This is a genomic window from Ruegeria sp. AB10 (assembly GCF_056542745.1).
This window is the reverse complement of the sequence record NZ_JBQGAI010000005.1, coordinates 225,060-280,932: the sequence shown is the minus strand read 5'-3', so window position 1 is coordinate 280,932 and position 55,873 is coordinate 225,060. Positions and strand designations below refer to the sequence as shown.

Sequence of the window (55,873 nt, the reverse complement as noted above, 5' to 3'; positions counted from 1 at the left end):
CGAAATTGATGGTGCCCGCGTGGACGAACGCCCGACCGCGTTTTCGGGCGGGATGCAGCAACGCCTGCAGATCGCGCGCAATCTGGTGACGGGGCCTCGGCTGGTGTTCATGGATGAGCCGACCGGCGGGCTGGATGTTTCGGTCCAGGCGCGGCTGCTGGACCTGCTGCGCGGGCTGGTGCGTGAAATGGGGCTGAGCGCCATCATCGTCACGCATGATCTGGCCGTGGTGCGCCTGCTGGCGGACCGGTTGATGGTGATGAAGGACGGCCACGTGGTCGAGGCTGGCTTGACTGATCAGGTGCTGGACGATCCGCAACACGCCTATACGCAGTTGCTTGTGTCCAGCGTTCTGCAGGTTTGAGTATTTGGGAAAAGATGAAGTGCGATGATTGAGCTTAAGGACGTCAACAAAAGCTTTACTCTGCATAACCAGGGTGGTGCAGTGATCCCGGTGATGGAAGGCGCCACGTTGAAGGTTGCGCCCGGTGAATGTGTCGCGCTTACGGGTGCGTCGGGGGCGGGCAAGTCGACCCTGATGCGGGTGATCTACGGGAATTATCTTGCAGCCTCGGGGCAGGTTCTGGTTGGTGGTCTGGATGTGGCCCGGGCCGAGCCGCGCGAGATTCTGAGGTTGCGCCGTGAGACGTTGGGTTATGTCAGCCAGTTCCTGCGTGTAGTGCCGCGTGTGCCGACGCTGGATGTGGTGGCCGAACCGCTGTTGGCCATCGGGTGCGACCGTCAGGTGGCGCGGGACAAGGCGGCGACCTTGCTGGCGCGGCTGAACATTCCTGAACGCCTGTGGTCTCTGAGCCCGACAACCTTTTCCGGTGGCGAGCAGCAGCGGGTCAACATCGCCCGGGGATTTGCGCATGACTATCCTGCTATGTTGCTGGACGAACCTACAGCTTCGCTGGATGTGCAGAACCGGGAAACGGTTCTGTCGCTGATCGAAGAAGCTAAGGCGCGCGGCGCGGCGATCGTAGGCATTTTCCACGATGTCGGTGCGCGCGATCGGGTTTGTGATCGTGAGATCAACGTCTCGGATTTCACCCCCGGAGCGGTCGCATGAGCCTTGCGCCGGTCATAGCTGTTGTTGGCCCCTCGGGTGTTGGCAAGGATAGCGTGATGGCGGCGCTGGAGGCCCGTGCTCCGGGTTTTGTTCGGACGCGCCGGGTGATCACCCGCCCCGAAGGCGAAGAGGGCGAGGATTTCGACCGTGTGTCCGAGCAGGTCTTTCAGCAGATGGTGGCTGAGGGTGCCTTTGTCCTGCACTGGCCCGCGCATGGCTTGTTCTACGGGGTGCCCAAGGGAATTGAGGATTTGCGGCACCAGCCGGACGCGGTTCTGGTCAACCTGTCCCGCTCAGTCCTGTTGCAGGCACAAGAGGTTTTCGGCGATCTGATCGTGATCTCTCTGACCGCCGACCCCGAGGTTCTGGCACACCGTCTGTCTGCGAGGGCCCGTGAATGCGCCCGTGAACAAGCGCGGCGGCTGGTTCGTGCAACGAAACCTTTGCCAGAGGGGCTGTCTCGGGTCATCGAGATTGACAATTCGGGGGCACTGGAAGCGACGGTTTCCGCCATCTTGTCCCAGCTTCAGCCGGAAAGGGCATAGCGATGGATCAGGTGAAAACGTCCGTCTTCCGCTTCGCCCACAAGGGCCAGGTCGGTGATCCGGAACGGGGTGGGCAGCAGGGGCGCAAGCCTCGATTGCAGCGCGTCCTGAACTGCGTTCAGCGTCGGCTTGTTCAGCTTGCCGCTGAGGGTGATGTGAAAGCGGAAGGACTCCATCACGTAAGGATAGCCCCACTGTGTCAGATTGGCGTTCTGTTCGGGCGACAGGCTAGCCGCGCGGCGGCGTTCCAGTTCGGCCTCAGACGCGGGCGCGCGGAAACTGTCCAGATCGCGCACGCAGGCGGTGGCCAGCGTGTTCAGCGCGGATTCATCCCCCAGCGGGCGCAGGGCCAGAAACCGGCCGAGGCGGGCGATGTCCAACCCGTCCAACGTGACCGGAGGCTGCGTCTGCGCCAGTCGCGCGCAGGCCTCGGCCAGCGCATCCACCGACTGTCCGTCGCGCAGGCGGAAGGGTGGTTTCATCGTCGCGTGCAGCCCGTATTTGCGCGGCACCTCGCTAACGGCCGCAATATCCACGCCATCGACCACCGGATGCGCGACGCCTTCACCCATTTCCATGTCCCAGCCCAGCCAACTGGTGGCGAATTTCGTCCATTCAGCCTCGGCCGGTGGTGCAAAATAGATCGCGTATCGCGTGAATGTCACATTGGCCTCCTATGCGTGGCCTTCTCAATAGCTCAGACCGTGTGAAGTTCAGATGACAGAAGAAATGATCCTTGCCAATGCCACGCTGGTCCTGCCGGATGAGACCGTTACGGGCAGCGTGCGGATTATGGGCGAAACCATTACCGAGGTCGCCACAGGCACCGCGATTCCGACAGGCGCAGTGGATTGTGGTGGTGATTACGTCAGCCCCGGATTGGTCGAACTGCATACGGACAATCTTGAGCGTCACATCCAGCCGCGCCCCAAGGTCGACTGGCCTCATGCGGCGGCGATCCTGGCCCATGATGCCGAACTGGCCAGCACCGGGATCACGACGGTCTTCGACGCGATGCGCATCGGTTCGATCCCCAGCGGCAACCGCTACAAGAAATATGCCCGCGAACTGTCGCGCGAGTTGTGGCAGTTGCGCGAACAGGATGCGCTGAAGATCAGCCATTTTCTGCACCTGCGGGCCGAGGTGTGTTCGGAAACGCTGGTGGCTGAATTGGATGAGTTCGGGCCCGAAGATCGCGTCGGGCTTGTGTCACTGATGGATCATACGCCGGGGCAGCGGCAGTTCCGGAATATGTCGCAGCTTGAAGCCTACATGAAGGGCAAGCACGGCATGACCGACGACGACTTTCTGCAGCATGTCGCGCAGCTCAAGGCGCTGCGGGATCGGTATGGTGACCGGCATGAGGTTGAAACGGTCAAGGCTGCCCGGCGCTTTGGTGCGATGCTGGCCAGCCATGATGATACCACGCAGGAACAGGTGGCCGTGTCCGCCGGTCACGGTATTCATCTGGCCGAATTCCCCACCACGGTCGAGGCTGCCCGGGCCTGCCATGACCACGGCATCAAAGTGATGATGGGGGCACCCAACGTGATCAGGGGCGGCTCGCATTCCGGCAACGTGGCCGCGCATGAGCTGGCTGATCTGGGCCATCTCGACATTCTGTCCTCGGACTACGTTCCGGCCGCGCTGCTGTTGTCGGCGACACGTCTGGGTGAGAGATGGGGCGACATGGCGCGCGGTCTGCGGACGGTGACCCAGAGCCCCGCGCGCGTTGTCGGGCTGGAAGATCGCGGCGAGCTACGCCAAGGCGCGCGCGCCGACATCATCCGCTTTCGCATACGTGAAGGCGCGCCCGCGCTGAACGGAGTCTGGTCACGCGGGCGACGTGTGGCCTGATCAGGCGCGGTAGAAAAGGTAACGGTCCGGCGCGATGGTGTCCGGACCGCTGATCTGTTCGAAGCCCACCAGAGGTTGTCCTGAAATCAGCAATCCGCCGGGCCGCATCACCTGCGCGATCAGAGGGCTGAGGCGTGCCGCTTCGGCCACGTCCTCTTCCTTGATGCCGCGACCGAAATCGTAATGCGCCAGCGCGATCCTGGCCCCGCCAGCGGCCAGTTTCTCCAGCATGGGCTCTGCCTCACCCTGCAAAAAATCCTCGGCCGGAGGGGTGCTGGAGGGGTGGCATTGCAGCACCCGGTCCATCACCCAGATGCGCCGTTTTGGCAGAATCTCCCGCAGGTGATCATAGGTGCGACCGTTGCCCAGCCCCATGTCCAGAACGTCGCCCTCCATCTCGCTGATCTGAGCAACGGCCCAGTTCAGCCCGTCGCGTTGCGCGGTCAGGCGGCGCAGCATGGAATCCAGTCGGCTCATTCGGGGTCTCCGGTTGATGTGTTGGCTGGCAAGGCCCAGGTAAAACCGGGGCCGTCCAGAAGCCTGCGTAGCAGGCCTTCGGTAAAGGTCCAGATGTCGGGATCATGGACCAGATGGTGGGTCAAAACGCCAAAAGGTTCGGTGTTGTCGGCTCGCACTTGGCGCCGGTCCCGCAAAAGGTCTGTTGTTTGGGCGATCAACATGTCCGGCGCAACCAGCCCTCGCGTCCCCCGCCAGTCGATCGGGTCCAGATGGGTGTTCATCTGCTCCAGCCCGGGCGCGGGCAATCTCGCCTTGCGCGGCGTAGCAGTTGAGACAACGCGGTAACCCAGACTCGGCAATTCGCGCACAACTTCGAGCGCGACCCGGTTCCACGGAGGGACGAAGATCGGACACAGCCTGTCTCCGAACAGCGTGTGCAACCGTTCGAACCCCGCCCGCGCATCGGCAACGATACCCGGCATCGGCCTGTGCAACCGGAATTCGGACTTCTTTTCCTCTGGTGGCGCGTGGTTTTTATGCGCCCAGCCATGCACAATCGGGATCAGCATCGCATGGTCCCCGATATATTCCACCAATCCGGTATCGGCATCACGAGGGATGATCGCAAGATGGACAGGCAGGCCGAGAGACCGGGACAGCTCTGATAACGTCTCAAGCTGCGGCGTCACTGATACCGCATCGTCGTCCCGCCACCACAAGGGCAGGGTCAGACCCTGCGTCTGCCAGATGTCCAACTCGGTTTCCAAAGGGCGCCAGTCTATGATCATGCCTGCCCCCTCAAGGAACATGCGATCTCAACCGATCTGGCGGCCCCGTCAAAGCCGTCGGCGGAAACTGGGCGGGGGCCCTCGGATATGACCGCCGCAACAGCCTGCGCCAAAGCTGCACCCTCAAGCTTCTTGCTGGGCAACACCTCGATGGCGGGCAGGTCCGAGAGGCTCTGACCGCGCAGGCCCTGCTCAACCTCCTTGCCATCGTCGAACGGCACAAACACGGCAGGCGTCCCCGATTGCAGGATATCCAGCGCGGTGTTGTAGCCGCACATGCTGACCGAAGCCGCGGCAAGGGGCAGCATCTGCCGGAAATCGGGGCGCACCGGTTCTATGGTCACCAAAGCATCGCCGACCAACTGTTGCAATTGATCAATGCGCGCGGGTGCGTCCTGCCCGCCCACCAACAGGCGCCAGCGCCTGTTGGGCATCTTTCGGGCGGCCTCGATGGCCGCGCGAAAGATCGGCTGGCCCACCGATCCACCACCCGCGCTGACCAGAATCTCACCTTTGCCCAGGGTGTCGGGGTGTGGCGCAGGGGCCTCGGGGGCGACAAAGCCGGTATAGAACAACCGCTCGCGCAGCCGGTCGGTCACTGGCCAGCTGACCTCCAGCGGAACAACGCCGGGGTCGGAATGGACGAGGATGCCGTCATAGTGCTGGTACACGATCCCTTCCGCGCGTTCCGCTTTCGAGGGTTTCGATGGCGGCGCGAGAATGTCCCTGATCGATCCCAGAACAACCGGGCCGCGCGGCAGGGCGCGGGCTGCTTCCAACGCTGCGGTGAACTCAGAGGCCAATGATCGGCGGCCAAAGGGGAACAACTCGGTGATCAGAATGTCCGGCGCAAAACTCCGAACGGCTTCGACCAGTGCGGATTCGCGGGCCGCCAGATAGGTGGTGTCCGCAACGTCACCACTTTGGGTCAGCAACCGGGTGAAATCGGTGCCATCCGAACGAAGCGGTGGCAGCCCCAGTAGGGTCATGCCGGAACTGTCCAACTGCGGCGCAGGCATCCCGCCCGAGACGACAAAAGTCTCATGCCCCGCGCGCAGAAAGGCCCGGCCCAGCGTCAGGGCGCGGCTCAGATGCCCGGTGCCCAACAGGTGCGTGACGACGATCATGATCTTCATGAGGAAGCCTCGGGTCTGATCAGGCGAATGGGATCGGGCAGGGGCGTCATGTTCGACATGTCAACGATATACAGGCGGTTGCGCTTGATTTTAAAGGGCGCGGGGCCGTCGAAATCCCAACCCCAGGCGCGGGCCAGGATAACCCGCATGATGCCAATATGGCAGACCGCAACCGTGTTGCCCGTCAACCCGTCCAGCCAGGGCTGCAGTCGCTTCCACACTTGGGCCGGGGTTTCGCCTTTCGGCGGGCGGTACTCCCATCCCCAGTCCTCTATGTGGCGATAGCCGCTGTTGGGGTCGGCAATCAGATCTACCCCACGCAGACCCTCCCATTCGCCCCAGTTCATCTCGGTCAGCGCGTCCGAGGTCAGCGGCTCGCGCCCCGCCACCAGACGGGCGGTTTCACTGGCCCGCTGCAAGGGGCTGGACCAGAGCACCGCGCCGTCCCATTCCGCAGGCAGGCGCGTGGATGCCAGTTCGGCCCGGGCCTCATCATCCAGCGGGATGTCACTGCGACCCTGAATGCGGCCAGCGCGGTTCCAATGTGTATGTCCGTGTCGCAATAAGGCCAGACGGGTCATCGGGCGGCCTCCAGCAGCGGGCGAACGGCCTGCCAGAACCGGCTGGTGGCTGTCGGCATCAGGTGGCGATCCGCTATCCGTTCTCGGGCTTCGGCCCCCATCGAAAGGCGGAGGTTCATGTCACCCAACAAAGTGTGAAGCGTTGCGACCAGCCCCTCTGGCCCTGCCTCAACCGACGGGTACTCGGACGGGGTCAGCACATCCCGCACACCGGGCCGGTTCTGTGCGACGACCGGAACGCCGCTGGCCTGCGCCTCAAGATAGATCATGCCATAGGCTTCGTTGACGCCGGGCCAGACCAGGACGGAAGCCTCCGCATAAAGCGCTTGCAGGGCGTCGCGGTCGCATTGCCCCAGAAACCGGACCTTTGGGCCGAACGGGGCCATCAGCGCCTCAACCTCGGATCGGGCAGGGCCGTCGCCCGCGATGTTCAGTGCCCAGTCTCCGGGCAGGAGCGCAAGCGTCTGCGCAAGGAGGGTATAGGAGGCCAGCTTGTCGCCGTGGCGCATCATGCCCACCGTCAGCATCGGGCCACCGCAGGTCGAGGCGGGCGGCAGGCCCGACAGGGGCAGGAAAGGGGGCAGTTCCACAAGGTGCTGTTCCCCGTACCGTTCCCGTTCCAGCGTGATCAGATCGTTGGCGGTGTGGTAGAAGATCACCTGCGCCGTGTCGCAGGCGTCATGCGCGGCCTTCGCAAACCCGGCCCAGGGGCCGTTCAGACGGCTGGTTGCGCGGGTGCTTTCCAACTGGACGTAAGGGATATTCCGCGCCTTGCAGACGCGTGGGCCCAGCAGGTCCGGTGCCTTGTAGTAGTTGTGATAGGTCACCCACAGCGCCGTGTCCGCTGGCAGGTCGTCGATCAAACGTTGAACCTCGGCGTCGGCTTCGGTGCGCAAGGCAGCTTGCAGCTGCGCGTCCCCGGATTTGTCATAGATGCGCAACCGCGAGGCCAGCTCGACCATATCCCCCTGTGCCCCAATCGCCTGCATCAGATTGCGCGCCATCTCGCGGTCGCCCGACGGCACCGGACTGTCGGGCGTTTTCATGGGCGTGTAAAAGGCGATTCTTGCCATCAGACCGTGTCCGCACCCAGAGCGCGCAGCCGTTCGGACAGTCGGGCAATGCCGGGGTCCATGCGGAATTCGGCGATCAGGCGGTCATAGGCGGCATTGGCCATCGATGCGGTTTGCCCGGGCGCTGCGGCCATGTTGGTGATGGCCAAGGCCAGCGCGGCTGGGTCGTCGTCTGACAAGATGCCTTGGACGCCAGTTTCGATAAACTCGGGAATGGCCGACACTGGCGTCGACAGGATCGGCAACAGTTGCGACGCCGCCTCCATCAGCACGTTGGGCAGCCCGTCGCGATCCCCGTCAGCGGCGATCCGGCTGGGCAGCACGAACAGGTCGGACGCGCGCATCGCGGCGATCACTTCGGGCTGGTCACAGGCGCCTTTCCATGTGATCCGATGCGCCACGCCCGCAGCCTCGGCCCGCGCGCGCAGGGAGTCGCCGAGTGTGCCGCCGCCGATATGGGTCCAGTGCCAGTCCAGCGTGTCCGGCAGCATGGCGAAGGCATCGATCAGGCGGTCAAAGCCCTTTTTCTCGACCAGGCGACCGACGGACAACATGTGAAACGGCGCGTCCGGGCTGCGCTGGTCGCGGTCCGGCGGCGCGGGAAAACGGGCCAGGTCCAGCCCGTGATAGATCAGATCAACCCGCGCCGGATCGTCGGCCAGGCCGCGCAGGTGCTCGGCCCCGATGGCGGTGCAGGTCGCGCCAAAAGCCGCGCCATGGGTCTGTGCCTGCAATTTCTCGGCCTTTTCCCAATCGGGTGAGGTCCAGATGTCCTTGGCATGGGCCGAAAAGCTCCACGGCAGGCCGCGCATGATGGCGGCGTAGCGCGCGACCGAAGAGGGGGTGTGCATGAAATGGGCGTACATCACCCGCGTCGCCTCGGGTAACTCAGCGGCCAGAACACAGGCCTGACCAAAGCGGCGGATGCGGTTATGGGTCGGATCACGGCGCAGATCGGCGCGCCAGACCCGGTAAGCCTCGGCATATCCGGGCAGCGCCTGCGCCACCTGGCGCGCGGCCCAGACGCGCCGGGGTTCTTCGTACAGGTATTCGGGCAGATACCGCACCTGCCCCCGGAACCGGTCATGCAGCGGATGCCGTTTTACATCGGTCGGGTGGCGCAGGGACCAGATGTCAAAGCTGTGCCCGGCCTCTTGTAGGGCGACGAGTTCCTGCGCGATGAACGTCTCGGACAGGCGCGGCCATCCCTTGACCAGCACCGCCAGTTTCGGCTGGGGCGCTGTCATCCGGTGGCCCGTTCCTGTTCCCGGCTCAGCAGGGCGTCGACCCGGTCGGTGACATAGTCCAGCCCGTCCAGCAGACCGCTTTGGATCGCCTGCGATGGCAGCGGCAGGTTGGGCAGGCTGCGGATCGCCTGTATCATCGCATCGGGTGTCAGACCGTCGCGGGTTTCGTCCAGCATCCGGACAAGGCCCAGACCTTCGGCGCGCGAGGCACGTATCCACTGTTCCAGCCGCGGTGTCGTACGGGGCACGATGACGGCACGTTTGTCGAACGAGAGCACTTCGCAGAACGTGTTGTAGCCGCCCATGCAGACCACCCCAGCGGCCCCGGCAAACAGTGTTTCGATCTGGGATTCAAAGCCAACGGCGGTCACCTGCCCGTTCAGTGCGGCAACGCGGGTCTCGAAGTCTTCGCGCAGCTCGCCGGACAGGAAGGGGCCATAGACCAGCACTGCGCGCGGCGACAGGGTCGGGTCTTTTTCATAGGCCGAAAGAACAAGGTTCACCATCGCCTTGCCGTCACCGCCGCCACCCGGCGTGATCAGGATATAGGGTTGTTCGGGCGGCTCTCCGACTGGGCCGAGATCGCGGCGCAGGTAGCCCGTCCAGTGAATGCGCGACTGCGCCGCGTGGCTGAGCGGCAGGCCTTGCGTCGGGTCATAGATCGAGCGCAGCCCATAAACCCAGATTTCGTCATAAAAACGCTCGGTCGCGGCCAAGGCCTCTTTCCGATCCCACTCGGCGGCCAGAACCTCGGGCTCGTCCAGCACGTCGCGCAGACCCAGAACCAGCTTGGTACGCTGTGAATGCAGCAGGCTTTCCAGCGTTGGCAAAAGCTCGCCGCGAAAGCCGGTGGGTTCCTTATCAACGACCAGCATGTCGGGCTCGAATTGCTGTACGGCAGTTTGAATCAGGCCCGCACGCAGCTCGGTCACTTCTTCGATCCCCATGCCGATTGTCCGGGCCGCATAGGACCCGTCCGCGCGTTTGGTCACGCCCGGCAGGCGTACATGGTCGACCCGGCGCGGAAAGGTGAAACGACCGGCCACCGGGGACCCGGTCAGGATCAGAGCGGACGCTTCGGGGTTGGCCTGCGTGATGGCCGCGGCCAAGGCGCGCGACCTGCGCAGATGCCCCAATCCGAACGTATCGTGGCTGTAGAAAAGGATGCGCGGCGCCCGGCCGGTGGTGTCGTTTTGTATTCCTAGGCTCATGCCTTCGCCTGTCGTGTTTCTCGGTGCAAATCCGCGCGTTTACACCCGTTACCGTATATTCTTTGCCGCCGCTTGCCAAAGGGGGTGACGATATTGTGCAAATTCGACAAGCATTGCGAAATGGCAACATTCGGCGCTTTTGGCTTTGCGGACCTATCCAAGCCCTGATGCCGCCATTCCTTCCGGTTTACCGGGTTGGTCATATTCAGTTTTTTCAAGGTTGCAAACACCCAAGTCGCCAGCATTGCAGCGGGAACACGAAATGACACGATCTTGGGAAGAGAAAGGCTGAATATTTGAATACACTCAGGAGCTTCGGTAACCTGTGGAGCATCACTCGGATTGGGCGAATAACTCGATGAAACTCAAACTTCTTGCTGGAATGGTCCTGCTGATCTGGGCATTTGCAGCGGCCTTTGTCACCGGAGCGTCGGCGCAGACGTCTTTGATCCCGGGATACAATTCGGGTTCCGAGGCCGACACAAGCACCGAGAGCGATCTGGCCGCAGCGATACGCGCCGCGACCGAGGCCGGCGCCAGCGTGATCGTCATCGACAGCGCGGGGCAGGTCGTGTCCTCAGGCGATGCCGGCGCCGCAGCGGATGAACCCCATGATCCGATGGCCGAAGGCTCGCAGTTGATGAAGGCGCAGGAGAGGTTCTCGAAATTCCGCGAGTCCATGGAATCGCGCCTGCAGGCGTTGCCCTATTCGATCTTCGAAGTGCAGTACATCCTGCGCCAGACCAGCCCCGACGGCCGCATTCAGACCTATGTCGAGGTCCTGCTGTTGAATATTCTGCTTTTGCTGATGGGGCGCTGGCTGTCCACCGAGATTTACGGCAAGCGCATGGCCAAAAAGCTGGTTGTGGCGCGGTCCAAGGAAAATCCGCAAGGCTATCGCGAAAAGATGCCGTTTCTGGTGTTCCGGTTCTTCATGGGGATCGGTGCCACCGTCTTTGCGATGCTCATGGCCCTGATCGTGGGGTACCTGTTCTTTGGTGAGGCCGAGGATATCTCGATCCAGTTCACGGTTACGGCGATTTTTACGGCGTTTTTTCTGTCGCGCACGGTGTCCGACCTGTGGCGCATGGTGCTGTCGCCTTACCTGAGCCAATATCGCCTGCCGCCCTTTTCCGACCGGGATGCGAAACGGCTGTATTTCTGGGCCTCGGCGCTTGCGACCTATGACATTTCGGTGGTGCTGTTTGCGACCTGGGTGGCGGATTTCGGGCTCAACTATAACGTCTATGCCATGGTCTATGGCAGCCTGACCATGTTCGGCGCGCTGGGCAATGTTCTGATGATCCTGTTCAATGCCCGCGCCATTTCCAACGCCATACGCGGTGGACGGGCACCGGATGAGGTGTCGTGGATCGTGCGCTTCATCTCCTTCGCATGGGCGCCTGTTCTGATCGTCTACATCGTATTCAGCTGGTTCAAACTGGCGGTCGATCTGGTGCTGGAGAACGAGAACTCGTTGCCGATCGTGGCCAGCAGCTATGCGATCTTCATGTCGGTGGTCGTGGCCTATGGGGCGATGAACTACCTGCTTGAGCGTTACTTCGACCGCAACCGCCAGATCGAGGAGATGAACGCCGAAGACGAGGCCCCGGAAGAGGTCGGCGAACCGGTGGAAACCATCGAGGCCGAGGTCCGCAGGCACAGCATGCTAACCTATGAGGATCTGGCCCGTCGTGTGGCTGGCATTCTGGCCTTTGTGGTTGGCCTCTACGCCCTTGTCGTGATCTGGAACCCCGAAGCCAGCTGGAGCGAGGATCTGCCGGTCGGGCGGGCTTTGGACGTGATGGTCATCCTGTTCATCGGCTACATCCTGTTCCACTTTTTCCGCATCTGGATCGACACGAAAATCGCCGAAGAGATCGACGATGGCGGTGAAGAGGCGGAACTGGGTGATGAAGGTGGGGAAGGCGGACAAAGCCGTCTGGCCACGCTGCTGCCGCTGTTCCGCGGAGCGATCCTGGCGGTGGTCGTTGTCACCATCGTTCTGATCGTGCTGATGGAGTTGGGTATCAATGTCAGCCCGCTGTTTGCGGGCGCCGGCGTGGTGGGTCTGGCCGTCGGCTTCGGATCGCAGACGTTGGTGCGGGACATCTTTTCGGGTGCGTTCTTCCTGTTGGATGATGCGTTCCGAAAAGGGGAATATATCGATATTGGCGATGTGAAGGGGACGGTCGAGAAGATCTCGGTCCGGTCGTTCCAGCTGCGCCACCATCTGGGCGCGCTGAACACGATCCCGTTTGGTGAGATCAAGGTGCTGACCAACTATTCCCGCGACTGGGTGATCATGAAGCTGCCGCTGCGCGTGACCTACGACACGGATGTCGAGAAGGTGCGCAAACTGATCAAGAAACTGGGGCAGGAATTGCTGAGCGATCCGGTGATCGGTGAGAACTTTATCCAGCCGCTGAAATCGCAGGGTGTGATCGAGATGCAGGATTCCGCGATGATCATCCGGGTCAAATTCATGACCAAGCCCGGTGATCAATGGTTGGTGCGCAAGAAGGTGTATCAGGACATCCGGGAACTGTTCGCGCGCGAAGGCATCAAGTTTGCGCATCGCGAGGTCACCGTGCGTCTGGCCGAGGGCAAGGAGCAGGAAGATCTTTCGCCGAAACAACGTGAAGCGGTGACCGGCGCGGTGCAGGCTGCGATAGACGAGGACTATCTGGACGATATCGGCCCCGGGGGCGATGACCGCTAGGGGCGGCTCCCGCCCCTTTGGATTGCGTCTCTGACGAGACGCCACCCAAAGCGTTGGGCCAAGCCGCGCGTGCCGCGCGGCGGGGGCGTCAGGTGAGCAGCGATGGCCAGACCGGTTGGGAGGTGCCCAGTTTCGCGGCGGGCAAGGGCCAGGACATCTGCGCGGCACCAACGGTCAAAGCGGGTTTCAGGCGGTGGCCTGTTCCCCAACCCGACTCTTCGGGCTTTTGCGAATAGTCGGCGGGCGATGCGCCCGTAATGTCGCTGTCGGCTTCGGTTTTGGCCAGTGCGGCCAGCAACTCTGCCGTTCGGGCTAGTGACAGTTGGGCCAGCATGATGGAGTTGCCAGAGGCAGCCTCGGCCAGTGCGGACAAGACGGCCGCGGCCATCAGGTAGCCCGTCGCGTGGTCCAGCGCCTGCACCGGCAGCGGTGTCGGCTTGTCGGCCTTGGCCCAGGCACGGCCCGCATCCGCGATCCCTGCACTCATCTGCACGAGACTGTCAAAGCCGCGTCTGGTGGACCACGGACCCTGCCAGCCATAGGCGTTCAGGGTGACCTCGACCCGGTTTGGCGCCAGCTCATCGCGTTTGATCTTGGTCAGGCCAAGCGCATCCAGCGCACCGGGCCGGTAGCCGTGGACGAAGACATCCGCCTGCGCAAGCAGGTCCTGCAGTTTTTTCACGCCGTCGGGCGATTTCAGGTTCAGATAGGCGCAGTGCTTGCCCAGAGAAATATCCGGGATGACGCCGGGTTCGTCCCATCCGGGCGGGTCGATACGCAGAACATCGGCGCCAAATCCCGCCAGTGTTCGGGTTGAGACCGGCCCTGCCAGCACTCGCGTCAGGTCCAGAACACGCAGGCCTGCCAAGGGGCGGCTGGCCGTGGCCTGCGGGCGGTCGCGCAGCGTGATGTGCCTTGGGTTCTGCCAGCCGATAAGCGGGTCGCGGGACACAGAACGCCCCTGTGGATGTTCCAGCCATTCCGCGCGGCTGCGCATGGCGGCAGCAACGCCGCCCTCGGCCACAATCGCGGTTTCCAGATCAGAGATCGACCACTCTTTCAAGGCTTGTGCCACGGCGTCCCGATTGCCCTGAACACTCAGAACCTTTAGCGCTGCCGCCTTGTGGCGCGGCAGGTTGGTGTGCAGCCTGATCCAGCCGTCCAAGGCCTGATAATCCCCCGCCACGGCATCCCAGAGGCTGGGCATCTCCCAACCATCCGGCTTGAACGAAAACCCGTACCAGAGCGAGGCTAGCCGGTGGTCGACCGAAATCTCGGGCGCGGTGGGTGCAAGGTTCAGAGCAGCCACGAGACGTGCCAGTTCCTGACCAACGGCGGCAAAGCTGGCCGTGGCCAGCTCCGATACGGCAAACGCGCTGGGCCGCGCACCCTTGCCGGTTGTCGTATAGCTGTCAGCGGCGGGAAGGGCGGAAAACAGGCTCATTGCTGGTAGGGGTCCAGACTGTCGCGCAGACCGTCACCGAGGAAGTTGAAGGCCAGTACGACAACGATGATCGGCAGCATCGGGATGGCCGTCCACGGGTAAATCTCGATCGAAGCCAGATTCTGCGCGTCGTTCAGCATCACACCCCAACTGACCGCCGGTGCCCGCAAGCCCAGACCCAGGAAGCTGAGCGCGGTTTCCCCAAGGATCATCGCCGGGATCGACAAGGTGGCCGAGGCGATAAGGTGAGACATGAAGTTCGGCAACAGATGCTTGCGGATCACCCGGCCCGAGCTTGCGCCCATCATCTCGGCCGCGCGCACGTATTCCTCTTCGCGCAGCGACAGGAATTTGGCGCGCACAGAGCGGGCGAGGCCGGGCCAGTCGAGGATGCCAAGGATGATCGAGATGATGAAGAACACCGCCACCGGGCTCCAGTTCGACGGTACCGCAGCTGACAGGGCCAGCCACAGGGGCAGTTCCGGCAGTGAACGCAGAACTTCGATCACGCGGTTGATGACCCAGTCGATCTTGCCGCCGAAGTACCCGGCTATCGAACCGAAAAAGATGCCCAGAACGAAAGACACGGTGATGCCGATCAGACCCACGGTCAGCGACAGCTGCGCGCCATAGAGGATGCGGCTGAAGACGTCCCGGCCCAGACGATCCGAGCCCCACAGGAACAGCGTCGCCCCTTCGGGCGCGCAGAACAGGTGGGTGTCCGACTTGATCAGGCCGGCGAGTTTGTATTCAGCCCCTTCACAGAAGAACTTGATCGCGCGGGGGTCCTCCAAGTCGGGGACAAATTTCCATTGGAATGTCTCAAGATCGGCCTCGGCCACAATCGGATAGACGTGGGGGCCGATGAATTCGCCCTCGTGGAACCAGCTGATGCTTTGCGGTGGGGCATAAAGGTGCTCTCCGTTCCGTTCATTCGGACCATAAGGCGCAATGAACCCCGCAAAGGGCAACATCAGGTAGCACAGCAGCAGGAAAATGCCCGAGATCAGGCCAAGCTTGTGGGTGCGGAACTTGCGCCAGACCAACACCCAGTTGGGCGCGTCCAGATCGGCGCGCTCAAGCTGTTGCAGGGCGACATCCGGGTCATAAGGGGCATCGTCAACATATCGGTCGTCAGGGCGTTGGGTCATGCTTCGCGCCCCTCGTACCGGATGCGCGGGTCGAGCATGACCAGCAGGATGTCGGATATCATGGTGCCGATCAGGGTCAGCAGCGCCACGAACATCAGGATGAAGGCGGACAGGAACTGATCTTGCGTTTTCAGCGCCGTCAGCAGGGTTGGGCCGATGGTCTGCAGGCCCAGAACCACCGAGACCAGAACCGAGCCGGACACCATCGAGGGCAGAAGGTTGCCGATATCGGCCACGAACGGGTTGAAGGCCACGCGCAGCGGGTATTTTGTCAGCATCCGCGACGGGGCCATGCCCTTGGCGATGGCGGTTTCCACGTAAGGTTTGCCCAGTTCATCCAGCATATTGGCCCGCAGACGCTGCATCATCGCCGAGGCGCCGGACGTGCCGATCACAAAGGTCGGAACGATCAGGTGGACAAGGATGGATTTGAATTTGTCCCAGCTCATCGGCAGGCCTTCGTAAACCGGGTCCATCAGGCCGCCGATGGGCAGGTTGAAATAGCGGTGGCCGTAGTAGAACAGGATCAGCGCCAGCAGAAAGTTCGGCGTCGCCAGCCCCAGATACCCCACAAAGGCCGAGGTGTAGTCGATCCACGTCCGCGACCGCGCCGCAGCAATCACACCCAGGGGCAGCGCCACCGCATAGACAAACAGGATCGCCGCCAGATTGACCACTACGGTCAGCCACAGCGTATCGCCCACGATCTCGGCCACGGGGCGGTCGAACTCGAAGGACCAGCCATAGTTGCCTTGCAGCAACCCCTCGAACCCGTGCGGGCCGGGCCAGAAACCCATCCAGATCAGGTATTGCTCCCAAATCGGGCGGTCCAGCGCGTATTCCGTGCGCAGAAACTCGGCCTTGGCCACACCGGCGGACTGGCCCGATGCCTGCAATTCGGCGATCTGGTTGCTGAGGTAGTCTCCGGGCGGCAGGTTGATGATCACGAAGATCAGAACCGACACCACCAGCAGCGTCAGCAGCATCGTGAAAAAGCGATAGACTGCATAGCGCAGCATGACCATTTAGCTGCTCCTGCTCAGTCGGCGAAGAAGAATTCGTCCGGCCGGTGAATGCCGAAATGCGCGCCGGGCTCCCACGCCCACATGGCCTGTTCCGGCACGTTGCGCAGACGGTTCGAAACCACGATCGGCTGCGGCGCGCCGTTCAGGATGCCGATGGCAAAAAGCTGGTCGGCGTGGATGTTCAGCATCTCGGTCCAGACCGCCTTACGTTCGTCATCGGTGGTGGCGACCTCCCAATCATGGGCCAATTGCATCAGGCGTTCGGCCTCGGGCATGTCGGGCGCTTCGCCCACATCGCCGCCGGTCTGGTAATACTGACCCCATTTGGGCCAGGCCAGAAACACCTGATCGGTTGGTGCCAGATAGGCAGGCGAGGTATGGGCCTGCGGGATACCGTCATCCCAGCCGAACCAGACCGAGGCCATGGTGTTGCCCGCAAACACACGGTTGCGCAGGATGTCCCGGTCCAGCGGACGCATCACCAGATCGATACCGATCTCGCGCCAGGTGTCGGTGACGATCTGCAACGCGTTCTCGACCTCTTGCCGCTCACCGGCGGTTTCGATGATCAGCTCCATCGGGCGGCCATCGGGCAGCAGGCGGATGCCGTTCTTGTTGCGTTGGGTCAGACCGACCTCATCCAGCAGGGCGTTGGCCTGTTCGATATCGAACTGGGCCCAAGCCTGTGCGTTTTCCTCGCTATAGAACGGGGACGCGGGCAAAACCGACATGGCCCCCGGATGAGCCAGTTTGAAATAGAGCGCCTGGTTGATCGTCTTGCGGTCGATGGCCAGCGACAGGGCGCGGCGCACGCGTACATCGCGCAGCACCTCGCGCCAGCCGTCATCGGCAAAGTTCAGGTTCGGATAGATCGCAATCTGCGACGCAACTCCGGTCTTCCACAGGCGGGTCTTGTAGTTGCCGACCTCTTCGCCCTTTTTCAGGATCGAGGCATCGCGGAACGCCAGCCCGCGCCCCTGCAAGTCGGCTTCACCGGCATTGGCCTTGGCGGCAACCAGACCGGGGGCAACGATCTCCATCTCGACCACGTCGATATAGGGCAGTTGCACGCCGTTGCTGTCGATGCGGTGGTAATAGGGGTTGCGGACGAAATTATGCCGAATCTTCTTGCCCGAACTGGCGTTCAGCCAGGGCTGCAGCGTCGGCAGCTCGTGGTTGTCGTATTTGTAAAGGTTGTCCAGCTTGTTATGCAGTGCCGCCCAGCTTTTGACACGGGCATCGCTGACCAGAAAAGCAAGCTCTTCGGTGTCGGCATATTGTTCGTGGTATGCTTTCAGAAACGCGGCGGGCCGGTAGATGAAGGGCGGACGTGCCTGCGCCAGCGATTGCAGGAAGTCGGGGTTCGGGTCTTCCCATTCATAAACAACGGTGGTTTCGTCGGGAAAGGACACGGTGGGCAGCTTGCCCTCGACGATCAGGAAATCCGGCGGGCCTGAGGGGCTGAGAAGCTCGTTATTGGCCACATCCTCCCACCAATAGCGGAAATCCTCGGCGGTGAAGGGTGACCCGTCCGACCATTTATGTCCTTCGCGCAGATGCAGCGTGAACTTGCGATTGTCTTCGCTTTCGTATGACTCCAGCAGGTCCGGCACCAGTTCGTAATTCTCGTTGAACCCCACCAACCGGGCATAGCCATAGACAACCATCTGGCGGATGTCCTTGGACCGGGTGACCATGGTGCGCAGCGTGCCGCCCGGGGTCCCGAACTCACGCCCCTTGGCAGCCAGATCGACCACCAAAGGCTCGTCCGGAAGGCGGTCCTGAATGGGGGGCAGATGCCCGGCCTTTACTTCGGTGGCCCAGAATTCTCCTTCCACAGGGGTGGGGGTGTCCGCCGTGGCGGGCAGCATCCATGCGGCGGCCAGCGTGGCAGCCAGAAACAAGGGGCGAGTGGTCTTAAACATGGCATCTTACCTTATGGCCGGGCTCCATCTCTACCAATGAAGGTATCACGGAGTCGGTAAATCGGAAGGCGTCATCCCAACTGTCTGGCGAACCTGCGCCCAAAGCAACCAGTTTCAGGTCGATGGGGCGGTTGATGTCAGGTTCTGGCTGAGCGGCAATCAGCGCCTTGGTATAGGGGTGGCGGGGATTATAGAAAAGCGTTTCGGGCGGGGCCTGTTCAACCACCAGCCCCCGGCGCATCACGGCAACTTCGTCGGCGATGCGCGCCACGACGGCAAGGTCGTGCGAGATGAAGAAATAGGACAGGTTCAGGCTGTCCTGCAGATTCTCAAGCAGCGTCAGGATCTGTTCCTGCACCGAGACATCCAGCGCCGAGGTCGGCTCGTCGCAGACGATCAGTTGCGGGTCCAGCATCATGGCGCGTGCAATCGACAGGCGCTGACGCTGACCACCGGAGAAAGCGTGTGGATAGCGTTTCAGCATGTCGGCGTTCAGCCCGACCCGTTGCAACATCTCGGCCGCCTTGTCCCGCTGCTCCGAAGTTGATCCGATATTGTGAATCTCCAGCGGCTCGGTCATCGCGTCCTGAATGCGCATCCGGGGGCTGAGTGAGCTGTACGGGTCCTGAAACACCATCTGCGCCTTGCGTTGAAAGGCGGTGCGCTGGGCGCGGGTCATATGGTGCACGGTGATCGGGTCGGCGTCTGGTGACGTCCGGAACAAGACCTCTCCGCCGCGATCGGGCGGTTCGGCGCCTAGCGCGATACGGGCTGCGGTGGTTTTGCCCGACCCGCTTTCGCCGACGATGGCCAGCGTCTTGCCGCGCGCCAGATTCAGGTCGACGCCGCGGCAGGCATGGATCAGCTTATCGCCCTGCCAGCCCTTGCTGGAGCGCATGGTGTAGGTTTTCGACACGCCCTTCATCTGCAGGATCAGGTCTTCGTCGGGCATGGGGATGCCAACGGAATCCTCGTCCGGAATCTCGGGCGCGGCATTGAACAGCTGCTGCGTATAGGGATGCGCGGGCGCAGTCAGGATGGGGGCGGCGGCGCCGGCCTCCATCACGCGGCCCTTGTGCATGACGACGACCTGCTCGGCCATATTGGCAACCACGCCCAGATCGTGCGTGACCAGGATAAGGGCCATGCCGGTCTCGCGCTGCAGTTCTTTGATCAGGCCCAGCACCTGCGCCTGTGTCGTCACGTCAAGCGCGGTGGTCGGCTCATCCGCAATCAGCAATTCCGGCTTGGACACCATTGCCATCGCAATCATGGCGCGCTGGCGCATGCCGCCGGACAACTCGAACGGGTAGGAATCGTAGGCGCGCTGGGGGTCGGGAAAGCCCACGCGCTCGAACTGGGTCAGCACCTCTTTGCGGGCCTGCGCCTCGGAGGCGCCACGGTGCAGCCACAGAACCTCGCTGACCTGATTGCCGATCTTGTGCAGCGGCGACAGGGATCGCATCGGCTCCTGAAAGATCATCGAAATGCGGTTGCCGCGAATACCGCGCATCTGCTTTTCGCTGATCCGGGTCAGCTCTTCGGAGCCCTTGGAATCGTTCAGCGTAATTGTACCGCTGCGTATCTGAGCCGTGCGCGGCAAAATCCGCAGCGCCGCCCGGCATGAGATCGTTTTGCCCGATCCGGATTCACCGACCAGGGCCAGCGTCTGCCCGGCCTCGACATCGAAATTGACGCCTTTGACAACGGGCTCACCCGTGCCAAATCCAATGCTCAGATCGCGGACGGACAACAACGCCGTCATGCGGGTGCTCCACCCGGTGGGCCGTAGCTCGGCATGCGCTTGATCAACTCCCCGTGTTTTTTGTCGCAGTTTCGCGCGGTTGGTGTGGGCTAGTCAAACCCGTTCTTGGGGTGAAATGTCGCGGAATTGTGAAACTTACACCAATTTGCCTACACAAAGTCTTGAGGATTTGTCATCAAACGTCCAGTCGGCCCCATCTGACAAGTCGACTGGTATCAAGGAGAAATTTCCCCGTGTCCGACGATCAAAGCCGACTGGATCTGTTCATTGACCGCATGGTGTCGCAACGCGCCTGTCTGGATTTCGCCATTGCCGAAACGCGTGGCATATCGGGGCCGGTGTTCGAGCTGGGGTTGGGCAATGGGCGCACCTATCATCACATGGTGCAATACGTGCAGAACCGCCCTGTCTATGTGTTCGAACGCGCGGTGGCCTCGCATCCGGATTCGACGCCCCCCGAAGATCGCGTGATTCTGGGTGACGTGCGCGAGACGTTGCCCGCCGCGCTGGATCGTTTCGGCGCGACCGCAAGCTTGATCCACGCCGATCTTGGCGGACATAACCGGGAAAAGAACGATGCCTTCGCCCGCTTTGTCTCACCCCTGATCGAGCCCTTGCTGGCCAAGGGCGGGCTGATGGTGTCCAGCGACCGGATGTATTTCGATACGCTGACCGAACTGCCCTTGCCGCCTGACGCCGTTGAGGGGCGGTGCTTCATCTATCGCCGCTGACGCAAAGGGGGGTCTCATGCTGTTTTACGATTGCTCTACCGCCCCGAACCCGCGCCGTGCCCGCATGTTCATCGCGGAAAAAGGGCTGCAGATCGAAACCCGCGACATCTCGATCGCCAAGCGGGAACAACTGAGCAACGCGTTCAAGGCGGTAAACCCAAACGCGACCCTTCCGGTTCTGGTCACCGATGAAGGCACGGTGCTGGCCGAAAACCTCGGTATTGCGGCTTATCTCGAAGCGCGATTTCCCGAGCCGCCACTGATGGGGCGCACCCCGGACGAAAAGGGGCTGGTCCTGATGTGGAACAGCATTGTCGAGCACCACGGCGGCCTGCCGATTGCCGAGACACTGCGCAACACCCACCCCGCCTTTGCCAACCGCGCGATTCCGGGCCCCGAGAATCACCCTCAGATTCCCGAACTGGCGCAACGCGGTGCGGCGCGGGTCGGGCATTTCTTTGACCTGCTGGAAAAGCGGTTGACGGACAGCCGCTATCTTGCGGGGCCGGAGTTCACCCTGGCCGATATCACTGCCTTTGTTTTTGTCGACTTCGCCCGCGTGATCAAGCGGCGGATTCCACAGGAAAACTCGGCCACGCTGGCGTGGTTCGAAACGGTCGCCGCACGGGCCAGTGCTCAGCTTTAAAACGGTGAAATCCCAATGCTGGCTATGCTTGGCTTGAACTGGACATAAATGTCTAGACAGATATGAACAGTGCGTCTAGCGTCCTCTGCGTGTCATGCGGCGGAGGGCAGGATGAAATCTCAGTATCGCGTTGTGGTCATAGGGGGCGGCGTTGTCGGTGCCTCGGTTCTGTATCATCTGGCCAAGTTCGGCTGGTCGGATGTGGTCATGCTGGAACGGCGGCGGCTGGCCTCGGGGTCTTCGTGGCACGCGGCCGGGGGGATTCACGCGCTGAACGCTGACCCCAACATGGCGTCCTTGCAGGCCTATACAATCGACCTGCTCAGCGAGATCGAAAAGGAATCCGGTCAGAATATCGGTCTGCACATGACAGGGGGCCTGACTTTGGCGGGAACACCGGAACGGTGGGAGTGGTTGCAGGCGAATTACCGCATTTTCCAATCCATCGGCATCGACGATTGCGAGTTGCTGTCCCCGGAAGAGGCGCAGAAACGCTGCCCGATCATGTCCACGGATGGTGTGCTGGGTGCGATGTGGGCAGACCGCGAAGGCTATATCGACACAACCGGCACGGTGCAGGCTTATGCGACTGCAGCCAGGAAACGCGGCGCGGAGTACTTCGAAGAAACCAAGGTCGAGGAACTGATCCAGACTGCAGATGGCTGGCAGGTGGTGACCGACCGGGGCACCATTACGTGTGAGCATGTGGTCAATGCGGCGGGTCTCTGGGCCAAGCAGGTGGGCCGGATGGCTGGCATCGAACTGCCGGTCTCGCCGCTGAAGCACCATTATCTGATCACTGATACGGTGCCCGAAGTGGCCGAGGCCGATTTCGAGATGCCGATGACCGTGGACCTCGAAGGGTTCACCTATATGCGGCAGGACCAGAAGGGCGTTTTGGTCGGTATCTACGAGGTGGACCATGAACACTGGGCGATGGACGGCGCGCCGTGGACCTATGGTGAGGAGTTGTTTCAGGAACAGCTCGACCGGATCGAGAACGAGTTGATGCTGGGCTTTGAACGCTACCCGTCAATCCAGAATGTCGGCATCAAGACATGGGTGAACGGCGCGTTTACATTCTCGCCCGATGGTAACCCTCTGGTGGGCCCGGTGCCCGGCAAGCCCGGCTATTGGTCGGCCTGCGCTGTGATGGCGGGTTTCCTGCAGGGCGGTGGCGTTGGCAAGACGCTGGCCGAGTGGATGATCCATGGCGAGCCCGAGGCCGACGCGTGGCCGATGGATGTGGCGCGCTATGGCGACTTCGCGCAGAACAAACGTTATATCCGCGAGACGACGGGCCAGTTCTATTCGCGCCGTTTCGTGATGACCTATCCGAATGAGCAGCTGCCGGCGGGCCGCCCGCTGAAAATGGCCCCGGCGCATGATGCGATGACCGAGGCCGGATGCAAATGGGGCGTCAGCTGGGATTTGGAGGTGCCGCTGTACTTTGCGCCCAAGGGGTTCGATGAAACGCCGACGCTGAAACGTTCGAACGCGCATGACATCGTGGCTGAGGAGTGCAAGGTGATCCGCGAAGGTGTGGGCCTGTTGGATATCTCGGGCTTTTCGCGGTTTGAGGTCAGCGGCCCGAATGCCGAAGTTTGGTTGGACAAGGTCATGGCCTCGAAACTGCCCGCGCCAGGCCGCGCCAAGCTGGCCCCGATGCTGGGTGAGAATGGGCGGCTCAAGGGTGACCTGACCGTGCTCAACTGGGGTGACGGCACGTGGTGGATCATGGGCAGCTACTATCTGCGCGCCTGGCATATGCGGTGGTTCGATGACCACATGATCGACGGCGTCAATATCCGTGATCTGGGTGAGGAATATTGCGGCTTTGCCGTGGTTGGCCCTGAATCGCAGGCTGTGGTCGAGAAACTGGCGGAACAGGATATCTCGGGCCTAAAATTCATGGGGTGTGGCGAATTCGATATCGGTTTGGTGCGTGCTCGCGTCGCGCGCATGTCGGTGACTGGTGAAAAGGGCTATGAGATCAATTGCCGCTATGGCGACCACATCAAACTGCGCCGGATGCTGCTTGAGGCGGGTGCTGATGAGGGCATCCGCGAGTGTGGCTTCAACGCGATGCTTTCGACCCGGTTGGAAAAGAGCTTTGGTATTTGGTCGGCGGAGTTCACCCAGCTTTACACACCGGGCATGACCGGGATGGATCGTTGGATCGACTGGGACAAGGACTTTGTCGGAAAAGAAGCCGCCTTGGCCGAGCGAGACGGCAACGGACCCGCGCAGGTTCAGGTGACGCTTGAGGTGGACGCGCTGGACGCGGATGCCAGCGGGTATGAGCCGATCTGGTCGGGCGACGACCGTGTGGGCTTTGTGACCTCGGGTGGCTACGGGCATTACACCGGCAAGTCGCTGGCGATGGCGCTGGTCAACCGGGACAAGGCCGAACCGGGTACTGAACTGACTGTGCATGTGGTTGGCGTTGAACGGCCCGCACGGGTGATTGCGCCCTCACCATACGATCCGCAAGGCAAGGCGATGAGGGGTTGATGATGATCTCGCAAACCTCTGAACGCGGCAGGCGGCGGCGCGGGGCCGAGGCCGCGCCTCCGCCCACGCGCGACGTGAACTATCGCCAGCTCAGGAATCCCTTCCCGCAGATGGAAGTGTTTCCGGCGGATCAGATCGCGGACATGCACGAGACATCCTTGCGCACGCTTGAGGAGTTGGGGGTGAAGGTTCTGTTGCCCGAAGCCCGCCGAATCTTTGCCGCAGGCGGAGCGCGCGTGGATGAAGGCACCGAGATGGTCTTCATCGGGCGCGATATGGTCGAGGCGGCTGTTGCTTCGGCACCCAAGTCGATCGCTTGCCGCGCGGGTGCCCGCCATCGCGACTTCACGCTGGAACTGGGCAGTCTGGTGTTCCAGCCGGGGGCGGGGGCGCCAAACGCGACCGATCTGGAACGGGGCCGCCGCCCCGCAACCGGGCAGGACTATCTGGACTTCCTGAAGCTCACGCATCATTTCGACGTGTTCCAGATGATCTCGCCGCAGGTCGAACCGCAAGACGTGCCGACCCATATGCGTCACTACTTTACGACGCAGGCGCAGATGGAGCTGACGGACAAATTCCCGTTCTTCTTCTCGCGCGGGACGCCGCAGGTGTTGGATTGCTTTGAGATGCTGTCCACCGCGCGGGGGCTGTCGGATGATGAATTCCGCGGCAACGCGCATTGTTACACGATCATCAACACCAACAGCCCGCGGACGCTGGATATCCCAATGGCGCAAGGCCTGATTGACTTTGCGCGCCACGGTCAGATGTCGATCATCACGCCCTTTACCCTGATGGGTGCGATGGCGCCGATCACGGCGGCAGGCGCAATTACCCTGTCCCATGCTGAAGCGCTGGCGGCGTTGACACTGACCCAACTGACCAACCCCGGCGCGCCTGTGTGCTATGGGACTTTCACCAGCAATGTGGACATGAAATCGGGCGCGCCTGCCTTTGGCACGCCCTCGCATTTTCAGGCGTCGCTGGCGGCGGGGCAATTGGCGCGGCATCTGGGGCTGCCCTGGCGATCCGCAGCCGGGTCAGCGTCGAATATCAACGATGTGCAGGCCGCCAACGAAAACCAGTTCGGTCTCTGGGGCTGTCTGATGGCGGGGGCGACGGTGATCATCCACTCGGCCGGTTGGCTCGAAGGCGGGCTGACCGTGTCTTTCGAAAAGCTGGTCTGCGATGCCGAGGTGCTGAACATGGTCGCCGAGCTTTGCGCCGGGGCGCAGGCCGGAACTGCCGAGATCGGCTTTGACACCGCCCTGCGCGAAGTCGAACCCGGTGGGCACTTCTTCGCCTCAAGCCAGACGATGGAACGCTACAATACCGAGTTCTACCAGCCGCACGTCCATGACTATGCCAATTTCGGCACCTGGGCCGAGCGCGGATCGGTCGATGCCAATCACCGCGCGACCGGTGTCTGGAAGGGCATTCTGAACGACTTCAAGCCGCCCACCGTTGACACTGACCGGCTGGGGGCCTTGCAGGACTTCATCACGCGCCGTACCGCCGAAGGCGGCGCGCCACCGGAGAGTTGAATGAACACCAAACCGATCCTGCACAGGGACGACCCCAAGGCTGAACCTCTGGTCGGCAACACCAAGGTCACGCGTGATGATTGGCTGAACGTGGCGATGGATGTGCTGATCTCGGACGGGGTGGACCAGATCAAGGTGCTGAGCCTGGCCGAGCGGATGGCGGTCTCGCGGTCCTCGTTCTATTGGTACTTCAAGTCCCGGCAAGAGTTGCTGGACGCTTTGCTGTCCCGCTGGCAGGCCACGAATACGGCCGGATTGGTCGCGCAGGCCGAGGCCCCGGCCGATACCATCACGGCAGCGGTCTGCAATGTGCATCGCTGCGTGGTGAACACGGATCTGTTCGATACGGCGCTGGATTTTGCCGTGCGGGACTGGGCGCGCAAATCGGGCAAGGTGCGACGCGCGCTGGATCAGTCGGACGCGCGCCGGCTCGAGGCGCTGCACGCCATGTTCGCGCGCTTTGGATATTCCGAGGTCGAGGCCGAAACCCGTGCCCGCGTGCTGTATTACATGCAGATCGGTTATGATCTGGCCCAGCTGAACGAGCCGATGGAGACGCGGCTGCAGATGGTGCCGCACTATCTTTACGTATTCACCGGAGTCGAACCCCGCCCCGAGGAAGTCGAAGAATTCAGCGCCTATTCAAAGCGCTATTGGGAAGGAGCAAAAGAATGAGCCAACCAGACGCAATCATCATCGGCACCGGCGTCATCGGTGCCGCCATCGCGTTCGAAATGGCCAAGGCCGGTTGGAACACCCTGTCGCTGGACCGCAATTCTCAGGTCGGCCATGGCTCGACCGCCGGGTCCTGCGCGATCATCCGGATGCATTATTCGACCTTCGACGGCACCGCTTTTGCGTGGGAGGGCTATCACTATTGGCGCGATTGGGGCGCATATCTGGGCCTGCCCGCCGATGCCAATCTGGCGCAGTTCCGCGAGACGGGATGCCTGGTGATGAAAACTGACGCCAACGGGATGTTGGAAAAGCACATGAAGAACAGCGCCGATCTGGACTGCCCGTTCGAGGAATGGTCGGCTGAAAAGATCACCGAACGCTTGCCGGTCTATTCTCTGGACAGTTTCGCGCCGCCGCGCCGCATGGATGACCCGGAGTTTGGCCAGCCCAACGGGCGCAAGATGCTGGGTGGGGTGTATTGGCCTCAGGCGGGCTATGTCACCGATCCGGCCTTGTCGGCGCAAAACCTGATGGATGCGGCGAAACAGCATGGGGCCGCGCTGCGCACCGGCGCCGAGGTGGTCGAAATCCTGACCGAAGGCGGGCGCGTGGCCGGAGTCAAACTGGCCTCGGGTGAGGAAATCCACGCCAAGGTCGTGGTGAATGTGGCCGGGCCGGGCTCGGCGATCATCAACAAGATGGCGGGCGTGCTTGGGGATATGACCATCGAAACCCGCCCCCTGCGGCAGGAGGTGGTACACGTCCCCGCGCCCGAAGGGTTCGATTTCGAAAATGACGGCACCATCGTGTCGGACAGTGACATCGCCTGTTACTGCCGCCCCGAGCACGGGAATCACATTCTGGTCGGTTCGGAAGATCCGGAATGCGATCCGCATCAGTGGTGTGAGGATGACGTGCACTACAATCACGACTTCACCGATCAATGGACGACGCAAGCCATGCGCTACGCGCAGCGGGTGCCCAGCCTTGGCATTCCGTCCAAAACCCGTGGCGTGGTGGACCTGTATGACGCCTCGACCGACTGGATTCCGATCTATGACAAATCCAGCCTGTCGGGGTTCTACATGGCCTGCGGCACCAGCGGGAACCAGTACAAGAACGCGCCTATCGCGGGCAAGATGATGGCGGCCCTGATTGGCTATTGCGAGGGCGGGGCAGATCACGATGCCCAGCCGCTGCAGTTTGAACTGCCCTATATCAAGCGGATGATCGATGTGGGCTTCTATTCCCGCAAACGTCCGATCAACGAGGAAAGCAGTTTTTCCGTATTGGGTTGACCGGTTTAGGAAAACGCCGCGGATACAGTGCCGGTCAGGCGGCGAAACTCACCCAGGCCCAGACCATCGCGACATAGGTCAGGTTGTGCATGAGCTGATCCAGCCCGGTTGCACGCCAAAAGGCGGCCTGCTCGGGTGACAGCTGTTTCTTGTCCGAATAGCTGGCTTTGGCAAAGTCGATATTGAAATGTACGATCCATTCCAATGCGGCAATGATCAGGATGAAGGACCACGGTGCCCCGAACAGCAGAAAGACGGCAACCGATCCCAGAACATGCACGCCAGCATGTTGTGCGCGGCCCCAGTGGAAATACTGACCACGGCCGGACAACATCTTCGGCGTCTGGAGGTAATAGTCCGCAAACATATGTTTGATCTGCAATAAGCAGATCATCAATAGCACCGCGCCTATGCTGGCAGTCAAATTGGTCCTCCCGATATCGTCCTGATGCGAATCTTAGGGGCTAAACCGTTGCCGCGCAAATGAACTTGTTCACACAGGGCGAATATATGATCAAACTGGAAACTGTTTGCGTCACCGGTCACGATTGCTGTAAATTCGGAGTGTTTGATTTGCGGCACTTTCTTCAGGATCGGGTAGGTGATCCTTAACAGGGGCGGTTTCCATAGAACGTTCGATTTTCCGGTTTATTTGGAAATATTCAAAACGCGATCAGCTGATCCTGCTGGCCGTGACGTCTACGCTGTTTCCGTTGTTGTACCTGACTCTGGAACTGCCCAAGCGCATCATCAACGACGCGATCGGTGCGGCCAGCCCGGTGGTGAATGTCCTTGGCTATGACCTGCCGCAGACCACGTTTCTGATTATCCTGTGCGGGGCGTTTTTGCTGGCCGTGCTGTTTCATGGATTGATGAAGATGCGCATCAACACCATGAAAGGGGTGCTCAGCGAGCGGATGCTGCGCCGGTTCAGGTATCAGCTGATCAACCGCGCCCTGCGCTTCCCCCAGCCCTATTTCGAGCGGGTCAGCCAAGGCGAGATGGTGTCGATGATCACCGCCGAAAGCGAGCCGATGGGCGGATTGATGGGTGACGCGATCAGCCAGCCGGTGCTGCAGGCCGGTCAGATGATCACGATCCTGTCTTTCCTGTTCCTGCAAAGCGTCTGGTTCGGCCTTGCCGCCGTGGCGCTGATCCCGCTGCAGGCGTGGCTGATCCCCAAGCTGCAGCGGCAGATCAACCTGCTGAACAAGAAACGCATTCAGGAAGTCCGCATTCTGGCGGCGCAGATCGGTGAGAACGCCGCCGGGGCCTCGACCCTGCGGGCCAATGGCGGATGGCGCTATCGCCGGGCGATGATATCCGAGCAGTTGGGGCGGCTGTTTGGTATCCGGTTCGAGATCTACCAGAAAAAGTTCTTTATGAAGTTCATCAACAACTTCATCTCGCAGCTGACGCCGTTCATGTTCTATCTGGTTGGGGGTCTGTTGGTGCTGCAGGGTTCGGTTTCGCTGGGGGCGCTGGTGGCGGCGCTGGCAGCGTATAAAGATCTGAGCTCACCTTGGAAGGAACTGTTGACCTATTACAACCAGACGCAGGACATGTCGCTGCGCTGGGACGTGGTGATCGAACGCTTTGCCCCACCGGGGATGCCGGATGAAAAGCTGTTCGAGGGCGAGCCCGAAGCCCAACCTCGCTTGAACGGCGATATCGTGTTGGATCGGGTCTCGGTCCGGGATATGGATGGCAATCAGGTGCTGGATGACCTGAACCTCACCTTTGCGGGCGGCCAAACCATCGGCATCGCCGCCCCCAGCGAGGAAGACAGGCGCGCCGTGGCCGAGCTGCTGACGCGGGAAATCCTGCCCAGTTCGGGCCGGGTTGAGGTTGGCGGCGAAAACTTATCGTCCCTGCATCAGAGCGTCGTGGCCGCGCGTATCGGTTATGCCTCGTCACGTCCGGTCATGTTTCAGGGCACGTTGGGCGACAACGTCATGATGCCGATGCGACAGCGGCCGCTGACGACCCAAAGCGACGATCCAGACTTTGCCGAAACACAGCGCGCGGGCAACAGCTCCGATCCTTACAAGGCAGACTGGCTAGACCCATCCCTGGCCGGATTGGACAGCCCCGAGGCGTTGCGGGACTGGTGGCTGCATCTGATCGACGGAATGGGATCGGGGGCCGCTTTGTTCCAGCGCGGGTCGGATCAGGTTTTCGTCGCCGCCGAACATCCGGAACTGGCGCAGAAACTGGTCGAGCTGCGCCCTCTGGTGCAGCAGGCGGTGCAAAAGGCCGGGCTGGGGCAACAGGCGCTGGTTTTTGACTGGTGTACGTATAATTCGGCGTTGCCGGTCGCGGAAAACCTGTTGTTCGCGACGCCAAGGGTTCCGGTGACGCAGGACCTGCTGGCCCGTCAGACCGTGTTTCTGGGCCAATTGCGCGAGTTGGGACTGGACGAGACGCTGGTCAACCTGACCCGCGATGTGATCGAAATGCTGCGCCAGATCTTTGGCCACGACGGGACCGATCACCCGTTGTTCCGCAAGCTCGGTCTGGAGGCCAAAACCTACGAGGCTGCGCTTGAGCTTGTCGAGAAAACCCGGAACGAGGGCGTGTCGGGGTTGGATGACGAAAAGCTGGCGAACCTTCTGGCGGTGCCGTTTGTGATCTCGGCCGAGCAGATCGGGCCTGCCTTCACGGGCGAGCTCAAGAGCCGCATTCTGGAACTGCGCCACAGTCACTCTGAAAAGCTGTTGGAGCGGCTGCAGGATGTCTTTTTACCGCTGCACAAGGATGCGTTTGCGCCCGGCCTGACGGTCATGGAAAACGCGCTGTTCGGCAAGGTCAGTCAAATTGGCGGCGGTCGCTCGGACGAGGCGCGTAAACTGATTGTCGATGTATTGGACGAAAACGGTGCGCGCCCGTTGGTGGTCGAGCTGATCTATGACGTCCCCGTCGCCATCGGGGGCCAGAACCTGCCTGCGGTTTTCGCCGAACCGTTGGCCTTTACCCGCGCGACGATCAAGAAACCGGATATCCTGATTCTGGAAAACGCGCTGGCCAGCTATGACATGGCGACCCAGGTCGCGGTCTATAAAAACCTGCGCGAACTGCTGCCGGATACGACCGTGATCTATCTGAACGACCATTTTGAGAACCCGGATAAATTCGACAATTTTGTCGAAATCCGGCAGGGTCGGGTGGTCTCGGATGAAGGGGATGCCACGGTGGAAGAGGACAGCGCCGCCTCGGCCGATCTGGCGCGCAAGCTGCGCGCGTTGGAGCAGACACCGCTGTTTTCCGGTCTCGACCGCAGACAGCTGCGCCTGCTGGCCTTTGGTGCGCGCTGGTATGATGCCCAAGCAGGTGAGGTCGTGTTCCTGAAAGATGACCAGCCCACCGACGGTGCCTATGTGGTGCTTGAGGGCGAGGCCGGATTGTACCTGCCGCAGATGGAAGGCCCCGATCAGCTGATCACCAAGGTCGGTCCGGGGGCGCTGGTGGGCGAACTGGGGCTGATCCGCAAGGAACCCCGCGCGCTCAGCATGATTGCCGAGACCGAGCTGTCCTGTCTGCGGATCGGTGAGGAAGAATTCCTGGCAGTGGTCGAAAACGACGCCGCGACCGCGTTCAAGCTGTTGCAGGTGATCGCGGGGTATGTCTCGAACTAGTTGTCCGGTTTGCAGAACAGGTCATAGAGCAATCCGATGACCTGCGCGGTGTTGCCGTCCCGCAGCGAGTAGTAAATTGTCTTGCCTTCCCTGCGGGTCGAGACCAGCCGTTCCTGTCGCAACCGTGCCAGCATCTGGCTGACGGCGGCCTGACGGATTTGCAACAGGTCTTCAAGTTCACTGACCGACTTTTCACCTTCGCCCAGGTGGCACAGAATCATAAGCCGCCCCTCGTGCGCCAGCACCTTGAGAAAAGCCGCCGCCCGCGCGGCATTTTCCTGCATATCCGCAGGGGTTTCAGGAGATGCGCTTGTGCTGTCTTGGGCTGTGATGGTCACGCGCGGCCTGTTTTGTGATGGGGTCAGATCAATATGCCCTAATCCGGGTTTGATTGTCACCCCTCGGTTGCAGGTGCGCCGCCCTGAAAAGCGTTGCCGTTGACATAGTCGCAGGGTTCTTCCTGCATTTGCAGATGCAACCCGTCGCCGGAATAGGGGTGCGCGCGGGCGAGGTCTTCGTCCACCTCGATCCCCAGACCGGGCGCGGTTGGGGCGGTCACAAAGCCTTGGTCCACGCGAATGGTGCCTTTGATCAGGGCGTCGTGGAACGGGGTTTCGATGGTCTCCAGCAGCAGCAGGTTCGGGATAGACGCAGCCAGATGGATATTGGCCGCCCACTCGATTGGCCCGGCATAAAGGTGTGGCGCCATCTGCGCGTTGAACACTTCGGCCATGGCCGCGACTTTTTTCACCTCCCAGATGCCACCGGCGCGACCCAGCGCGGGTTGCAGAATCTCGGCGGCCCCTGCGCGCAGGACGGCGCCGAATTCGGCCTTGGTGGTCATGCGTTCGCCGGTGGCCACGGGGATGCGGACGTTACGCGCGACGCGGGCCATGTCTTCGATCATGTCCGGCGGAGTGGGTTCTTCGAACCACAGCGGAGAATACGGCTCCAGCGCCTGACCCAAGCGGATCGCGCCTGCCGTGTTGAACTGGCCATGGGTACCGAACAGCAGATCAGCCTTATCGCCCACAGCCTCACGGATCGCTTTGCAGAAGGCGACCGACATTGAGATATCGGACATCGCAGGCATATGCCCGCCGCGAATGGTATAGGGGCCTGCGGGGTCGAACTTGACCGCAGTAAACCCGCGCCGCACCATTTCCGCAGCGCAGTCCCCAGCCTGTTCGGGTGAAGTCCAGAAATCGGTCAGGTTATGCTGGGGCAGGGGGTAGAGGTAGGTATAGGCCCGGATGCGCTTGTTCATCAATCCGCCCAGCAGGGCATAGACAGGGCGGTCGCGATCCTTTCCCAGAATGTCCCAACAGGCGATCTCCAACCCTGAAAACGCTCCCATCACGGTCAGGTCCGGGCGCTGAGTGAAGCCGCTGGAATAGGCGCGGCGGAACATCAGCTCGATATTTTCGGGGTTTTCGCCCAGCATGTGCCGTTCAAACACGTCGCTGATCACGTGCCGCATCGCCTCGGGGCCAACGGATGAGGCATAGCATTCGCCCCAGCCGGTGATCCCGGTATCCGTGGTGACTTTCACCAGTATCCAATACCGCCCACCCCAGCCCGGCGCGGGCGGGGCGGTGACGATGATGTCGAGGTCCTGCAGTTTCATCAGCCGTTACCCCCTATCGAACAGGATCACGTTGCGCTTGGCCGATCCGGTCTTGGTGTCCTCGATCGCCTCGTTGATCTGATCCAGGGACCAGCGACCCGAGATCAGCTCGTCCAGCTTCAGCCGCCCCTGTTCATAGAGGTCGATCATCCACGGGATATCGCGTTGAATGACCACATCACCCATTTTCGAGCCGACAAGCCCCTGACCAAGCGCCGCAAGAACAACCGGTTCATAGGTGGACATGTCGCCGGAATGCGGCATACCGATCATGATGGCCTTGCCGCCCGGGCCCAGATAGCGGGGGGCCTGATCATAGGCCGGGATAGCTCCGACGGTGATCAGAACCGCATCCGCGCCGCGCCCGCCCAACGCTTTGAACGCCGCTTTCCACGGTTCCTTGAGGCTTGCCAACACGCCATGAGTTGCGCCGAATTCCCTGGCGATCGCCAGTTTCTCTTCGGTCATGTCGACGGCAACGATCCTTCGCGCCCCTGCGATGCGCGCGCCCTGGATGGCGTTCAGCCCAACGCCGCCCGCGCCGATGACAACCACATCCTGACCGGGGCGAAGCTTGGCAGCATTCACCGCAGCGCCGACCCCAGTGATGACGCCGCAAGACAACAGGCTTGCCACATCTTTGGGCATGGTTTCGGGAATCTTCACGATCTGACGGTGGCTGACCACAACCTTCTCGGCAAAGGCCCCGCAGGCCATGGCCTGATTCAGTGGCTCGCCATCTGCCGTGCGCAGCGGACCATTGACCGAGTCATAGGGGGTCTCGCAGATCGTCGGCTGACCGCCTGCGCAGGACGGGCAGGACCCGCAGGCACGGATAAGGGTGACTACCACCGGGTCGCCCACCTGAAACCCGCCGACGGCATCACCGGTTGCGGTAATCACGCCTGCGGCCTCGTGCCCGTAGACGGCTGGCAGATGCCCGCCCCATGCCCCGGTGGCGTAAGTGATGTCGGAATGGCAGATTGCCACCGCATCCAGCGTCACCTCGACCTCTCCGGTGCCGGGGGGCGAGATCTGGATGTCTTCGATAATCAGAGGTTCGTTGAACGCCCGGCAGACGGCGGCTTTGATGGTTTGCATTCTTGTCCCTCACTCCCTTTGGTCCACGGTGGCGCGGGAACATGGCGGCTGCAAGACGGAAACCGTCATTCAGAGGTCGTTGTTACGCCGCGACAGGGCGCGACCGCAAAAACAGTGCAAACCCGAAGGCCATCAACAGCATCGCCAACAGAAACGGTGCTCCGGGCAGATACAGTGCGGCATCGACCTGAGCGAACTGTGCGAACACGCTGGTCATCACCAGCGGCGAGATCACCATCGACAGCGCGTGTAAGGAGGTCAGCACCCCCTGCAACTCACCCTGCTGAGAATCGGGCGTGGCGCGCGAGGTCAGGGCCTGAAGGGCAGGAGTGACAACCGCCCCCAGCGCTGTGACCGGGATCAACAGCAGGGCAATGAAGCCATTGGTCAGGAAAGCCAACAGCAGGAAGCTGGCGATCTCGAACCCCATGCCGTAGATGATCGTGACCCGCTCACCCAGGTATCGTGTTGCCGGTCGGATCAGGCCGCCCTGAACGGCGGCCATGCCGATCCCATAGACACCCAGCGACAGGCCGATCATCTGCGGCGACCAGCCGAAACGCTCGGTCGTGAAATAGGCCCAGATTGCGGGATAGACATAGATCGACACCGAATAGAGGAAATAGACCCATAGCATCGGGCGGATGCCGGGCAGTGCGGCGATGGCGCGCAGCGAATTCACCGGATTGGCGCGGCGCAGGCTGAAGGCCCGGCGGGTTTTGTTGGTGACTGTTTCGGGCATCACCAGCAGACCGGCCAGAAACGTCAGGGCCGACAGCACCGCGGCCGCCCAGAAAGGCGCGCGGGTGCCGTATTCGCTCAGCAACCCTCCGATCACCGGGCCAAGAACGAAACCGACGCCAAACGCAGCGCCCAGCAGGCCGAAATTCGCGGCCTTCTCATGCGGTTTCGATACATCCGCCATGAACGCAGCAGCGGTGGCATGGGTGGCCGCCGTGATGCCTCCGATGATGCGCCCCGCCAACAGCAGCCAGATACTGCCTGCGATTGCCATCACCACGTAGTCCAGCGACATCACGAACAGCGACACCAACAGAACCGCGCGGCGACCATAGGCGTCGGACAGGTTCCCCAGGATCGGCCCGAACAGGAACTGCATCGCGGCGAATGCAGTGCTGAGTACGCCACCCCAGATCGCCGCATCGGCCAGGGTGCCGCCCTGAACTTCGACGATCAGGTCAGGCATGATCGGCAGCACCAGACCGATGCCCATGGCGTCGATCATGACCGTACCGAGAACGAAGAGAAAAGGCAGACGCATGGCACCCAATCGCGAGTTTCAACCGGACCCTATCACGCCTGGTTCACCTGTGAAGCACCCGTTACGCGGGGTTATGCACCTGGAAGCTTTTGTTCCAGATCGTCCAGAATTTCTGCCAAATGGCGAGGCTGGGCGAAGAACGGAGAGTGCGAGCTGTTGATCGTCTTGCGCAATTCCTCGGGCGCGATATGGCCCATTTCTTCTTCGTATTCCGTCGGGATCGCGTGGTCGTCCGTGGCGCGGATATAGGCCTTGGGGACGCGCGCGAAATTGTCGGACAACGTCAAAGGAGTTTCCTGCGGAGCAATGGCCTGCGGGCACAGGCGTGCGAAGGCAAAGGGTATGATCTCTGGCGGGCAATCGTGATAGAAAAGGTCGTGCACTTTTTCTGGCCTGACCGTGTAGGACAGGCCATCGGTGGATTTCTCGACCGCATCGACGATCAATTGACGCGGCGCCCGTCTGCGCATTTCAACCATGGACAGGCCGTTCTGCGGAACATAGGCGCACAGATAGATCAGCGCGCGCATGGCCTTGGGTTTGGCCTCGGCGGCCGCGCTGACCGGATAACCGCCCCAGGAATGGCCGACGACAATGGTCTGCGGGGTCGAGGCCGACAGCACCGCATCCCGGCAGCTCTCCAGCGTGACGTCGGCAATCGGCGTCGGGTCCGAGCCGTGGCTGGGCAGATCAATGGCCCGCGCCGAATGGCCCAGAGCCTCAAGCGCGGGGATCAGATCGCGCCAGCACCAGGCGCCATGACAGGATCCATGGACCAACAGAAAATCTGCCATTGTCACGCTCCTTCACATATGTCCGATATCGGTCAGGAAATCCCGCAGCAGGGCCGCGTATTCCGCCGGTTGTTCGACGCAGGGCAGATGACCCGCCCGGCGCATCAGTTCGAATTTCGAGCCGGGGATCAGGTCGATGGTTTCGCGCACCAGATCCGGTGGGGTCGAGCCATCCTCGCTGCCCGCAATCCCCAGCGTGGGCAGGCGCAGGCCGCTGGTGGGGGTGTAGAAATCCGTGCCCGCGATTGCGGCGCAGCAGCCCAGATACCCGTCGACCGGCTGGCGCACCATCATGTTGCGCCACAGCAGATGATCGGGCGAGGCGCGGAATTTCTTCGAAAACCACCGCTCCATCGTGGCATCGGCCAAGGCTTCGATACCGCCCTGACGCACCGCTTCCATCCGGTCCTGCCAGATCGAGGGGATGCCGATCTTGGCGGCGGTGTTCGACAGCACCAGTGCGCGCACCTGATCCATACGTTTCACCGCCAGACCCTGTGCGATCAGCCCGCCGATGGACAGGCCGACAAAAACGCAATCTCGCACGTTCAGATGGTCCAGCAGCGCCTCGGCATCGCGCACCAGCGCGCCCATTGAATAGGGGGCAGGGGGCTGCGACGACAGCCCGTGCCCGCGCTTGTCATAGCGGATGACCCGCAGACCTGCAGGCAGGTGGGGCAGCATCGCATCCCAAAGACGCAGATCAGTGCCCAGCGAGTTGGCAAAGACAATCGGCGCACCATCCGGATCACCATCGACCCGATAGTGCAACTGCACTTCACCAAGATCCAAGATCTGCATGACACAATCCCCGTTGTCACACGTTAAGTCGTCACAGTGACCCAATCATTGATCCATGTCAGGTCAGGAATTCCAGTGCTTTTCCAAAGACTTCAGGGTCCGTATTGCCCCCCGAGGCCACAACGATCACCGCATCGCCCTCGATTTCGTCACGGCGAAACAGGGCCGAGGCCAGCGACACGGCACCCCCCGGTTCCAACACCAGCTTCAGTCGCAGGAACGCCTGCGCCATGGCCCGCATTGCCTCTTCTTCGGTGACCGACAGGCCCGGCCCGCTCAGGCGGTTCAGGATCGGAAAGGTGATCTGCCCCGGCTGCGGCGTCAGGATTGCGTCACAGATATTCCCCGAAGCAGCGGCGTTACTCTGAATCTGCCCCGTGGCCAGAGACCGCTTAACGTCGTCGAACCCTTCAGGCTCGCACGGGCGTGCGCGCAGGCTGGGCGCGTGGCCCTCCAGCGCCAGAGCAATGCCGGAAGTCAGCCCGCCGCCACCGCAGCAGACCAGTACGTCGGCCTTTTCAACGCCCATCTCGGCGGCTTGCCGGGCAAGCTCCAGCCCGGTGGTGCCCTGACCGGCAATCACCTGCGGTTCATCGTAGGGGCGGATCAGGGTCAGGCCGCGCTCGGTAGCCAGCGCCTCGCCAATCTCTTCGCGGCTTTCGTTGGCGCGGTCGTACAGAACCACTTCGCCCCCCAGCGCGCGGGTGTTGTTGATCTTCAACTGCGGCGCATCCGAGGGCATGATGATTACCGAAGAAATCCCGTGCCGCGCGGCCGCATAGGCCACGCCCTGCGCGTGGTTGCCCGAGGAAAAGGCGATCACGCCGCGTCGCCGGTCGGCCTCGTCCAAAGCCGAGATCGCCGACCAGGCGCCGCGAAACTTGAAGCTGCCAGTATGTTGCAGGCATTCCGGTTTTACCAGCACCCGGCGCCCCGCCAATTCGTCCAGAAACGGCGAGGTCAGAAGGGGTGTTTCCCGGACGTGGCCTTTCAGCCGCTCGGCGGCGGCTTCGATCATTTCCAGCGTGCTCATGCGGCGTCCAATACCTTGCGGATAAGGTCCAGCGACTGTGGTTCATCCAGAAACGGAACATGCCCGCGATCCGGAACCTCTACAGACATAAGACCGGGGTGGCGTTTGTGCATTTCGATCAGCGTATCCTTGCCCAGCACGTCCGAGTTTGCGCCCCGAATGACGCCGGTCGGAATGTCATGCAGCGCCTCGAAGAACATCCACATATCCGGGATGGCGCCAGCGGCGGCCTGATCCAGCAAGGCCTTGCGCAAGGCGGGATCATAGCGCAGGGCCAGCCCGTCCGCGGTCTGCTCATACTGAATCTCGGCCTGCTGCCGCCACCGGCTGAGGGGGACGCCGGGGAATTGCGGCTCCATCACTTGCTGCAGGGTTTGCGCGGCTTCGTCATAGGTCTTCGCCACCGGCTGCCGGCCGACATAATCCATGATCTTGGCCATGCCCGAAGTTTCGATCACCGGACCCACATCGGTCAACACCACGGCGGACAGGCGTTCGGGGTGGCTGGCGGCCAAGGCCATCGCGATCAGGCCCCCGCGCGAGGTGCCCAGAACGGCCACGCGATCCAGCCCCAGATGATCCAGCAGCTCAATCGCGTCGTGGGATTCGCGCAGAATGTTGTAGTTCATGAAATCCGGGTCAAAATCCGATTGCCCGCGCCCCCGGTAGTCCATCGCGATCATCCGCAGATCGGTGATATGCGGCGCGAGGAATGAAAAATCCCGGCTGTTGCGGGTCAGCCCGGCCAGACACAGCACCGGACTTCCTGAACCGGTATCGGTGTAATAGAGGCGCCTGTCGTCGGAAGTGGTGAAGAAAGCCATTAAAATCCAGCCAGTTGAGGGATCGTCGTCAGGTCGGACAGTACATGTGCTGGTGTCCATGGCAAGCGGTCCATTGGCTCGTTTGCGCGGTTGACCCAGGCGGTCACAAAGCCATAGCCGCTGGCCCCTGCGGCATCCCAGCCATTCGAGCTGACAAACAACACCTCATCACGGGTGCCGCCAAAGCGGTTTTGCACCAGATCATAGACGCTGGAATGGGGTTTGAAGATGCCAACACTTTCGACCGACAGAACGTCGTCCAGAACGTCGCCAATTCCAGCCGATTTTACCGCACCATCCAGCATGGGTAGCGACCCGTTGGACAGGATCGCGGTATTCAGCCCTTTGGCTTTCAGATCGGCCAGCATTTTGGGGACCTCGGGGTAGGCTTGTAACTCCCAATACAGGTCCAGCAGGCGCTGGCGCAGGGTCGGGTCGCCGTCCAGCCCGGTGGCCTCAAGCGCCCAGTCCAGCCCGTCCTGGGTCACATCCCAGAAATCGGCATGGGCGTCGGTGATCGCGCGCAGCCAGGTGTATTGCAGCTGTTTCAGTCGCCAGTGATTGGCCAGTTCAGGCCATTTCTGTTGCAGTTTCTCGTAACCGGGTTCGGTGGCCGCCTGACGTGCGGCGGCGGCGACGTCGAACAGCGTGCCATAGGCGTCAAAAACGCATGTGGTGATTGGCATCGGTACCCCTCCCTCAATCCGGCGCAGGTTGGCACAAGAGTCGCAGGCGCAAAAGGGGGGAGGGTTTACAATGCCGTGTCACTCCCTAGGTTTGATCGCTTAAACCCTTAACGGCCGGAGGCCACCTATGACCGAGATCAAACAAGGCGACACCGTTCGCATCCATTACAAAGGTACGCTGTTGGACGGCAACGTGTTCGACAGTTCCGAAGGACGCGATCCGCTTGAATTCGTGGTCGGGTCAGGCCAGATCATTCCCGGTTTGGATACCGCCATGCCCGGTTTGACTGTGGGTGAGAAAAAGCGGGTCGAAATCGCCTGCGTGGATGCCTATGGCCCGATCAACCCCGCAGCGCGCCAGCAGATCCCGCGCGAGGGCATCCCGGATGACATCCCGTTGGATCCCGGCACCCAGTTACAGATGCAGACGCCGGACGGGCAAGCGGTGCCGGTGACGGTGGTAGACTCGGACGAGGCAACCGTCACGCTGGACGCAAACCACCCGCTGGCCGGTCAGGACCTGATTTTCGATATCGAGGTCGTCTCAATCAACTGACCACAGCGGGTCAGCGCTTTGGATCAGCCTGAAATCAGGCTGGTCCAGGATGTAAAGGCCGCGCGCACATCTGCCTGTGTAAAGAACACAAACAGCATCAGCAGCATGGTAAGGGCCAGCAACGCGATCCGGCCGCGTTGTCCCAAAAAGCCCTGTTTGCGCCGGGACACCCGAGAGGTGTTCGAGAGGATTTGTTCTGCTTTGCTCATGCCGCTATCCGTGCCCGCGAAAGATGGTGAAATCTTGGCGCGGGCAGGGAAAGATCGGGTCACATGTGATCGGGCTGCGGCATGCCCAAAACGTGGAAGCCGCCGTCGACGCGAATGATCTCGCCCGAGGTGCAGGCACCGGCATCAGAAGCCAGGTAAACGGCAGTGCCACCGACGGCCTCGAGCGTGGCGTTTGAACGCATCGGTGCGTTCTGATCACAGAACTTGTAGGTTTTGCGCGCGCCACCGATGGCGGCACCTGCCAGCGTTTTCATCGGGCCGGGCGAGACGGCGTTGACGCGGATGCCTTCGGGGCCAAGATCGTTGGCCAGATAACGCGTCGCCGATTCCAGCGCGGCTTTCGCCACGCCCATAACGTTATAGTTCGGCACAACCCGGTTCGAACCCTGATAGGTCAGCGTCAGCAGCGAGCCGCCATTGTCCTTCATCAGCGGATAGGCACGGCGCGCAACCTCGATAAAGGAATAGGCCGAGACATCCATCGAGTGCTTGAAGTTCGCCCGCGTGGTGTTCAGGAAACGACCGGTCAGTTCGGACTTGTCCGAATAGGCAATTGCGTGAACCACGAAATCAATCGTCGGCCAGCGTTCGCCCAACTCATTGAACGCGCGGTCCAGCGATTCATCATCGGTGACATCCGCATCGACCATGAAATCGCTGCCCAGGCTCTGGGCCAGCGGTTCCAGCCGTTTGCCGAACGCTTCACCCTGATAGGTGAACGCCAGTTCCGCGCCTGCCTCGTGCATCGCCTTGGCAATGCCCCAAGCAATCGAGCGGTCATTCGCCACCCCCATGATCAGGCCGCGTTTGCCCTTGAGAAGATCCGACATCATATTCACCCGTTATACTTTGACAGAACCATGGACCCGTTTGTGCCGCCAAAGCCGAAGCTGTTGGTCATCACAGAGTCCAAACCTGCGTTTTCAACCACTTGAGTTGCAATTTCACCGGGCTGGATGCCTTCGGCAAGTGTGTCGACGTTGATCGACGGAGTAATAAAGTCATTGTCCAGCATCAAAAGGCAGAAGATTGCCTCCAACGCACCGGCGGCGCCCTGCGCGTGGCCGGTCATCGACTTGGTCGAGGAAATCGGCGGTACCTTGCCCTCGCCAAAGATGCGGCGGACGGCTTCGACCTCACCCACGTCTCCGACCGGGGTCGAGGTGCCGTGGGCGTTGATATAATCGACCTTGCGGCCTTCGGGCAGGGTCGCCAGCGCCAGACGCATCGCGCGCTCGCCGCCTTCGCCTGACGGGGCCACCATGTCATGGCCGTCCGAGGTGGCGGCGAAACCGGTGACTTCGGCATAGATCTTGGCGCCGCGGGCCAGCGCGTGCTCCAGATCCTCGAGCACGACGATGCCGCCACCGCCCGAGATCACGAATCCGTCGCGGTCTTCGTCAAACGCGCGCGAGGCTTTCTCGGGGGCGTCGTTGTACTTGGAAGACATCGCGCCCATCGCGTCGAACAGGCAGGACAGGGTCCAGTCCAGTTCTTCGCCGCCGCCGGCGAACATGATGTCCTGCTTGCCCATCATGATCTGTTCCGCCGCATTGCCGATGCAGTGCAGCGAGGTCGAACAGGCCGAGGTGATCGAGTAGTTGATGCCCTTGATCTTGAACGCCGTCGCAAGGTTCGCGGAAATCGTCGAGCACATGCATTTCGGAACTGCGAACGGTCCGATCCGCTTGGTGGCTCCGGTTTTCAGCACCGTCTGATGCGCCGTCAGCATGGCGCTGGTCGACGGGCCGCCCGAACCGGCGACCAAGCCCGTGCGCGGGTTCTGAACCTGATCTTCGGTCAGACCGGAATCGGCGATCGCCTGGCTCATGGCAATATGGGCATAGGCGGCACCCGGCCCCATGAAGCGCAGGGTGCGCTTGTCCACATGCTCGGCCACGTCAATCTTCAGCGATCCGGCGATCTGGCTGCGAAAGCCGTGTTCGACCATCTGTTCATTGGCCACGATGCCGGATTTGCCGGCCTTCAGCGAGGCCAGAACCTCTTCGGCATTGTTCCCGATGGAGGACACAACCCCCAAACCGGTGACAACTACTCGACGCATGTGCGTGCTCCTTATTTCAGGCCGGTCCGGCTTAGGCTTCGGACAGAACGACTTTCATGTCTTTGACGTCGTAAATCATTTCGCCGTCGGCTTCGACGATACCATCCGCCACACCCATGGTCAGGCGGCGGGTCTGAATCGCCTTTTTGAAATCGATTTTATAAGTCAGCATCTTGCGGTCCGGGCGCACCATGCCGGTCAGCTTGACCTCACCCACGCCAACGGCCATGCCGCGCCCCTGCCAGCCGCGCCAGCCCAGGTTGAACCCGGTCAGCTGCCACAGGCCGTCCAGTCCCAGACAGCCAGGCATGATCGGGTTGCCGGGGAAGTGGCAGTCAAAGAACCACAGGTCCGGGGTGATATCAAACTCGGCCAGAATATGACCTTTTCCATGCGCTCCGCCATCGGCCGAGATATCGGTGATCCGATCCATCATCAGCATCGGCGGAGCAGGCAACTGCGCATTACCGGGGCCGAATAATTCGCCTCGGGCGCATTTCAGCAGATCGTCCTTGTCAAAGCTGCTCGGGAATTGGGCCATTCTGCCGCCTCTCCTGCCAGGGGTCCGTTTAACTAATCTGGCCTCACCTAGCACCCGTATGCAAGGTCCTGCAAGAGCGGTCGCCCACATCATGTTGTGTTCAGGACATTCTTTGCGAATGAATTTCATTTGAAATAACCTGACCTGAGCACTTATATATAGGGCAGCAACAAACGGGTTTCGGATTCATGACACCTCAAAGCCAGAGCAGAGCCACGAATTGGTTGGTCGACGCAGGATTGCGCCCGACGCGACAGCGTTTGGCGTTGGCCGAACTGCTGGTGGGCGATGGCCGTCACCGTCATGTCACGGCGGAAAGCCTGTTTGAATCGGCGAAAAAAAACGGCGATGCCGTCTCGCTTGCAACGGTCTACAACACGCTGCGCGCCTTTTGCGAGGCCGGTGTTCTGCAGGAAATCACGGTGGATGGGTCGAAAAGCTATTTCGACACCAATACCCATGATCACCCGCATTTCTACTGGGAAGATGAAAGCCGACTGAGCGATGCGCCCTCGGATCAGTTGGTGATTCAGCGTCTGCCCGAAGCGCCCGAAGGGGTTGAAATCGCCTCGGTCGATGTCGTGATCCGCCTGCGAAAAAAATAAATCTACGGTTTCAGATCGGACAAGGCGCGCTCGGCGGTCGCAATCTGCGCGTCGGTGGGGCCTGTGCCATGCCGTGCCAGCACTACAGGCCCTGCCGCGAAAGGGTCCGATACGGGCAGGCTGAGCAGGGCCATCCCGTCATAACTGATTTCGGTTGGCGGATTGGCATAGCTGATCGCAACCCCTTCACCATGCGCTGCAAGGCTGCGCTGAATCTCCAGCGAGGCCGCGCGATGGGCCACCGCCGGGCTTTCTCCGATCCGTCGAAACAGCCCCAATATATGCTGCGCGGACAGACCTTCCTCGGACAGGATCAGCGGATGTGCGGCCAGGTCCTGCAAGGAAACCTGACTGTTTGTGGCCAAGGGGTGATCCGGCGACAAAAGCGCACGCGGAGAGCTGGCGAACAAAGTATGCCGGGTAAATGTCGCGTCCATGCTGAGCCCATAGGTCAACGCCAGGTCGATCCGCCCGTCGATCAGGCCGGAAATCAAACCCTCGAAACTGTCGACCCTGTAAGACACCGCCACATCCGGCATCTCGGCGCGCAACTGCCGCAGGGCACGGGCCAGCAGAAACGGGGCCAGATCAACGAAACACCCCAGCCGCAGCCGCGCCTTGCCCGTGCTGCTTTCGGCAGCGTTTTCCAGACGGGCGGCTCTGGCCAGCAGCGCCTCGGCCTCTTCAATGAAGCCGCGCCCTTGCGGGGTCAAAGCCATCGCCGCTCCGCGCCGACGGGCGAACAGGGGATAGCCCAATTGTTCCTCGACCCGGGTCAGGGCGTTGGACAGCGCCGGTTGCGAGACATTCAGGTGCTGCGCGGCAGCGGACAGGCTGCCGTGCCGTCCAATGGCGCAGACATATTCGTATTGGCGCAGTGAGATATATAACATGAGGTTAAGTGTATCTTTGAAAGATATGACTTGAACAGAGGGCATTCCCATGTGCAGATCGCCCAACCCCACGGCACGGAGACAGACATGACGCACCCTCTGGTCACGCAAGAGATGATCGACACTTATCAGCAGGACGGCGTTGTCCTGATCAAGGGGCTGTTTGCCGACCACGTCGAGACCCTGCGCGAAGGTGTTGCTGCCAATATGGCCGAGCCGGGGCCTTATGCGTCGGACAACAAGAAACAGGGTGAAACCGGCCTGTTCTTTGACGATTACTGCAACTGGTCGCGAATTGATCAGTTCCGCGAGGTGATCGAGAGCTCTCCGGCGGCTGAAGTCGCGGCTGATCTGATGCAATCTCAGACCGTTCAAATGTTCCACGACCACGTTCTGGTAAAAGAGCCCGGTACCTCGATGGCGACGCCGTGGCATCAGGACGGGCCGTATTACTTTGTCGAAGGACAGCAGACGATCAGCTTCTGGTCGCCGCTGGATCCGGTGAAACAGGCAACGCTGCGCTGCGTGGCGGGCTCGCACCGGTGGGAGAAAGAGGTTCTGCCGACCCGCTGGGTCTCGGAAGAAGGGTACTTCCCCGACGAAGGCCAGTACATCCCCGTCCCGGACCCGGATGCCGAGGGCATGACGGTTGTGGAATTCGCGATGGAACCGGGTGACGCGGTAGCCTTCAACTACCGCACGTTGCATGGCGCGCGCGGTAACCATTCTGACAGCCGCCGCAGGGCGTTCTCGCTGCGTCTGGTTGGGGATGACGCGCGGTATGTGGAACGTCCGGGCCGGACCTCACCGCCGTTTCCGGGTCATGACATGACCCCCGGCCAACGCCTGCGCGAAGATTGGTTCCCGGTGCTGTTACGGCGTTGAGTAATGTTTGCCGTCAGGCTTCGGTTTTGTCGCGAGGTTCAAAATAGTACGGCCGTTCGGGTGCTTCGAATGCGCCGTCATCAAACATTTTGTTTACGCGATCAGAGAAAACCATTGATAGGAGCGGCCCGCGAGCTTCATTGATGAGGCGAAGGGCGCCGTGGCTTTGATAGGTGCCCAAATACTCCTTGATGTCATCCAAGCTTTCGTAGTGATCCTTCTGGTGAAAGAACTGGTTTAGCTCCTGTAGGGTCGCATGGACTTTCAACAGATTACGTAGATTTACTGTAACAGTCTCATCCAGACCAATCTGGGCTTCGATGCCATGGTAAGTGAGCTTTAGAAGGTCTTTCGAGTAAACCTGAGACATACCTTTTCCTCCGCTTCTTGAGAAATCTCTGGCAAAGTCCTGATGGCTCAGAACCACTGACCCGATTCGATCAGCCCCAGATCGAGCAATTGACCGGACGTCCACTGGAACGGAACCGAGTTACGCCAGCAAAAGCTCGGGATGTCGAAGGTCGACCCGGCGTTGCTTTTCAACGCCTTGGCGGCGCGGAATGAACACACGGCGGCCGTCATGTTGTGATGCCATGGGCAGGAATAGGTGTTGTATTCCGGCTCGTTGAAGGTGTGGTCGGGACGCAGCTCCAGACCCTTGCGGGATTTGAACAAGGCGATCCGGTCGATGCGGCGGCGTTCGTATGGAATGTGATCCTCGAACCGCCAGCGCAGGCCGCCCGACATGTCCAATTGCCGTTCGACCGGGTGGCCTTCGGCGTCATGGCGGGTGTGGGCGTAATAGCCGGTGCTGTCCATCATCGCGCGGTCCGGGGCGACTCCGTTCGGAAAGGCGTCCAGGTCGTCGGCATAAAGGTCTACCACGTGGCTCAGCATCGCGTCGCGGCGTTCTTCGGCGTGAAAGGCCAGCAACTCGCCCACCGTGCGTGTCTCGCAAAACGGAAAGAACAGGTATTCGGCATTATAGCAGTAATACATCCAGATGCCGGGGGCGGCCTGTATGATTCTGTTGATAGTGTCGAAGACAATTGCGCTGGGCACGCAGGTCAGGGTGACGCGGTGAATGCGTTCTGACAGCTCGGGGTCCAGCGCAAAATCCTGCGGCATGAAGGCGATCACGGATTTGAAACCCAGATGCAGATGATGCCGGATGGTGCTGTCGATCTCGACCATGTCCTCGGCAAAGATCATGGCGACGGGACCCTTGGTCAGCGCCGATTTGCCTGCGTTCAGGAAAACGTCGAGTGAGTCGTATTGCATTGCCTGTTCGGTTCCACTTTGCTGGAATCTTCGGTCAAAATCGGGTATCCGCCCCGGCATTGCAAGCGGCGTTCGTAAGGTATAGATGACGCCGATCCCGCGAATGCAAAGGCCATATCCATGTCAGAACCCAAAAAGCTGTACATCAAAACCTATGGTTGCCAGATGAACGTCTATGACAGCGAACGCATGTCCGAGACGCTGGGCGGGCAGGGCTATGTCGAAACCCAAAGCCCCGACGACGCGGATATGATTCTGCTGAATACCTGCCACATCCGGGAAAAGGCCGCCGAAAAGGTCTATTCCGAACTGGGCCGGTTCAAGGGGCTGAAGGCCGAAAAGCCCGATCTGAAAATTGGTGTGGCGGGATGCGTGGCGCAGGCCGAGGGCGAAGAGATCATGCGCCGCCAGCCTCTGGTCGATCTGGTGGTGGGGCCGCAAAGCTATCACCGTCTGCCCGAGATGGAGGAGAAGACCCGCACCGGTGCCAAGGCGCTGGACACGGATTTCCCCGAGGAAGACAAGTTCGAAAAGCTGAAAAACCGCCCCAAAGCCAAGCGCGGTCCGACGGCGTTTTTGACCGTACAGGAGGGCTGCGACAAGTTCTGCGCCTTCTGCGTGGTGCCCTATACCCGTGGGGCCGAGGTCAGCCGTCCGGCGGATCGCATTATCCGCGAAGCCCATGATCTGGTCGAACGCGGCGTGCGCGAGATCACTCTGCTGGGGCAGAACGTCAACGCCTATCATGGCGCCGGAGCGAACGGCGACATGACGCTGGCCGGTCTGATCTGGGAGTTGAACAAGGTCGACGGGCTGGAGCGCATCCGCTTTACCACCTCGCATCCCAATGACATGGCGGATGACCTGATCGAGGCGCACGGGACCTGCGAAAAGCTGATGCCGTATCTGCACCTGCCGGTGCAGTCGGGCTCGGACCGGATTTTGAAGCGGATGAACCGCAGCCATACGGCGGAAAGCTATTTGCGTCTGGTCGAGCGTATCCGCGCGGCGCGGCCCGATATCATGATGTCGGGTGACTTCATCGTCGGCTTCCCCGAGGAAACCGACGAAGATTTCCAGGCCACGCTGGATTTGGTGGAAGAGGTCAAATACGGCTATGCCTATTCCTTCAAATACTCGACCCGTCCCGGAACGCCCGCGGCCGAGCGGCCTCAGGTCGATCCGCAGGCAGCGGATGACCGTTTGCAACGCCTGCAGGCCTTGATCACCCAGCATCAGCGGGAAATCCAGGACGCGATGGTTGGCCGCAAAGTCAGTGTTCTGTTCGAAAAATCCGGTCGCCTGCCCGGACAAATGGTCGGAAAATCCGAGTATCTGCATTCGGTTCACGTGTCCGAGGCCGACGTCGCCATCGGTGAGCTCAGAGACGTTCGGATCACCGGTTCGGGGGCAAACTCGCTGGCGGGGACATTGATCTGACCTGTAGGGCCGGTGCTGTCAGAAAACCATAGTTGGCACTTGTTTCAAAATTTAACCCTTGATTCACGACCAAGAACTATGTTCCGAGAAAGGCCAGATTTTTTCAGGGTATAGCGCGCCGCGCTCCTGAGAATCCAGTTCTGTGCCGGTCCGGTTAACGGGTTGGGACGATGGAGGTTACGAGTGGAAATTCGAACACGTTTCTTTGGGCCAGGCCGCCGGGTTGTTTTTTCGTCGGCGCTGGTGCTTTCGCTTCTTTCCAGCGCAACTGTTGCGGGCAATTTGGAACAGGGTGTGACTGACCCTCCGGTTGCCAGCCCGAAACGTTTCGGCAGCGATGTTAGCGCCTTTTATCTGGGCCTGAACGGCGGTTACGCAACAAGCGGCACGGACCGATTCGGTCTGACGACCCCGGGCGGCACCTTCGGGATCGGAGAATTGGATCTGAAAGGCAGCTACGGTGGTGTTCGAGGCGGCTGGCGCGGTGTTCTGCCCGCCGTCGGCGGGCGCGATTATGTCTACGGGTTCGAACTTGGGTATGATTTTGGCACGCTCGACGACGACGTCATGACGAATGTTGGCAGCACCGCAATCACCGGTTCCTCCGAGGTCTCGGACATCTTGTCGGTTCGCTTTCGCAACGGTCTGACCAACAAAAGCGGCACGGTTTTGTACTTTGTTACGGTCGGATACGTGCAGGGGGATGTCACGACCGGCAGCAGCCTGACGTCCGGGGCCACGACGCAATCTTTTGAAGACAGCGACTCCCGCAGCGGGTTTTCGGCCAGTATCGGTGCCGAACACAGCCTGAGCGAAAACTGGTCGATCACGGGTGAGTACGAATATGTGCAGTTCGACTCGCGCCGGGTCGAGTTCAGCAATGGGTTCTCGACGAAATCCACACCGCGCTACCGCGGTCTGAGATTTGGGTTGAACTATACGTTTTGACCCCTGTTGGGGGTGGTATCGTTTGCGGCATTGTTCGGCGGTTTTGCCATCCGTTTCGGAAAATTTGAAACTGTGGCTTGCGCCCACCGAGAATTGTTGTCTACGCTCAGGGTGAAACGCCAAGACAGGAGAACGGATTGGCCATCGGTGCCCTTACCCCACCGCAAGATGACATGCCCCAGCGCGAGGCGTTTGTTGAATTCCCTGACAATCGGTTGTTGATTGATTTGTGCGGCGAGTATGACCGCAACCTGACCGAAATCGAACAAAAGCTGTCCGTCCAGATTGTCCGGCGCGGCAACCAGTTGGTTGTCATGGGCGACGAGGATTCGCAGAAACAGGCCATCGAGGTGCTGCAGGCGCTCTACACCCGTCTCGAAGGCGGCCGCGATGTCGAGGCCGCTGATGTGGATCGCGAGCTTCGGATGGGCGGTTCCGAGACAGGAACCGGCAGCCGAGACGGTGACCAGCTTGAGATGTTCAAGGGCGGCACGGTTGAGATCAAAACCCGCAAAAAACTGGTCGAGCCGCGCACCGACGCGCAAAAGGCCTATGTCCAGTCGCTGTTCAACAACGAACTGGCCTTTGGAATCGGTCCCGCAGGTACCGGCAAGACCTATCTGGCGGTGGCCGTCGGCGTGTCGATGTTTATTGGAGGGCATGTGGATCGCATCATCCTCAGCCGACCTGCGGTCGAAGCGGGTGAAAAGCTGGGCTATCTGCCGGGTGACATGAAGGACAAGGTCGATCCTTACATGCAGCCGCTCTATGACGCGCTGAACGACTTCCTGCCCGGCAAGCAACTGGCCAAGCTGATCGAGGAAAAGCGAATCGAAATTGCCCCGCTGGCCTTCATGCGCGGGCGGACGCTTGCCAACGCGTTCGTGGTGCTGGATGAGGCACAGAACGCCACGACCATGCAGATGAAGATGTTCCTGACCCGTCTGGGTGAGGGCAGCCGCATGGTGATTACCGGCGACCGCTCGCAGGTGGACCTGCCGCGCGGGGTCCAGTCGGGGCTGCAAGATGCGGAACGTTTGCTTAAGACGATCCCGAATATCAGCTTCAACTACTTCACCTCGAAAGACGTGGTGCGTCACCCGCTTGTCGCCGCCATTATCGAGGCGTATGAGGCCGACGCAGGCCGCGAGACGGGGTAATCGTCCGGGGCCGCAGGCTTTGGACAGGATAGCATGAACCTGGAACTGACGATTGAAGACGGGCGCTGGCAGGGGCTGGAGCCATTGGCCGTGCGGGCCATACAGGCGGTTCTGGATCATTGCGATCTGGACGCTGATCTGTGCGAAATCAGCGTGCTGGCCTGTGACGACCCCCGGATCGCCGAGCTGAACGCGGAGTTCCGGGAAAAACCCACTCCGACCAATGTGCTCAGCTGGCCCGCCGAGGAGTTGGCGCCAAGCCAACCGGGTCAGCCACCGCTGCCGCCCGAACCGGACTTCACCGGCGAAATCGCGCTGGGGGATATTGCGATCTCCTACGACACCTGCGCGCGTGAGGCGGCTGAGGCGGGAAAGCCCATGGATGATCACGTCACACATCTGATCATTCACGGAACTTTACATTTGCTGGGATACGATCACATCCACGACGCTGACGCGGATTTGATGGAAGCGGTTGAGGTCGATATACTTGGCAAACTGGGTCTTGATGACCCATATAATGCGTAGACGGGCCTTCAGGGTCGATTATTTGGAACGGGATCATGGGCGATACAGACGGCAGTTCTATGGCGGCGCAGGGCGCGCAACCGAAGAACGGCGGTGACAATGTCAAAGAGAAAGCCGGGTTTTTTTCTCGCATAGTGGACGCGTTCTCACCACAGGACGAGGATGAGGTTCACGTAGCCAACGGGCACGAGACCGATAGGGTGCAGCCGCGCGGTATGATCAACCTGCGGCGGATGCGGGTCGAGGACGTGGCCATTCCGACGGCCGAGATCATCTCGGTCCCGTCCACCATCACCAAAGATGAACTGGCGCAGGTGTTCCGCGACAGCGGGTTGTCCCGGATACCGGTCTATGAGGGCACGCTGGACACGCCTTTGGGCTTCGTCCACCTCAAGGATTTCGCCCTGACCCACGGGTTCAACGGTGGCGGCAACGAGTTCGATCTGGTCTCGATGCTGCGAACCTTGCTGTTCGTGCCCCCCTCGATGCCAATCGGTGTGCTGCTGACCAAGATGCAGACGGAACGCCGTCACATGGCGCTGGTGATCGACGAATATGGCGGTGTTGACGGTTTGCTGACCATCGAGGACCTGATCGAACAGGTCGTGGGTGAAATCGCCGATGAACACGACGCGGATGAAGATCAGCTGTGGGTGCAGGAAAAGCCCGGATGTTACATCGTTCAGGCGCGTGTCCCTCTGGAAGAGTTCGAGGCCGAGATCGGACGCTCGCTGACCAGTCACGAGGACGTGGACGAGGAAGAGATCGATACTCTGGGCGGTCTGGTTTTCATGCTGTCCGGCCGCGTACCTGCGCGGGGTGAGGTTGTTCTGCATCCCGAAGGCCCGGAATTCGAGGTGATCGACGCAGATCCGCGCCGGATCAAGCGACTGCGTGTCATGTTGCCGGATCTTACTGCATGACCCCATCGCGGGGCTGGCCGTTTTGGCTGAGGTTCGTGCTGTCGGCCCTGCTGGGCGCGCTGGCGGCCTTTGGTCTTGCACCTTTTGGCATATGGGCGGCAACGCTGGTTGGGTTGCTGCTGCTTGCCCTTCTTTATCTGTCGACTGAAACACGGGGTCGGGCCGCGTGGTTGGGCTGGGCCTTTGCCACCGGATACTTCGCCCACGGGCTCAGCTGGATCATCGAGCCGTTTTTCGTGGACGCCGAGCGCCACGCCTGGATGGCGCCCTTCGCGCTGATTTTCATGGCAGGCGGGCTGGCCCTGTTCTGGGCGCTGGCCTTTTGGGCCGCAAGGCGACCGGGTGGAGGCGCTGTCAAACAGGCGGTTTTCCTTGCCGTGGCCGTGTCTCTTGCGGAATTCGCCCGGGGTTACGTTCTGACGGGTTTTCCCTGGGCGGGGCTGGCGCAGGTTTGGGTCGATACGCACGTGGCGCAGCTTCTGTCCTTGTTCGGGCCGTATGGTCTGGGGGCTTTGACCTCGTTGGCAACCTTGCCCCTGGGTGCGGCGCTGGCACAACGCGGCGGGTTCGCGCTGCCCTTGGGCTTGACGGTTGGCACGGCTTGTCTGGTGTTGGTCTATGCGGCCACCCGTCCGACTGTCACCGAGACCGACCGCACCGTGCGCCTGATCCAGCCCAACGCCCCACAGCATCAGAAATGGGACCCGGACTATGCGCCGTTGTTCTTTGCACGGCAGATCGAATTTACCGCAGCGCAGCCCCGGCCTGACCTGATCGTCTGGCCGGAAACGTCGATACCCGCATGGCTGGGCAGTGCGCAGCCGTATTTGGATGCGGTCACAGATGCAGCGCAGTCAGTGCCGGTGTTTCTGGGCATTCAACGGGGTGACGGCCCGCAAATCTATAACTCGATGATCTATCTGGACGAGCAGGGTCAGCAGCAGGGCCTGTATGACAAGCACCACCTTGCTCCGTTCGGGGAATACGTGCCGTTTGGAAACCTGATGGCACGGTTCGGCATTCACGGGATGGCGACCACTGCCGGTCATGGCTTCAGCTCGGGACCCGGTGCTGCGCTGATGGACGCGGGAAAGCTGGGCAAGGCGCTGCCGCTGATTTGTTACGAGGCCGTGTTCACGCAGGATGTCCTGTCCGCTCCCGGTCGCGCGGATTTCCTGTTGCAAATCACCAATGATGCCTGGTTCGGTACCCGGTCCGGCCCCTATCAGCATCTGGCTCAGGCGCAGATGCGTGCCATCGAGCAGGGGCTGCCGATGATGCGTTCAGCCAATACCGGAGTATCCGCGGTGATCGATCCACTGGGGCGCATCACGAACGCGCTGGCATTGGGGCAGGCGGGCTATTTGGATGCAAAATTACCGGTGCCGCTGGCACCGACCGTCTATGCCCGGATCGGTGATTTTCCGGTCTTTGTCTTGCTGGCGGTTTTGTTCGCGCTGCTTTGGCGCAACGTCCGGCGGGAACTCGCTTAAATACCGATTGACCCTGTGAAGTTGTGGGCGTATGCCCTCGCTTGCCCGTCACAACGGCTTCCTGGCGTGATGGGGAAATCTTAATGGAGCACTTTCATGTCCCGACAGAACTACACTTTTACTTCGGAGTCTGTATCCGAAGGGCACCCGGATAAGGTTTGCGACCGGATTTCCGATGCCGTCCTTGACGCATTTCTGAACGAAGAACCCGAAGCACGCGTGGCGTGCGAAACCTTTGCCACGACCGACCGTGTGGTAATCGGTGGCGAAGTAGGCCTGTCTGATCAGGAAAAGCTGCACGACTATATGGGCCGTATCGACGAGATCGCGCGCGCCTGTATCAAGGATATCGGCTATGAGCAGGATAAGTTCCACCACGAAACCGTCGAGGTGACGAACCTGCTGCACGAACAGTCCGCCCATATCGCGCAGGGTGTGGACGCGTCCGACGGCAAGGACGAGGGTGCTGGCGACCAGGGCATCATGTTCGGTTACGCCACCACCGAAACTCCCGCGCTGATGCCAGCACCGATCCAGTATTCGCACGCGATTCTGCGTCGTCTGGCCGAAGTGCGCAAAAACGGCACCGAGCCTGCGCTGGGCCCGGACGCGAAATCTCAGCTGTCGGTGGTTTACCGCGACGGCAAGCCGGTTGGCGTCAGCTCGATCGTGCTGTCGACCCAGCACCTGGACGAGTCGCTGAGTTCGGATGACATCCGTGCCATCGTCGAGCCCTATATCACCGAGACCCTGCCCGAAGGCTGGCTGTCCGCGGAAACCGAGTGGCACGTGAACCCAACCGGCAAATTCGTGATTGGCGGCCCGGACGGTGACGCAGGTCTGACCGGGCGCAAGATCATCGTGGACACCTATGGCGGTGCCGCACCGCATGGTGGCGGTGCGTTCTCGGGCAAAGACCCGACCAAGGTGGACCGCTCGGCCGCTTATGCTGCGCGCTATCTGGCCAAGAACGTCGTTGCTGCGGGCATGGCGGAACGCTGCACCATCCAGCTCAGCTATGCGATTGGTGTATCCAAGCCTCTGTCGATCTATGCCGACACGCACGGCACCGGCCAGATTGCCGACGCTCTGATCGAAACCGCCGTCGGTCAGGTAATGGACCTGACTCCGCGTGGCATTCGTGAGCACTTGCAGATGAACAAGCCCATCTACCAGCGCACGGCCGCTTATGGCCACTTCGGGCGCGAGCCCGACGCGGATGGCGGTTTCAGCTGGGAACGCACTGACCTGGTAGACGCGCTGAAAGCCGCAGTCTGATCCAAAACCAAACAAAGCGCGCCGGTTTCCGGCGCGCTTTTCGATTCGGCGCCGGGGTTGCAACGGTGCGGCCCGCGCAGTATGGGCACCGCCATGAGCACCCAGACACCACAACGCCCCCGCAGAAACTTCTATGGCCGCTTTAAGGGCAAGACCCTCAAGCCCAGTCAGAAGACGTATCTGAACGAAGATCTTGACGCTCTGTCGCCCGGCGCGGTGGATTGGGAGACCAACCCCAACCGCGATCCGCTGGACCTTAAGGCGCTGTTCGGCGGCAAGGATGTCTGGCTTGAGGTCGGATTTGGCGGCGGCGAGCATCTGGTGCATCAGGCCGCCAGCAACCCTGATATCGGCATCATCGGGGCCGAGCCCTATATCAACGGCGTCGCCATGCTGTTGGGCAAAATCCGCCAGGCTGGAGTCGAAAACCTTGCTGTGCACCCCGGCGATGCGCGCGATCTGTTCGACGTGTTGCCCGAGGCCAGCATTTCGCGCGCCTTCCTGCTGTACCCCGACCCGTGGCCGAAAACGCGGCACCATCGCCGTCGTTTCGTGACGCCGGAACATCTGGAACCGCTGGCGCGCGTATTGAAACCGGGGTCAATCTTTCGCGTGGCCACCGACATTCCCGACTATGTCCGCCAGACGCTGGAGGAAGTTCCGCGCGCAGGGTTCGAATGGCTGGCCGAGCGCCCTGCGGACTGGCGCGAGCCGTGGGAGGACTGGATTTCCACCCGGTATGAGCAGAAGGCCCTGCGCGAAGGCCGCACACCGCATTACCTGACGTTCCGCAAAACCTGACCCCTACGGCGTGGAATCGCGCAGGCTGGGAAAGGCGCGGCCTTTGGCGAACCAGGCCAGCCCGAATGCCCAAAGCGCGATTGTTTCTACAAAAAACGTCAGATTATGGGATTTCCACCCCGCCTGAGCGCCTTCACCGGAAAAGGCGACGATACCCAGAATTAGAACGCACAACAGGATTGTGACGCCGCACAACGAATACAGTGTGTTGCGTAGTCTTTTCGACCGGATCAATTGGCCGTCTCTTATATGACGTTCAGGAACCACGCGGCGTAAAACGAATAGGCAATAAAGGCCCAGATAGGCAAACAGGATGCCCGCGGCCCAGGCATGTAAATGCGGAGCGCTTGAAAACAGGGTGAAGAACGCGTCCGGCTGGGGGTCAGACAGCACCGGTGGCGGCGATTGGTTCACATCGGCAAAGATTCTTGACTTGAAGCTGACGGGCTCTTCGCAGCCAGACCCGCTTGTTGGGAAAACCGCAACAAAACAGGCGCCTATTCCGGCAATGAAGGACCCAAGATCTTCAAGCCAATGATCTCCGGTATAGGCGATGAGAAAACCGCCGATAAAAACCAATAGCCCGACAAAAATGGCGCCAAGAAACTGGGCATAGTAAAAATGGCTGATGCTGTCGCGGAAACAGCTGCCGCCAAACACTGCGCCAGCGGCGAGAATGATCGGCAGGCCGAAGGCAACAAGGCCGACCAGAAAGGCCAGGCGCATCTGCAAAACGCTGTCAGTCTTTAGTGGGTCCTTGGGCTGAAAGTACTTTTCTGTGCCACTTGAGAGCATGGATTGAAATTGTGACATGGGGCAATCCTCGGACAGTGATTAATGAGAAACAAAAAACAAACTCGTCCTGAATTCGGCGATTGTAACCCGGAAACCCCTGATCACCCAAACCTGGCTTGCGCTGGCGGTCGCATTGCCGCTGGACCAACCGTCTCCAATTCGCTAATCGGCTTGGGCACTGATAGCGAAAACAGGAGCCCCCATGTTCGGACACGGCACGCCCATCCCGATGACCTCGCATCCCTGCGGCCCG

55 protein-coding genes and 1 riboswitch (2 of these 56 only partly in view) are annotated in these 55,873 nt (G+C 61.1%); of the genes, 24 read left to right on the top strand and 31 right to left on the bottom strand.

The genetic code is table 11. The annotated features are described in order from the left end of the window. The 3 genes in view from phnK to ACR0NT_RS12745 are tightly spaced (at most 24 nt apart) and all read left to right on the top strand, a layout consistent with a single transcriptional unit that may run on beyond the window. Positions 1–364, top strand: the 3' portion of a protein-coding gene (phnK, locus tag ACR0NT_RS12755) for a phosphonate C-P lyase system protein PhnK (protein ID WP_170445740.1). It extends 407 nt beyond the left edge of the window; only the last 364 of its 771 coding nucleotides appear in the window; the start codon falls outside the window, past its left edge; it ends in the stop codon at positions 362–364. A gap of 24 nt (positions 365–388) precedes the next feature. Further along, positions 389–1,072: a phosphonate C-P lyase system protein PhnL gene (gene phnL, locus ACR0NT_RS12750; protein WP_170445738.1), complete on the top strand. Its 684-nt coding sequence runs from the start codon at positions 389–391 to the stop codon at positions 1,070–1,072. Continuing rightward, a complete protein-coding gene (locus ACR0NT_RS12745) occupies positions 1,069–1,617 on the top strand; it encodes an AAA family ATPase (RefSeq protein WP_170445735.1) in 549 nt (182 codons plus the stop codon). The genes phnL and ACR0NT_RS12745 overlap by 4 nt, the downstream gene beginning before the upstream one ends. Here the strand turns inward: ACR0NT_RS12745 and ACR0NT_RS12740 are convergent. Next, positions 1,599–2,282, bottom strand: coding sequence for a DUF1045 domain-containing protein (locus ACR0NT_RS12740; protein ID WP_170445732.1), 684 nt, complete (start codon positions 2,280–2,282; stop codon positions 1,599–1,601). The genes ACR0NT_RS12745 and ACR0NT_RS12740 overlap by 19 nt on opposite strands. A 52-nt stretch (positions 2,283–2,334) precedes the next feature. On the opposite strand from ACR0NT_RS12740, the gene ACR0NT_RS12735 reads away from it, so the two are divergent. Further along, the gene (locus ACR0NT_RS12735) at positions 2,335–3,474 is read left to right on the top strand and encodes an alpha-D-ribose 1-methylphosphonate 5-triphosphate diphosphatase (protein ID WP_170445729.1); all 1,140 of its coding nucleotides are present in this window, start codon (positions 2,335–2,337) and stop codon (positions 3,472–3,474) included. Here ACR0NT_RS12735 and ACR0NT_RS12730 read toward each other — a convergent pair whose 3' ends face one another. The 7 genes from ACR0NT_RS12730 to ACR0NT_RS12700 are packed head-to-tail and all read right to left on the bottom strand — an operon-like array spanning position 3,475 to position 9,969. Next, complete coding sequence (locus ACR0NT_RS12730) at positions 3,475–3,951, bottom strand: class I SAM-dependent methyltransferase (RefSeq protein ID WP_170445726.1); 477 nt, start codon at positions 3,949–3,951, stop codon at positions 3,475–3,477. After that, entirely contained in the window at positions 3,948–4,721 is a 774-nt protein-coding gene (locus ACR0NT_RS12725; RefSeq protein WP_170445723.1) for a polysaccharide deacetylase family protein, read from the bottom strand. The genes ACR0NT_RS12730 and ACR0NT_RS12725 overlap by 4 nt, the downstream gene beginning before the upstream one ends. Continuing rightward, entirely contained in the window at positions 4,718–5,857 is a 1,140-nt protein-coding gene (locus ACR0NT_RS12720; RefSeq protein WP_170672415.1) for a glycosyltransferase, read from the bottom strand. The genes ACR0NT_RS12725 and ACR0NT_RS12720 overlap by 4 nt, the downstream gene beginning before the upstream one ends. Next, positions 5,854–6,438, bottom strand: a complete 585-nt coding sequence (locus tag ACR0NT_RS12715; RefSeq protein ID WP_170445717.1) for a histidine phosphatase family protein — start codon at positions 6,436–6,438, stop codon at positions 5,854–5,856. The genes ACR0NT_RS12720 and ACR0NT_RS12715 overlap by 4 nt, the downstream gene beginning before the upstream one ends. Next, a complete protein-coding gene (locus ACR0NT_RS12710; protein ID WP_170672413.1) occupies positions 6,435–7,511 on the bottom strand; it encodes a glycosyltransferase family 4 protein in 1,077 nt (358 codons plus the stop codon). Before ACR0NT_RS12710 ends, ACR0NT_RS12715 begins: the two co-directional genes overlap by 4 nt. Then, the gene (locus ACR0NT_RS12705; protein WP_170672411.1) at positions 7,511–8,758 is read right to left on the bottom strand and encodes a glycosyltransferase family 4 protein; all 1,248 of its coding nucleotides are present in this window, start codon (positions 8,756–8,758) and stop codon (positions 7,511–7,513) included. Before ACR0NT_RS12705 ends, ACR0NT_RS12710 begins: the two co-directional genes overlap by 1 nt. Beyond that, complete coding sequence (locus tag ACR0NT_RS12700) at positions 8,755–9,969, bottom strand: hypothetical protein (RefSeq protein ID WP_170672409.1); 1,215 nt, start codon at positions 9,967–9,969, stop codon at positions 8,755–8,757. Before ACR0NT_RS12700 ends, ACR0NT_RS12705 begins: the two co-directional genes overlap by 4 nt. Before the next feature lie 358 nt (positions 9,970–10,327). Between ACR0NT_RS12700 and ACR0NT_RS12695 the strand changes: the two genes are divergently transcribed. Continuing rightward, positions 10,328–12,691: a mechanosensitive ion channel family protein gene (locus tag ACR0NT_RS12695; protein ID WP_170672407.1), complete on the top strand. Its 2,364-nt coding sequence runs from the start codon at positions 10,328–10,330 to the stop codon at positions 12,689–12,691. A gap of 88 nt (positions 12,692–12,779) precedes the next feature. Here ACR0NT_RS12695 and ACR0NT_RS12690 read toward each other — a convergent pair whose 3' ends face one another. From ACR0NT_RS12690 to ACR0NT_RS12670, 5 genes are read right to left on the bottom strand one after another with little or no spacing between them, the layout of a single operon-like run. Continuing rightward, on the bottom strand, positions 12,780–14,135 hold the full coding sequence (locus tag ACR0NT_RS12690; RefSeq protein ID WP_170672406.1) for a CoA transferase: 1,356 nt from the start codon (positions 14,133–14,135) through the stop codon (positions 12,780–12,782). Beyond that, positions 14,132–15,286 (bottom strand): ABC transporter permease, encoded by a 1,155-nt coding sequence (locus ACR0NT_RS12685; RefSeq protein ID WP_170445697.1) that lies wholly within the window; start codon positions 15,284–15,286, stop codon positions 14,132–14,134. Before ACR0NT_RS12685 ends, ACR0NT_RS12690 begins: the two co-directional genes overlap by 4 nt. Next, positions 15,283–16,311, bottom strand: coding sequence for an ABC transporter permease (locus ACR0NT_RS12680; protein WP_170332988.1), 1,029 nt, complete (start codon positions 16,309–16,311; stop codon positions 15,283–15,285). Before ACR0NT_RS12680 ends, ACR0NT_RS12685 begins: the two co-directional genes overlap by 4 nt. A 14-nt stretch (positions 16,312–16,325) precedes the next feature. Then, a complete protein-coding gene (locus ACR0NT_RS12675) occupies positions 16,326–18,236 on the bottom strand; it encodes an ABC transporter substrate-binding protein (RefSeq protein ID WP_170672404.1) in 1,911 nt (636 codons plus the stop codon). Further along, positions 18,229–20,001, bottom strand: a complete 1,773-nt coding sequence (locus ACR0NT_RS12670; protein ID WP_170445692.1) for an ABC transporter ATP-binding protein — start codon at positions 19,999–20,001, stop codon at positions 18,229–18,231. Before ACR0NT_RS12670 ends, ACR0NT_RS12675 begins: the two co-directional genes overlap by 8 nt. Before the next feature lie 233 nt (positions 20,002–20,234). Between ACR0NT_RS12670 and ACR0NT_RS12665 the strand changes: the two genes are divergently transcribed. The 6 genes from ACR0NT_RS12665 (at position 20,235) to ACR0NT_RS12640 (ending at position 27,415) form a co-directional block, all read left to right on the top strand. Further along, positions 20,235–20,732: a class I SAM-dependent methyltransferase gene (locus ACR0NT_RS12665; RefSeq protein WP_170672402.1), complete on the top strand. Its 498-nt coding sequence runs from the start codon at positions 20,235–20,237 to the stop codon at positions 20,730–20,732. A gap of 16 nt (positions 20,733–20,748) precedes the next feature. After that, positions 20,749–21,378, top strand: a complete 630-nt coding sequence (locus ACR0NT_RS12660) for a glutathione S-transferase (protein WP_170672400.1) — start codon at positions 20,749–20,751, stop codon at positions 21,376–21,378. Positions 21,379–21,489: 111 nt separating this feature from the next. Further along, positions 21,490–23,892 (top strand): GcvT family protein, encoded by a 2,403-nt coding sequence (locus tag ACR0NT_RS12655; protein WP_170672398.1) that lies wholly within the window; start codon positions 21,490–21,492, stop codon positions 23,890–23,892. Between the two features lie 2 nt (positions 23,893–23,894). Next, entirely contained in the window at positions 23,895–25,439 is a 1,545-nt protein-coding gene (locus tag ACR0NT_RS12650; RefSeq protein ID WP_480443176.1) for a trimethylamine methyltransferase family protein, read from the top strand. Beyond that, on the top strand, positions 25,440–26,114 hold the full coding sequence (locus tag ACR0NT_RS12645; RefSeq protein WP_170445679.1) for a TetR/AcrR family transcriptional regulator: 675 nt from the start codon (positions 25,440–25,442) through the stop codon (positions 26,112–26,114). It abuts the gene before it with no gap. Further along, positions 26,111–27,415 carry an FAD-dependent oxidoreductase gene (locus ACR0NT_RS12640; RefSeq protein WP_170672396.1) on the top strand — a complete coding sequence of 435 codons (1,305 nt, stop codon included), beginning with the start codon at positions 26,111–26,113 and terminating at the stop codon, positions 27,413–27,415. Before ACR0NT_RS12645 ends, ACR0NT_RS12640 begins: the two co-directional genes overlap by 4 nt. Positions 27,416–27,449: 34 nt before the next feature. Here the strand turns inward: ACR0NT_RS12640 and ACR0NT_RS12635 are convergent, their stop codons facing one another. Then, entirely contained in the window at positions 27,450–27,809 is a 360-nt protein-coding gene (locus ACR0NT_RS12635) for a DUF3307 domain-containing protein (protein WP_480443173.1), read from the bottom strand. 244 nt (positions 27,810–28,053) lie between these two features. Between ACR0NT_RS12635 and ACR0NT_RS12630 the strand changes: the two genes are divergently transcribed. After that, positions 28,054–31,050: an ABC transporter transmembrane domain-containing protein gene (locus ACR0NT_RS12630; protein WP_170672494.1), complete on the top strand. Its 2,997-nt coding sequence runs from the start codon at positions 28,054–28,056 to the stop codon at positions 31,048–31,050. Here ACR0NT_RS12630 and ACR0NT_RS12625 read toward each other — a convergent pair. The 9 genes from ACR0NT_RS12625 to ACR0NT_RS12585 form a co-directional block, all read right to left on the bottom strand. Continuing rightward, positions 31,047–31,334, bottom strand: coding sequence for a metalloregulator ArsR/SmtB family transcription factor (locus tag ACR0NT_RS12625; RefSeq protein ID WP_170445822.1), 288 nt, complete (start codon positions 31,332–31,334; stop codon positions 31,047–31,049). The two genes, ACR0NT_RS12630 and ACR0NT_RS12625, sit on opposite strands and share 4 nt — an antisense overlap. A 110-nt stretch (positions 31,335–31,444) precedes the next feature. Further along, on the bottom strand, positions 31,445–32,677 hold the full coding sequence (locus tag ACR0NT_RS12620; RefSeq protein ID WP_170672392.1) for a mandelate racemase/muconate lactonizing enzyme family protein: 1,233 nt from the start codon (positions 32,675–32,677) through the stop codon (positions 31,445–31,447). Between the two features lie 6 nt (positions 32,678–32,683). Beyond that, a complete protein-coding gene (locus ACR0NT_RS12615; protein ID WP_170672390.1) occupies positions 32,684–33,778 on the bottom strand; it encodes a Zn-dependent alcohol dehydrogenase in 1,095 nt (364 codons plus the stop codon). A gap of 82 nt (positions 33,779–33,860) precedes the next feature. Further along, positions 33,861–35,060 carry a TCR/Tet family MFS transporter gene (locus tag ACR0NT_RS12610; protein ID WP_170672388.1) on the bottom strand — a complete coding sequence of 400 codons (1,200 nt, stop codon included), beginning with the start codon at positions 35,058–35,060 and terminating at the stop codon, positions 33,861–33,863. A 71-nt stretch (positions 35,061–35,131) separates the two neighbouring features. Then, positions 35,132–35,854, bottom strand: coding sequence for an alpha/beta fold hydrolase (locus ACR0NT_RS12605; RefSeq protein ID WP_170672386.1), 723 nt, complete (start codon positions 35,852–35,854; stop codon positions 35,132–35,134). A 12-nt stretch (positions 35,855–35,866) separates the two neighbouring features. Beyond that, a complete protein-coding gene (pcaD, locus tag ACR0NT_RS12600) occupies positions 35,867–36,655 on the bottom strand; it encodes a 3-oxoadipate enol-lactonase (protein ID WP_170672384.1) in 789 nt (262 codons plus the stop codon). A gap of 58 nt (positions 36,656–36,713) precedes the next feature. Further along, positions 36,714–37,688 carry a threonine/serine dehydratase family protein gene (locus ACR0NT_RS12595; RefSeq protein ID WP_170672382.1) on the bottom strand — a complete coding sequence of 325 codons (975 nt, stop codon included), beginning with the start codon at positions 37,686–37,688 and terminating at the stop codon, positions 36,714–36,716. Then, complete coding sequence (locus tag ACR0NT_RS12590) at positions 37,685–38,512, bottom strand: alpha/beta fold hydrolase (protein WP_170445652.1); 828 nt, start codon at positions 38,510–38,512, stop codon at positions 37,685–37,687. Before ACR0NT_RS12590 ends, ACR0NT_RS12595 begins: the two co-directional genes overlap by 4 nt. Further along, positions 38,512–39,198: a haloacid dehalogenase type II gene (locus tag ACR0NT_RS12585; RefSeq protein WP_170445649.1), complete on the bottom strand. Its 687-nt coding sequence runs from the start codon at positions 39,196–39,198 to the stop codon at positions 38,512–38,514. The genes ACR0NT_RS12590 and ACR0NT_RS12585 overlap by 1 nt, the downstream gene beginning before the upstream one ends. A 127-nt stretch (positions 39,199–39,325) precedes the next feature. Between ACR0NT_RS12585 and ACR0NT_RS12580 the strand changes: the two genes are divergently transcribed. Then, a complete protein-coding gene (locus ACR0NT_RS12580) occupies positions 39,326–39,754 on the top strand; it encodes an FKBP-type peptidyl-prolyl cis-trans isomerase (RefSeq protein WP_170445647.1) in 429 nt (142 codons plus the stop codon). A 23-nt stretch (positions 39,755–39,777) separates the two neighbouring features. Here the strand turns inward: ACR0NT_RS12580 and ACR0NT_RS12575 are convergent, their stop codons facing one another. From ACR0NT_RS12575 to fabA, 4 genes are read right to left on the bottom strand one after another with little or no spacing between them, the layout of a single operon-like run. Next, positions 39,778–39,963 carry a hypothetical protein gene (locus tag ACR0NT_RS12575; RefSeq protein ID WP_170445644.1) on the bottom strand — a complete coding sequence of 62 codons (186 nt, stop codon included), beginning with the start codon at positions 39,961–39,963 and terminating at the stop codon, positions 39,778–39,780. Between the two features lie 59 nt (positions 39,964–40,022). Beyond that, complete coding sequence (locus ACR0NT_RS12570; protein ID WP_170445641.1) at positions 40,023–40,814, bottom strand: enoyl-ACP reductase FabI; 792 nt, start codon at positions 40,812–40,814, stop codon at positions 40,023–40,025. A gap of 5 nt (positions 40,815–40,819) precedes the next feature. Next, entirely contained in the window at positions 40,820–42,049 is a 1,230-nt protein-coding gene (fabB, locus tag ACR0NT_RS12565; RefSeq protein WP_170445638.1) for a beta-ketoacyl-ACP synthase I, read from the bottom strand. 31 nt (positions 42,050–42,080) lie between these two features. After that, positions 42,081–42,590 (bottom strand): bifunctional 3-hydroxydecanoyl-ACP dehydratase/trans-2-decenoyl-ACP isomerase, encoded by a 510-nt coding sequence (gene fabA, locus ACR0NT_RS12560; protein ID WP_058279458.1) that lies wholly within the window; start codon positions 42,588–42,590, stop codon positions 42,081–42,083. A 188-nt stretch (positions 42,591–42,778) separates the two neighbouring features. Between fabA and irrA the strand changes: the two genes are divergently transcribed. Continuing rightward, positions 42,779–43,195, top strand: coding sequence for an iron response transcriptional regulator IrrA (irrA, locus tag ACR0NT_RS12555; protein WP_170672380.1), 417 nt, complete (start codon positions 42,779–42,781; stop codon positions 43,193–43,195). Between the two features lie 2 nt (positions 43,196–43,197). Here the strand turns inward: irrA and ACR0NT_RS12550 are convergent, their stop codons facing one another. Further along, positions 43,198–44,088: a LysR family transcriptional regulator gene (locus ACR0NT_RS12550; protein WP_480443161.1), complete on the bottom strand. Its 891-nt coding sequence runs from the start codon at positions 44,086–44,088 to the stop codon at positions 43,198–43,200. 87 nt (positions 44,089–44,175) lie between these two features. Between ACR0NT_RS12550 and ACR0NT_RS12545 the strand changes: the two genes are divergently transcribed. Next, positions 44,176–44,973, top strand: coding sequence for a phytanoyl-CoA dioxygenase family protein (locus ACR0NT_RS12545; protein ID WP_170672375.1), 798 nt, complete (start codon positions 44,176–44,178; stop codon positions 44,971–44,973). A gap of 13 nt (positions 44,974–44,986) precedes the next feature. On the opposite strand, the gene ACR0NT_RS12540 is transcribed toward ACR0NT_RS12545, so the two are convergent. Both ACR0NT_RS12540 and ACR0NT_RS12535 read right to left on the bottom strand, forming a co-directional pair. Further along, positions 44,987–45,343 carry a hypothetical protein gene (locus ACR0NT_RS12540; RefSeq protein WP_170445626.1) on the bottom strand — a complete coding sequence of 119 codons (357 nt, stop codon included), beginning with the start codon at positions 45,341–45,343 and terminating at the stop codon, positions 44,987–44,989. A 47-nt stretch (positions 45,344–45,390) separates the two neighbouring features. Further along, complete coding sequence (locus ACR0NT_RS12535; RefSeq protein ID WP_170672373.1) at positions 45,391–46,254, bottom strand: hypothetical protein; 864 nt, start codon at positions 46,252–46,254, stop codon at positions 45,391–45,393. Between the two features lie 120 nt (positions 46,255–46,374). Between ACR0NT_RS12535 and miaB the strand changes: the two genes are divergently transcribed. The 8 genes from miaB (at position 46,375) to trmB (ending at position 54,825) form a co-directional block, all read left to right on the top strand. Beyond that, positions 46,375–47,694: a tRNA (N6-isopentenyl adenosine(37)-C2)-methylthiotransferase MiaB gene (gene miaB, locus ACR0NT_RS12530; protein WP_170672371.1), complete on the top strand. Its 1,320-nt coding sequence runs from the start codon at positions 46,375–46,377 to the stop codon at positions 47,692–47,694. 183 nt (positions 47,695–47,877) lie between these two features. After that, a complete protein-coding gene (locus ACR0NT_RS12525) occupies positions 47,878–48,642 on the top strand; it encodes an outer membrane protein (RefSeq protein ID WP_480443158.1) in 765 nt (254 codons plus the stop codon). A gap of 137 nt (positions 48,643–48,779) precedes the next feature. Further along, positions 48,780–49,802, top strand: coding sequence for a PhoH family protein (locus ACR0NT_RS12520; protein ID WP_170326980.1), 1,023 nt, complete (start codon positions 48,780–48,782; stop codon positions 49,800–49,802). Positions 49,803–49,835: 33 nt separating this feature from the next. After that, the gene (gene ybeY / locus ACR0NT_RS12515; protein ID WP_170445609.1) at positions 49,836–50,330 is read left to right on the top strand and encodes an rRNA maturation RNase YbeY; all 495 of its coding nucleotides are present in this window, start codon (positions 49,836–49,838) and stop codon (positions 50,328–50,330) included. Positions 50,331–50,365: 35 nt separating this feature from the next. Then, positions 50,366–51,253, top strand: coding sequence for a hemolysin family protein (locus tag ACR0NT_RS12510; protein WP_170445606.1), 888 nt, complete (start codon positions 50,366–50,368; stop codon positions 51,251–51,253). Beyond that, positions 51,250–52,746: an apolipoprotein N-acyltransferase gene (lnt, locus tag ACR0NT_RS12505; protein WP_170672369.1), complete on the top strand. Its 1,497-nt coding sequence runs from the start codon at positions 51,250–51,252 to the stop codon at positions 52,744–52,746. The genes ACR0NT_RS12510 and lnt overlap by 4 nt, the downstream gene beginning before the upstream one ends. Before the next feature lie 42 nt (positions 52,747–52,788). Beyond that, positions 52,789–52,837: riboswitch (SAM-SAH riboswitch) on the top strand. Positions 52,838–52,842: 5 nt separating this feature from the next. Then, a complete protein-coding gene (metK, locus tag ACR0NT_RS12500) occupies positions 52,843–54,024 on the top strand; it encodes a methionine adenosyltransferase (protein ID WP_170672367.1) in 1,182 nt (393 codons plus the stop codon). A 93-nt stretch (positions 54,025–54,117) separates the two neighbouring features. Continuing rightward, positions 54,118–54,825: a tRNA (guanine(46)-N(7))-methyltransferase TrmB gene (trmB, locus tag ACR0NT_RS12495; protein WP_170445596.1), complete on the top strand. Its 708-nt coding sequence runs from the start codon at positions 54,118–54,120 to the stop codon at positions 54,823–54,825. A 3-nt stretch (positions 54,826–54,828) separates the two neighbouring features. Here trmB and ACR0NT_RS12490 read toward each other — a convergent pair whose 3' ends face one another. Next, complete coding sequence (locus ACR0NT_RS12490) at positions 54,829–55,638, bottom strand: hypothetical protein (RefSeq protein WP_170672365.1); 810 nt, start codon at positions 55,636–55,638, stop codon at positions 54,829–54,831. 184 nt (positions 55,639–55,822) lie between these two features. On the opposite strand from ACR0NT_RS12490, the gene aroA reads away from it, so the two are divergent. Next, positions 55,823–55,873 carry the beginning of a 3-phosphoshikimate 1-carboxyvinyltransferase gene (gene aroA / locus ACR0NT_RS12485; protein ID WP_170672363.1) on the top strand. 1,296 nt of this gene lie beyond the right edge of the window, so only the first 51 of its 1,347 coding nucleotides appear in the window; the start codon lies at positions 55,823–55,825; its stop codon lies beyond the right edge, outside the window.

Excerpts from the sequence above, each read along its gene's own strand:
- ACR0NT_RS12675 (WP_170672404.1), bottom strand. The coding sequence starts at position 18,236 with ATGTTTAAGACCACTCGCCCCTTGTTTCTGGCTGCCACGCTGGCCGCC.
- ACR0NT_RS12610 (WP_170672388.1), bottom strand. The coding sequence starts at position 35,060 with ATGCGTCTGCCTTTTCTCTTCGTTCTCGGTACGGTCATGATCGACGCC.
- ACR0NT_RS12695 (WP_170672407.1), top strand. The coding sequence starts at position 10,328 with ATGAAACTCAAACTTCTTGCTGGAATGGTCCTGCTGATCTGGGCATTT.
- ACR0NT_RS12690 (WP_170672406.1), bottom strand. The coding sequence starts at position 14,135 with ATGAGCCTGTTTTCCGCCCTTCCCGCCGCTGACAGCTATACGACAACC.
- ACR0NT_RS12725 (WP_170445723.1), bottom strand. The coding sequence starts at position 4,721 with ATGATCATAGACTGGCGCCCTTTGGAAACCGAGTTGGACATCTGGCAG.
- ACR0NT_RS12720 (WP_170672415.1), bottom strand. The coding sequence starts at position 5,857 with ATGAAGATCATGATCGTCGTCACGCACCTGTTGGGCACCGGGCATCTG.
- ACR0NT_RS12710 (WP_170672413.1), bottom strand. The coding sequence starts at position 7,511 with ATGGCAAGAATCGCCTTTTACACGCCCATGAAAACGCCCGACAGTCCG.
- ACR0NT_RS12680 (WP_170332988.1), bottom strand. The coding sequence starts at position 16,311 with ATGGTCATGCTGCGCTATGCAGTCTATCGCTTTTTCACGATGCTGCTG.
- ACR0NT_RS12620 (WP_170672392.1), bottom strand. The coding sequence starts at position 32,677 with ATGAAACTGCAGGACCTCGACATCATCGTCACCGCCCCGCCCGCGCCG.
- ACR0NT_RS12545 (WP_170672375.1), top strand. The coding sequence starts at position 44,176 with ATGACGCACCCTCTGGTCACGCAAGAGATGATCGACACTTATCAGCAG.
- ACR0NT_RS12575 (WP_170445644.1), bottom strand. The coding sequence starts at position 39,963 with ATGAGCAAAGCAGAACAAATCCTCTCGAACACCTCTCGGGTGTCCCGG.
- ACR0NT_RS12510 (WP_170445606.1), top strand. The coding sequence starts at position 50,366 with ATGGGCGATACAGACGGCAGTTCTATGGCGGCGCAGGGCGCGCAACCG.
- miaB (WP_170672371.1), top strand. The coding sequence starts at position 46,375 with ATGTCAGAACCCAAAAAGCTGTACATCAAAACCTATGGTTGCCAGATG.
- ACR0NT_RS12640 (WP_170672396.1), top strand. The coding sequence starts at position 26,111 with ATGAGCCAACCAGACGCAATCATCATCGGCACCGGCGTCATCGGTGCC.
- ACR0NT_RS12490 (WP_170672365.1), bottom strand. The coding sequence starts at position 55,638 with ATGTCACAATTTCAATCCATGCTCTCAAGTGGCACAGAAAAGTACTTT.
- fabA (WP_058279458.1), bottom strand. The coding sequence starts at position 42,590 with ATGGCCCAATTCCCGAGCAGCTTTGACAAGGACGATCTGCTGAAATGC.
- fabB (WP_170445638.1), bottom strand. The coding sequence starts at position 42,049 with ATGCGTCGAGTAGTTGTCACCGGTTTGGGGGTTGTGTCCTCCATCGGG.
- trmB (WP_170445596.1), top strand. The coding sequence starts at position 54,118 with ATGAGCACCCAGACACCACAACGCCCCCGCAGAAACTTCTATGGCCGC.
- ACR0NT_RS12705 (WP_170672411.1), bottom strand. The coding sequence starts at position 8,758 with ATGACAGCGCCCCAGCCGAAACTGGCGGTGCTGGTCAAGGGATGGCCG.
- ACR0NT_RS12605 (WP_170672386.1), bottom strand. The coding sequence starts at position 35,854 with ATGGCAGATTTTCTGTTGGTCCATGGATCCTGTCATGGCGCCTGGTGC.
- ACR0NT_RS12615 (WP_170672390.1), bottom strand. The coding sequence starts at position 33,778 with ATGCAAACCATCAAAGCCGCCGTCTGCCGGGCGTTCAACGAACCTCTG.
- ACR0NT_RS12700 (WP_170672409.1), bottom strand. The coding sequence starts at position 9,969 with ATGAGCCTAGGAATACAAAACGACACCACCGGCCGGGCGCCGCGCATC.
- ACR0NT_RS12580 (WP_170445647.1), top strand. The coding sequence starts at position 39,326 with ATGACCGAGATCAAACAAGGCGACACCGTTCGCATCCATTACAAAGGT.
- ACR0NT_RS12590 (WP_170445652.1), bottom strand. The coding sequence starts at position 38,512 with ATGGCTTTCTTCACCACTTCCGACGACAGGCGCCTCTATTACACCGAT.
- ACR0NT_RS12540 (WP_170445626.1), bottom strand. The coding sequence starts at position 45,343 with ATGTCTCAGGTTTACTCGAAAGACCTTCTAAAGCTCACTTACCATGGC.
- ACR0NT_RS12595 (WP_170672382.1), bottom strand. The coding sequence starts at position 37,688 with ATGAGCACGCTGGAAATGATCGAAGCCGCCGCCGAGCGGCTGAAAGGC.
- ACR0NT_RS12745 (WP_170445735.1), top strand. The coding sequence starts at position 1,069 with ATGAGCCTTGCGCCGGTCATAGCTGTTGTTGGCCCCTCGGGTGTTGGC.
- ACR0NT_RS12550 (WP_480443161.1), bottom strand. The coding sequence starts at position 44,088 with ATGTTATATATCTCACTGCGCCAATACGAATATGTCTGCGCCATTGGA.
- ACR0NT_RS12715 (WP_170445717.1), bottom strand. The coding sequence starts at position 6,438 with ATGACCCGTCTGGCCTTATTGCGACACGGACATACACATTGGAACCGC.
- phnL (WP_170445738.1), top strand. The coding sequence starts at position 389 with ATGATTGAGCTTAAGGACGTCAACAAAAGCTTTACTCTGCATAACCAG.
- ACR0NT_RS12570 (WP_170445641.1), bottom strand. The coding sequence starts at position 40,814 with ATGTCGGATCTTCTCAAGGGCAAACGCGGCCTGATCATGGGGGTGGCG.
- ACR0NT_RS12625 (WP_170445822.1), bottom strand. The coding sequence starts at position 31,334 with ATGCAGGAAAATGCCGCGCGGGCGGCGGCTTTTCTCAAGGTGCTGGCG.
- ACR0NT_RS12635 (WP_480443173.1), bottom strand. The coding sequence starts at position 27,809 with ATGATCTGCTTATTGCAGATCAAACATATGTTTGCGGACTATTACCTC.
- ACR0NT_RS12535 (WP_170672373.1), bottom strand. The coding sequence starts at position 46,254 with ATGCAATACGACTCACTCGACGTTTTCCTGAACGCAGGCAAATCGGCG.
- ACR0NT_RS12670 (WP_170445692.1), bottom strand. The coding sequence starts at position 20,001 with ATGACGGCGTTGTTGTCCGTCCGCGATCTGAGCATTGGATTTGGCACG.
- ACR0NT_RS12650 (WP_480443176.1), top strand. The coding sequence starts at position 23,895 with ATGATCTCGCAAACCTCTGAACGCGGCAGGCGGCGGCGCGGGGCCGAG.
- ACR0NT_RS12585 (WP_170445649.1), bottom strand. The coding sequence starts at position 39,198 with ATGCCAATCACCACATGCGTTTTTGACGCCTATGGCACGCTGTTCGAC.
- metK (WP_170672367.1), top strand. The coding sequence starts at position 52,843 with ATGTCCCGACAGAACTACACTTTTACTTCGGAGTCTGTATCCGAAGGG.
- ACR0NT_RS12655 (WP_170672398.1), top strand. The coding sequence starts at position 21,490 with ATGAAATCTCAGTATCGCGTTGTGGTCATAGGGGGCGGCGTTGTCGGT.
- pcaD (WP_170672384.1), bottom strand. The coding sequence starts at position 36,655 with ATGCAGATCTTGGATCTTGGTGAAGTGCAGTTGCACTATCGGGTCGAT.
- ACR0NT_RS12735 (WP_170445729.1), top strand. The coding sequence starts at position 2,335 with ATGACAGAAGAAATGATCCTTGCCAATGCCACGCTGGTCCTGCCGGAT.
- ACR0NT_RS12685 (WP_170445697.1), bottom strand. The coding sequence starts at position 15,286 with ATGACCCAACGCCCTGACGACCGATATGTTGACGATGCCCCTTATGAC.
- lnt (WP_170672369.1), top strand. The coding sequence starts at position 51,250 with ATGACCCCATCGCGGGGCTGGCCGTTTTGGCTGAGGTTCGTGCTGTCG.
- ACR0NT_RS12660 (WP_170672400.1), top strand. The coding sequence starts at position 20,749 with ATGCTGTTTTACGATTGCTCTACCGCCCCGAACCCGCGCCGTGCCCGC.
- ybeY (WP_170445609.1), top strand. The coding sequence starts at position 49,836 with ATGAACCTGGAACTGACGATTGAAGACGGGCGCTGGCAGGGGCTGGAG.
- irrA (WP_170672380.1), top strand. The coding sequence starts at position 42,779 with ATGACACCTCAAAGCCAGAGCAGAGCCACGAATTGGTTGGTCGACGCA.
- ACR0NT_RS12645 (WP_170445679.1), top strand. The coding sequence starts at position 25,440 with ATGAACACCAAACCGATCCTGCACAGGGACGACCCCAAGGCTGAACCT.
- ACR0NT_RS12730 (WP_170445726.1), bottom strand. The coding sequence starts at position 3,951 with ATGAGCCGACTGGATTCCATGCTGCGCCGCCTGACCGCGCAACGCGAC.